The organism is Nocardia sp. AB354 (assembly GCF_049538315.1).
GTDB lineage: Bacteria > Actinomycetota > Actinomycetes > Mycobacteriales > Mycobacteriaceae > Nocardia > Nocardia nova.
In genome coordinates, this window is record NZ_JBMVFU010000028.1 from 1 (window position 1) to 54313 (window position 54313).

Here is a 54313-nt window from a genome sequence, read left to right on the forward strand (position 1 = left end):
TGGGCCGTCCCGAGAAGGTGAGACTGGACCGGTTGGAGCTGTCGACGGTCATCACTGACTCCTTCTACTCCCGAACTATCTGTTCCGGCGGTTAACGCTAACCGGCGGGCCGGGAACCGAGGGTGCTTCGCGAATCGTCTGTGCGGAAATCGAAGCAGGTCGGCGGGCCGTTGTGATCGCTCACAGTCGCCGGGACGCGGATCGGTTCCTCAATGCCACAATCGGCGGCAGGGCAGCGGTCGCAATCCGGGCCGGACCATGCCGTCCACGGTGACCGCCAGCCCGGAATGCACGGCGGCGGCGGCGAACTCCCAGGCCTCGGCGCGGGTGGCGGCGTATTCGAGCACCATGTCGCCGTCGGGGCCGGTGCCGCCGAAGTAGACCGTGATCCGGCGAGTGGGGATGTCGGGGGCCGTTTCGGAGATGTCCATAGCCGTGCTCCTTTGCATCGGTGCAGGAACGAAGCTACGTACTCGCGGGTAACCCGAACAGGTTTCAGCGCGGAATTCATCGCGTGACACATACCGCCGCGCGGCAAACTTGTGATTTCTCAGGAGCTGCGGTGCCGATTTCGGGTTGCCTCGCGCGCGCGATAATCTCTTGCCCATGGGCCTCACCGCGGTCCGGCGGGCGCTGAGCGTCGCCGCCGGCAGTCTGTTGCTGTTCGCTGCCGCCACGACTTCCGCACCGGCGCAACCGATCTACCCGGCACCGGACCCGGATCCGTTCTACGCCGCGCCGGCCGATATCGCCGAGCACAAGCCGGGCGATGTGCTGGCGACGAAACCGCTACCGCCGCTGGATATCTTCCCCGACACCGACATCACGCTGATCAAGTTCCGCTCGACCAATTCCGAGGGCAAGCCGATCGCGGCGACCACCACCGTCCTGACGCCGCGCAAGCGGGCGGCCGACGGGCCACTGCTGTCGTATCAGACGATCATCAACGGACTCGGCGCCGATTGCAGTGTCTCCCATGTGCTCTACACCAAGAACCCGGATCTGATGGTCCGCGAGGCGCCCGCCTACAACGTGGTGTTGCAGCGCGGCTGGAGTATCGCGATGCCCGACCATCTCGGGCCGCAGTTCGCCTACGGCGCAGCGCGTCTGGGCGGCCAGATCACCCTGGACGGCATTCGCGCGGTGCAGCACGCCGCCGATCTGAAACTCGAGCACAGCCCGGTGACGATGGCCGGCTACTCCGGCGGCGGCATGGCCACCGCATGGGCGGCCGCGCTGGCGCCGGTCTACGCACCGGAACTGCGCATCGCAGGGGCCGCGGCCGGTGGCGTGCCGATGAACATGGTGAAGATGCTGGAGGGCCTGGGGTACGGCTCGCATCCGGCCTTCGGCCTGGCGATGGCGGCCGGACTCGGCCTGGAACGTGAATACCCCGACCGGTTCCCGCTGTCGGACCAGCTCAACGACAAGGGCATGGCGGTGCGGCAGGTGATGGCGAACAGTTGCACCAACGGCCTGCTGGCCGCGGGCGCGGGGCACGGGGTGAGCGAGTTCGCGAAAACCACGTCGATGACCGAGGATCCGGTCGCGCGCAAGGTGGTCGAGGACAACAGCCTCGAGCTCTACACCGACAGCGTGCCGAATATGCCGGTCTTCGAATGGCATTCGCCCATCGACGGCCTGATCCCGGTGGATTCGATCGTCAATACCGATCGGCGCTGGTGCCAGGCCGGGGTCACGGTCCAGTCGGAGGCCATTCCGGTGCCCGACCACCTCACCGCGGCCGTGTTGGGTCTGCCGCAGGTGCTGAGCTGGCTCGACGGCCGCATGCACGCTCAGCCGGTGCCGAGCAACTGCTGAGCGCGCCGGCCTCGCACCGCGGGGGCGTGCCGGATTCGATATCGATGCGGACTCGCGGCGCGCACGATCCGAACACGCCGCCCGGACAGCCGGATTCGCCCCGGTAGTCTCGAAACACCTGGTTCAGCGCGGAACTCGGGTTGGCAGCGCACGGGAACCAGCGGTGAGCTTTAGTGGGGTGCGCCATGCGAATCCGGCATGTACTGGTCACGGTATTGCTGATCGGTTGCGGTCCTGTTGCGGGTACCGCAGCGGCCCAGCCGCCGATTCCCCTGCCCGCCTTGCCGTTACCGGCGATCGGCTTACCCGGGTTGCCAGGGCCACCGCTCGCACCCCAGGATCCGGATCCGGCGCGGTCGAATCCGCCGGCGCCGGGGCTCGCGCAGCTGCAGCAGTGGATCAACGTCCTGGTGCCGCCGCCACCCATCCCGGTGGCCGACCAGGCGGCCGCCGGGGAGACCGGAGTCACCGCCGACCTGGCCCGGCTGCAGCAGGCCGTCATGCCCTCGCCGGTGGGCGATCCGCTGCTCGACGACTGGCCCGCGGATCTCGCGGAGCTGCGGCCCGGTGATGTGATCGCGACCCGGGACGTGACGGCGACCGCCGCTCCGCTGCTGGTGGTGCCCGTGCGGCAGGCGTTGCAGGTGAAATACCGCACCACCGACGCACACGACGCACCTTCGTATGCGACTGCGACACTGGCGATTCCGGCCGCGCCGTGGACGGGTCCCGGATCGCGGCCGGTGCTGGTGAACAATCTTCCCATCGACGCGCTGGGCCGGACCTGCACGCCCGGCTACACACTCGCGCACGGTTTCTCCGGGGATACCGGCACCACCGATTTCGTCCCGCCCACCACGCAATTGGCGCTGTTGCGCGGGTACGCGGTGCTGATTCCCGATCACGAGGGTCCGCGGATGGCCTATGCCGAACCCTTCGTGGCCGGCCACGCCGTGCTCGACGCGATCCGGGCGATGCGCGCGGAGCTGCCCGCGGAATTCGGCGCCAGCCGCTACGCCATGCACGGATACTCCGGTGGTGCCATCGCCACCCGTGGCGCGGTGGCGCTGATCGATTCCTACGCACCGGAATTGGCGCCGCTGATCGTCGGTGCCGCATTGGGCGGCGTGCCGGCCGACTATCAGATCCTCTCGCAGAGCATGAACGCCAACTTCGCCTCGGGTGTGTTCCTGGCAGCCACCTTCGGAGTGGGACGGGAGCGGCCGGAAATCCTGGCCAGGATGAACAATCTGGCCCGGTGGGCGGCCCTCTCGCCGCTCAAGGACACCTGCGCCGGTGTGTTCGCCGTTCCCGGGGTGCTGTCACTGCCGATCGATATCGCCGCCGACACCCCCGATCCGCTGCACAGCGTGCTGGCCGGTGACATCTACCGGGTGACGCGGATGCAGGGCATGAAATCCGCTGTGCCGCTGTATGTCTACAACGGCGAACAGGAATTCTGGATTCCGGCCGCCGGGGCCCGCGAATTCTATCGCGACCAATGCTCACTGGGCGTGGCGGCGGTGTATCGCAGCGTGCCGGGCGAGCACATCATCGCAGCGGGATTGGGGTATCCGGAGGCCATGGGCTGGGTCGATCAGCGATTGCAGGGCGTTTCCGCCCCGAGTGAATGCTGAAACGGCGGCGTCTTTCTCTCGCGCCGGGTCGCGGATGATTTTGTGCCGCGACCCCAGCCGCCCCCGGTGCGATTCATGAATTGTCATCGGATCGCCGGTGTTTCGGGTTCGAGGCGATTCCGTGGCCGTACCGTGATGTGAACGCGGCACCGGTTTTTGCGCGGACGGTGCCGCGTTCGGCAACCGGCGCACCCGCACCTTCCGTAAGGAGAGGAGGTCGGCAGTGCGGACGCCGGACCGGCCACCGGTGAGCGGCTCCCAACTCGAAGCCGCCGCTCACGGCGCACAGCTCGACCCGCGGCACCAGGACTTCCAACCCCTTCCTCGACGCGGTCACTGTGCGTAGCAGTGGAACCGCCCGCCGGGTGCACCCTCACCCCAAGGCATCCGGCGGGCACACTTCGCGCGGGGACAGATTCTGGAGCGACCCGATGACACCATCCGCACCCAGCCTGGCGGCGACTCTGACCCGAAGTGTGCGCACCGACGCGCCGGCGCCGCATTCCGACACCAGTGCCGAATTCGGCGCCGGGGTGCGGGAATGTCTCGCCCTGGCCGCCGATATGGTCGCCGAACCCGATCCGGAACCGGCGGATGCCGCGCGGCTGGCCGAACTGGTCGGCCGGGCCGGCGCCTGGGCACGTGAGGGCATCGACCTCGACACCGTGCTGCGCGCCTACCACGAGGCGGTGCGGCGCGCGTTCAGCGATATCGCCGGTGGCCGCGGTGACGGCGAGACGTTGTTCTCCGACGCCGAGCAGGCCCTGCGCCTGCTGGAGACGGTGACGGTGGCGACCTCGGCCGCCTATCTCGACGAACACCGTTCGGCCGCCCGGCATCATCAGACCGCGGCCCAGACCCTGGTCACCGCGCTGCTCAGCGGACACGGCCGCGCGGCGCTGGCCCGCCGCACCGGGATCGCGGTCGCGCCCGCCTATCAGGTGGTGGCGCTGTCGATCGCCCCGCATCCCGGCGAATCCGATCCACGTCGCAATGCCGAAACGGTGGCCCGCCGCAAACTGCGCCGACTGCAGAGCGCGCTGGCGCCGGTGCTGGGTTCGCGGGCGCTGTCACTGCTCTCCGTCGACGGCGGCACCGTGCTGGTGCCGGTCGACGACCCCGATGCCACCGGCCGCATCGACGCCCTGGTATTGACCGCCGACACCCTGGACGTACTGTCCGCGGCGGCCTCGGTGCCGCTGACCGCGACCGTCGTCGCCGGTCCCACCGCACGCATCCCGGAGCTGGCCGCCCAGGCTCATGAACTGCTGGAACTGGTACGCGCACTGGGCCGCCCGCCGGGTCTGTACGAGATCGCCGACGTCGCGGTGGAGTACCAGCTGACCCGGCCCGGGCCGGCGCGTGCGCATCTGGCCGCGGTGCTCGGTCCGTTGCGGCCGCATCCGGATCTGCTGGAAACCCTTCGCGCCTATGTGGATTCGGGCCTGGACCGCAAATCGACCGCGGTGCGGCTGGCGATCCACCCGAACAGCGTCACGCACCGGGTGAGGCGCATCGAGCGACTGACCGGAATCGAGCTGGCCCGCCCGGACGGTCTGGCGCGCGCGAGCCTGGCGTTGCTGGCCTTCGACCTCGCAACCGATTCGCGCACCGAGGAGTATGCGTGAGCCTCGCCGTGACCGATCGCGATCTGCTCCGCGAGTTGGAACCCGTCGCCGAACGCTGTCTCGCGGATCATCTGCGCAAGGCGCGCGCCTGGCATCCGCACGACTACGTGCCCTGGGGTGAGGGCCGCAATTTCGCGGCACTGGGCGGAAACGATTGGGAGCCGCGACAATCGGCCTTGCCGGAGGTGGCGCGGGTGGCGTTGGTCACCAATCTGCTCGCCGAGGACGATCTGCCCTCCTGCCATCGCGCGATCACCGAGATGGTCGGCGGCGACGGGCCCTGGGGAACGTGGGTGGGATGCTGGACCGCGGAGGAGAACCGCCACGCGATTGTGATCCGCGACTACCTGGTGGTGACCCGCGCGGTGGATCCCGTTGCGCTGGAACGCGCCCGGATGACTCGGCTGACCAGCGGCGTCGCCGCGCCGGAGGTCCCGCGGTTGCTGCGCGGGTTGGCCTGTGTGACACTGCAGGAGCTGGCCACCCGGATCAGTCACCGCAACACCGGCATCGCCTGTGGTGAACCGATCGCCGACCGGATGCTGTCGCGCATCGCCACCGACGAGAACCTGCATATGATCTTCTATCGCAATATCTCCCGGGCCGCCCTCGAGCTGGCTCCGGACGCGATGATGCGTGCGATCACCGAGGCGGTCACCGGTTTCCGCCTGCCCGGGTCGGCAGGGCCCGGCTTCCGGCGGCACGCGCTGCTGCTGGCCACCCACGGCATCTACGATCCGCCGCAGCATCTGGAGACGGTGCTGCGTCCGGTGCTGCGCAACTGGCATGTGTTCGAGCGCACCGATCTGACCGGTACGGGGGAGCGGGCCCGCGACGAACTGGCCGCCTATCTGACCGCTCTGGAGAAGACAGCCGTCCGCTTCCGGGAACGGCGGGAACGAGCGCGCGCCCGGGAGACGGCGTTCGCGGACGGTCCGGCGGTGGTGCAGCGGTGATCACTCGTGCGGCGCTGAGCGCTGCCTTGGCCGTGGCCGCCGGCGCGATGGCGGCGGCCACGGTGTGCGCCGATCCGGCCGCGCCCCCGCCTCCGGCCCCGCCGGCGATCGATCCCGCCGTGACGCGAACGGAATTGGTGCGCACCGAAAATCGCGGGCCGGGCTGGGATCGGCTGTATGTCGCCTCCGCCGCGATGCATCGAGTGGTGCCCATCGATGTGCTGCACGGCGCCGGGAGCGAACCCCGGCCCACCCTCTATCTTCTGGACGGCGTGGAGGGTGCGGCGACCTCGGGCTGGCTCACCGACGGCGACGCCGCGCGCTTCTTCGCCGGCAAACCGGTGGACGTGGTGCTGCCCGGTGACGGCGTGGGCAGTATGTACGCCGATTGGGACCATTACGACCAGAACCTGGGCCTCAACCGCTGGGAGACCTTCCTCGTCGACGAATTGCCGCCGATCGCGGAGAAATATCTGCATGCCGTCGGGCGCCGGGCCATCGCGGGAGTGTCGATGGGAGCGCAGGCGGCGATGATGCTGGCACAGCGCCACCCCGGCTTCTATCGCGCGGTGGCGGGCATCAGCGGCTGTTATTCCACCGCGGACGAGGTCGGCCAGGCCGTCACTCGCATTACCGTGGCCTCGCGGGGCGGCAACCCCGAAAACCTCTGGGGCCCACCGAATTCGCCGGAGTGGGCGGCCCACGACAGTTATCTGGGCGCCGATACCCTGCGCGGCACCCCGATCTATCTGTCGGCCGCCACGGGCCTGCCGAGCCCCCCGGATCTGACCGCGATCGCCACCGCGCACGACGTCGCCGGTGCGCTGCGGTCCGCGGGTGGTGGCGTGGCGCTGGAGGCGGGGGCGCGCACGTGTACCGAGCGCTTCGCCGCGCGGCTCGCTCAGCTGGACATCCCGGCCACCGTGCGCTACATCCCCGCGGGGACGCATTCGTGGCCCGATTTCACCGCCGCCTTGCCCTCGGCGTGGGATGCGCTGGCCGTCGGGCTCGGGATAGCGCGGACCTGGGGTCCGCGCTGAGACGACCGGCGACTCCGGTTTCACTGTCGGGGCCCGAACACCTCCAGCACCACCGGCGGCAGATCCTGCGGGCTGACCGTGCCGACCACCGGCACGCCCGCATCGACGAAATCGGCTACGGCGCGGGGCATGTGGTCGGCCGAGGTGACGACCACCGCATCGCCGGCGCCCAGCGCGTGCATCATTTCCGCGGAGTTGGTGGCGTTTTCGACGGTATCGCCGGCACGTGATTCGATGTGGATCCGGTCGGGGGCCGTGCCGTGGGCGACGAGCCAGCGGGCCATGGCGTCGGCTTCGGTGGTGCCGCCCTGCGGATTCCCGCCGGTGACGATGATCGGCGAGGCCGGCGACACCATCGCCTGCACGAGCGCCGCCTCCAGCCGGGCGACGAGTTCGGGGCGCATGGTCCCGTCGGGCATCAGCCCGTAACCGAGCACCACGATCGCGGTGGTCGGCCCGTGCGGGGCGGGCAGCGGCGGCAGCGGATCGCCGACTGCGCGCAGCTGTTCGATGACGCCGGCCGCATCGGTGAGCGGATCGGCCGCGGCGGCGGGAAGCGCGATCGCGGTGAGAGCGCCGACGGCCAGCGCGGCGGCGGCGAGCAAGCGAAAACCGGTGGGTCGCACAGTGATACGAATGCCGGGCATCAGGACTCCAGACGACGTGGGGCCGTGCCACGTGCTCACGTGGACCGGACCGGACGGACAACTCCCAGTGAGAATCCGATATCTGTTCGTGATTGCGTCGTAATTGGTTGTATCGCTGGATATTTCACGGAACATTCGGGATTACTGCTGTGACTGCGCCGATTCGGGAAAATCTCCGGCGTCGCCGGACAATTCGCCCGGCTGTGCAACTTCACTGCGGTCCGTTCGGCGTCTCGTGAGATTCCGAAGAGACTGCCTTTGTCCGTATCGGCGGCTCGTCAGCGACTTTAGCGTCTGAGTTCGGTTTCGGCCGCGCGGCTCGCGGTCGCGCATCGCAACAAAGAACGCCGATGTTCTGACGAAAGGTTCACCCATGAGACCAAACACCCGCCGCAGGTCGCTGAGCGCCGCGGTCGTCGTGGGGGTTTCGCTGTTGATGATGGGCTTCGCGGGGGTCGGCGCCGACGCCGAGCCGGCGGGGGCGTCGAACGATCAGCAGCAGGAGCAGCAACTGGTCGACTTCATCGACCAGGGACTGAAGAATCCCGCCGCCCACCCGATCGCCGACACCGGCAGCGCCGGCACCGGTTCGGCCTGCACCTCGGGCAGTGGCGCGGGCTCGGGCAACGGCTCCGGTGACTGCTACGGCGGCTCCGGGTCCAGTTCGGGATCATCGGGTGGAACCTCGAGCGACACCATCGGCTACGGCCCGGCGCAGAGCTCGTTCCTGGCCGCCTTCGGCTACGGCCTGCTGCATCCGGATGTGGCCCCGCCGGGAACCAACGACTGGAACTGCAAGCCGACCGCGGCGCATCCGGAGCCGGTGGTACTGGTGCACGGGACGTGGGAGAACGCCTACGACAACTTCTCCTTCGTCAGTCAGCCCATCAAGGACGCCGGCTACTGCGTATTCACCTTCAATTACGGCAAATCCAATCTCATTCAGGGCGGCGGTCTCGGATCGGTGCTGCCGGGCGCCAACGGCACCGGCTTGATTCAGGATTCGTCGAAGCAGTTGGCGCAGTTCGTGGATCGGGTGCTGGCGGCGACCGGGTCGCAGAAGGTGAATCTGGTCGGCCATTCTCAAGGTGGCGCGATGTCGCGCTGGTATCTGAAGTTCGACGGTGGTGCGGCGAAGGTGCATCACATGATGACCTTCGGCGCCACCAACCACGGCACGACCCTCGACGGTATCGGTGCGCTGGGCCGGGCCGTCAACAACTTCGGCATCGACGTGCTCGGACTGGTCGAGATCTTCGTGGGCCACTCCGGTATTCAGCAGACGGTCGGTTCGGATTTCGTCAATCAGCTCAACGCCGGCGGCGACACCGTGCCGGGGGTGGACTACACGGTGGTCGGCACCCGCTACGACGAGGTCACCACGCCGTACGATCTGACGTTCCTGAAGCCCGGCCCGGGTGCGACCGTCGAGAACGTCACCTTGCAGGACGGGTGTGAGCAGGATCTGTCGGATCACCTGACGATGATGTACTCGCCGCGGGTGTTGTCGATCATCCTCAACACCCTCGATCCGGCCCAGACTCCGGCGCTGACCTGCAGCTTCAATCCGTGGCTGCTGGGCGGCGGCGGCAAACTCTGAGTTGTGGCGACCTGCCCGCCGGAACGCGAGAACCCTGAATTCCCATCGTGTTCCGGCGGGCCGCACGCCGCCGTGGGGTCCGGCGCGGATCGAGGACACGCCGGCCTCGTATCCGCGCTCAGGAGTGCACACACCCACGGTGGTGCGCCCGCCGGGCGATGCCCTCACACCGCATCGCCCGGCGGGCCTTTTCGTCTCGGCCCGCCGCTGCGGCGATCCGTTACTTCACGAAGGAGTTCTCATGTTCGGAAAGATGTCGCGCGGCAGCATCATTCCCGTGGTTCTGGTGCTCGCGGGCGCGGTGCTGGGGGCCGCGCCCGCCGGTGCGCGACCCGAACCGGTCGCCGCGGACGGGTCGGCGGTCACCGGCAGCTGGCGGCTCGATCCGCGCACCGAGCAGTTGCGGGTGCATTCGGCGGCGATGAACACCGACATCATGGTGAAGGTGCAATTGCCCGCCGACGACCAGGCGCCCGCGCCGGTGCTGTATCTTCTCAACGGCGGTGGGGGAGGCCAGGATTCGGCCACGTGGGAGCGCAACACCGATGTCGCGGGCTTCCTGTCCGCGAAGCAGACCTACGTCGTGCAGCCGGTCGGGGGTCGCTGGAGCTATTACACCGATTGGCGCGCGCCGGATCCGAAACTCGGTGTGTACAAATGGAAGACGTTTCTCACCGCGGAACTGCCGCCGCTGATCGACGGGCGCTATCGCACCACCGGCGCCAACGCGCTGGCCGGGTTGTCGACCTCGGGAACCTCGGTGTTGCAGTTGCCGATCGCCGCCCCGGGACTGTATCGGTCGGTGGCCGCGTATTCCGGATGTGCGCAGATCAGTGATCCGATCGGCCGGGAATTCGTCAAGATGGCGGTGCAGACCTGGGGCGGCGGCGATGTGGAGAACATGTACGGCCCCGACGACGATCCGATGTGGGCGGCCAACGACCCGTACGTGCACGCCGACGGGCTGCGGGGACTGAATCTGTTCATCTCCACCGGAACCGGTGTGCCCGGTATGTACGACGTGTACGGCGGCGACCACATGCAGCCCGGTCCGCGCGGATATCTGGATCAGCTCGTGATCGGCGGGGTGATCGAGGCCGCGGTGAACTGGTGTACGCACAATATGTCGACTCGTCTGGGGGAGTTGGGTATTCCGGCGACCTTCGACTTCGAACCCACGGGCACACACTCGTGGGGCTACTGGCAGGACGCGCTGAAACGCTCCTGGCCGGTACTCGCCGCGGGTCTCGGCATCGCGCCGTGAACCGGCCCGTGACGCCGTGACGGTGGCGTTGCCGCGAGCGGGGTGGTTCGGGTGCGGCGGGTCACATCGGCCGGTACGGTGGCCCGGCAGTCGTAGACTGTGCACGAACGATACGACGATGGGACGGTCGCAACGAATGATTCGGGCAGGTGAGCAGGTGACCGGCGGGGTCCTGCGGTGACGGCGGCGGCCACGCAGACCGCCTCCGGACCGGGCGCGGGGGCGACTCCGCCGCAGCCGGTACCGGCGCTGGAGAAATTCGGATTCGCGGAGTTCCGGCGTACCGCCGCGATCGGCACGACGATCGGCAGCCGGGTGACGCGCCGGGTCCTGCGTGAGGGTCTGCGCCCGGCCAAGCGCCGACGGGCGATGGCCGACGGCACGGTCGACGGTTTCGAGGCGCTGGGCCCGATGTTCGTCAAACTCGGCCAGCTCATCGCCTCGTCGCCGGCCTCGTTTCCGGACGAGCTCGCCGACGCGTGCCTGCGCTGCCTCGACGACGTGCCGCCGTTTCCGGCCACCGACGCCCGCGCGGTGATCGAGGCCGATCTCGGCGCTCCGATCGACCGGCTGTTCCGGGAATTCGACGACGAACCGCTCTCGGCCGCCTCGGTGGCTCAGGTGCACGCCTGCGTGCTCGCCGACGGCCGCCCGGCGGTGCTGAAGGTGCAGCGCCCCGACATCGCCCGCCGCATGATCGTCGATCTGCGCGCCGCGTACCGGCTGGCCGGTGCGCTGACCAAACGCTCGGAGAACGCACGCATCGCCAATGCCGAAGGCGTGGTGCGCGATCTGTACGACACGACCGTCGCCGAGCTGGACTTCCGCAACGAGGCCCGCAATCAGGCGCAGGCGAGGGCCGATCTGGCCGCCTTCGGCGACAACACCGGTGTGGTCGTGCCCGAGGTGTACTGGGAGTACTGCGGCCCGCGCGTGCTGTGCATGGAGCGGATGAGGGGCATGCCGCTCGACCGCTTCGACGACATCCGAGCCGCCCATCCCGACCCCGAGCTGCTGATCCGCCGTCTGGTCAAGGCATGGGTGGAAAGTGTTGTGGTGCACGGCCTTTTCCACGGCGACGTGCACGCCGGAAACCTCTGGCTGCTCGACGACGGCCGCGCCGCCATGCTCGACTTCGGCATCGTCGGCACCATGACGCCGCAGTGGCGCGCCTTCGTGCGCGCGCTGTTCCACGCCAGCGCCATCGACGGTGACTTCCGACCGGTCGCGCGGGCTCTGCGGGAACTGGATCTGCTCGACGGCGACGACGGTGACGACGCCACCATCGGCCGGCAGCTGGCGACCGCGCTGGCGCCGGTGTTGTCGGGCAAGCTGGCGAAACTGGATATGGGCAAGGTCGCGGCCCGGCTGGTGGAATTCGGCAAACGCCGGGGCGCCTCGGGCCCGCAGCAGTTGCTGCTGATGGGCAAACAGCTCGGCTACTTCGAACGCTATGCGGTCGCGCTGGCCCCGGGCTGGCGGCTCGGTCAGGATCTGTACCTGTTCCGCAACATCTTCCCCGAGGAGGTGGCCGCCAAGGTCGCCGCCGACGGCATCGAACTGCCCACCGACTGAGCTCACCGGTCGTTCACGCCGGGCGTTCGCCGAGGAGCAGGGCGACGATGGCCAGCGCGGTGTCGATCCGTGGTCGATCGCCGCCGAGCAGGGGTGCGTAGAGGTGCGCGTCGCAGATGCGGACGATGGCCTCGGCCAGGACGTCGGGGGCCAAGGGCAACGTCAGATTTCCCTGACGCTGTTCGCTGTCGAGCAGTTCGGCGACCATGCGCGCCGACGTCGATTCGATCCTGCCGGGGAGCAGCGCGAGCCGGATGAACAGCGCCGGTTCGCGACTGGTGAGGGTCCGCAGTGGTTCGGACTCGGCGACCGCGTTCATCACCCGTTCGAGGGTGTCGAGAACGAGGGCCGCACCGGATCCCGTGGCGGTGGTGAAGACCTTGCGGTAGGTGCGTTCGGTGGCTTCGGCCAGCACGGTCGCGATGAGGTCGTCCCGGTTGCCGACGTGCCGGTACAGCGTCGCGCGTCCGATGCCCAGGTCGCGGGCGAGCACCGACATGTCGAGTTGTTCGCCCGCCAGGTACAGCGTCGTCGCCGCGTCGACGGCGCGACGCCCCTCGGAAGTAGCGATCATGTCGTCCATCTCCTCATACCGCGGCAGGCCGTGCCGGCTCGGCGGCCGTATCGAGCTGGTTGACGAATCCTCGACTCTGAGACACACTTGCGCAGTGTCTCACACAGGATGGCGTGGATCACATTGTTTCGGTGGTCTTCGTGGCTGTCCTGCTCGTCGCCGATACCCCGAGGAATTCGATGTCTACCGTTGAAACCGTCCGTGGACCCCTCGACACCGCCGCCCTGGGCAAGGTGCTGATGCACGAGCACGTTTTCGTGCTCGGCGAGGAGATGCGGCAGAACTATCCCGAATATCCGAATCAGTGGGATGAGGACGCGCGGGTCGCGGATGCGGTCGCCAAGTTGCGTGCATGCGCCGCGCGCGGGATCGACACGATCGTCGATCCGACGGTGATCGGGCTCGGTCGCTACATTCCGCGGATCCAGCGGATCAATGAGCAGGTCGACATCAATATCGTCGTGGCGACCGGTCTCTACACCTACAACGAGGTGCCGTTCCAGTTCCACTACACCGGCCCGGGCCTGCTGTTCGACGTCGACGAGCCGTTGGTCGAGCTGTTCGTCAAGGACATCCGCGAAGGGATCGCCGGAACCGGCGTGAAGGCCGCATTCCTGAAGTGCGCGATCGAGGAACAGGGCCTGACGCCCGGAGTCGAGCGGGTGATGCGCGCGGTCGGCCAGGCCCACGTGGAGACCGGGGCGCCGATCACGGTGCACACGAACGTCCACAACCAGTCCGGCCTGATCGCGCAGAAGGTGCTCGCGGAGGAGGGGGTGGATCTCGGCAAGGTCGTCATCGGGCACTCGGGCGACAGCACCGATCTGGATTATCTGTGCGCACTCGCCGACGCCGGCTCCTATCTCGGCATGGACCGATTCGGACTCGACGTCTTGCTGCCGTTCGAGCAGCGAGTCGACACCGTGGTGCGACTGGTCGAGCGGGGGTACGCCGAGAAGATGGTCCTCGCCCACGACGCGGCGTGTTTCATCGACTGGTTCTCCGAGGAGGGCAAGGCCGCCGCCGTGCCGAATTGGAACTTCACCCATATCAGCGACGACGTGCTGCCGGCGCTGCGGGCGCGTGGCGTCACCGACGAGCAGATCGACACCATGCTCGTCCACAACCCGCGCCGCTATTTCGGTGCCTGAGCTTTGCACGGGCCGTGATGTGTTGCGCGCCCGGCGAAGTGCGAACGCGGCCGATCGAGGAGATGCACTGATGACAACCGAACCCGCGGTGATCGAGATTTCGCGCCGCGACAATCCCTTCCCGCGCACCGGCATCGCCGAACGTGACGGTGTCGCGCACTACACCGGCCTCCCGGCGACACTGCTGGATATGCTGCGCGCCCAGGTGGAGACGCGGCCCGAGAGTGAAGCGGTCGTCGAACTCGGAGCGGATCGCCTGACCTATCGGCAGTTGTGGGACCGTGCCGCTCGGGTCGCCGGCGGTCTGCGTGCGGCCGGATTGGAACGCGGAGACCGTGTCGCGGTGCGGTATCCGGCCGGGGTCGACTGGGTGCTCGCCTTCTGGGGCACGGTGATGGCGGGCGGTATTGCCGTCGCGGTCAACATCCGCTCGGCCGGGCCGGAGGTCGAGTTCGTGCTGGCGGATTCGGGCGCGCGGATCGACCTCGCTCCCGGCGTACCGCTTCCCGACGGCGAACCGGTTGTGACGCAGGATCTTTCGGCTTCCGATAGCGCCGCGATCTTCTACACCTCCGGCACCACGGGCCATCCCAAGGGTGTGCCCACCACGCACGAGGCGTTCGTGACCAATGCCGAGAACATGGTGCGCTGCATCGGACTGCCCCGCGATATCGGCGAGGGTATGCGGACGCTGATCTCTGTGCCGCTGTTCCACGTGACCGGCTGCAACTCCCAGCTGCTGACCGCCGTCCATCTCGGTGGCACCGCGGTGATCATGCCGGCGCTCGGTGTTCCCGAGCTGATCGCCGCGCTGTCGACGGAGCGGATTTCGTTCCTGGTGACGGTGCCGGCGGTCTATGCGCTGATGTTGCGGCACCCCGACTTCGCCGGCGCGGACACCGCCACCGTGCGCTGGGTGGGCTACGGCGGCGCGCCGATCGCACCGTCGCTGGTGCTGTCGTTGAAAGACGCGTTCCCCAACGCTCAGGTCTTCAACGGATACGGCATGACCGAGACCGCGTCCCTGATGACGGTGCTGCCCGACGGCGACGCCGTCGACCATGCCGATTCGGTCGGCTACGCGGTGCCGTCCGTTCAACTCGGCATCGCCCCGCTCGGCGAGGAGCCCGGAGTCGGCGAACTGGTCGTGCGCGGGGCGAATGTCACCGGCTGCTATTGGAATCGCCCCGAGGCCGACGCCGTCACCATCATCGACGGCTGGCTGCACACCGGTGACGTGGTCCGCGTCGACGACGCCGGGCGGGTGCACATCGTCGACCGGATCAAGGACATCATCAACCGTGGCGGGGAGAACGTCTCCAGCGTCGAGGTCGAAGCGGTCCTGCTCGCGGCGCCGGGTGTCACCGACGCCGCAGTACTGGCCGTGCCGGACGCGGTCATGGGGGAGAAGGTCGGCGCCGTCGTGGTCCCCGATCCGGGCGGGCTCGACATCCCCACTCTGATCGAGCACTGCCGGGAACGGCTGGCCGACTTCAAGGTGCCGCAGTATGTGACCGTGGTCGGCGAGCCGTTGCCGCGCAACGCCGGCGGCAAACTGCTCAAGGCCGCGTTGCGTGAACGGACGACGTGGGGCGACCCGCTGCGGTGAGAACGGCGACGCCCGGCGACGCCGGTGGCCGGCCGTTTCGGGCCGGTGTGGCGGGGGTACTGCCGCCTCATGGGTTTCGAATCGGCGAATGTCGTGGACTTTCCGCAGGCCGAGGTCTTCGAATGGTTCACCCGGCCCGGTGCGCTGACCAGGCTGGCGCCGCCGTGGCAACCGGTGCGGGTGGTCCGCGAGGCGGGATCGCTGAAGGACGGGCGCGCCGAACTGGCGCTGCCCGGCAACCTGCGCTGGGTGGCCCGCCACGACCCGGTCGCCTACGACCCGCCGCACCGTTTCGCCGACGAACTCGTCGCCGAGGGCCCCGCCTCGGCCTTCGCGCACGTGGTGTCGTGGCGCCACACCCACGGCTTCGAGGCCGTCGACGCGGGGCGCACCCGGATCGTCGACGAGGTGGATACGCCCGTGCCCGCCGCGCTGCTGCGGCCCATGTTCGAATACCGTCACCGGCAGCTGGCCGGTGATCTGGCGGCCCACGCCCGGGCCGCCGAGAACGGCCTGCGATCGTCGACCATCGCGATCACCGGCGCCTCGGGACTGGTCGGGACGGCCCTGACCGCATTTCTGCGAACCGGCGGCCATCGCGTGATCCGGCTGGTGCGCGGGACCGCGCGCGAACGCGACGAGCGGCAGTGGGATCCGGCCGCGCCCGCCGCCGATCTGCTGGACGGAGTGGACGCGCTGATCCATCTGGCCGGGGCGCCGATCGCGGGCCGGTTCACCGACGAGCACAAACGCCGCGTGCGCGACAGCCGCGTGGGACCCACGCGCGCGCTCGCGGAGCTGGCCGCGCGAACCGGATTGCCGACCTTCGTGGGGGCCTCCGCGATCGGCTACTACGGCTACGACCTCGGCGATCGCGTGCTCACCGAGGACAGTCCGGCCGGTGACGGATTTCTGGCCGAGGTGGTCTCGGCCTGGGAGGAGGCCGATCGGCCCGCCCGTGAGGCCGGGGTCCGGGTGGTGCGGGTGCGGACCGGGCTGGTGCAGTCGCCGGCCGGCGGGCTGCTGCGCTTGTTGCGGCCGTTGTTCAGTGCCGGATTGGGCGGGCCCATCGCCGGTGGGCGGCAATGGATGTCGTGGATCGGCATCGACGACATGATCGACATCTACCACCGCGCGCTGTGGGATACCGCGCTGTCGGGTCCGGTGAACGCGGTGGCACCGCATCCGGTCCGCAACGCCGAATACACCCGCACGCTGGCCCGCGTCGTCCACCGGCCCGCGATTCTGCCGGTGCCGCAGGTCGGTCCGGCGCTGCTGCTGGGCGGGCAGGGCGCGCGGGAGCTGGCCGCGGCGAGTCAGCGGGTGGAGCCGGCCCGGCTGCTGGCCACGGGCCATCACTTCCGCACCGACCGTCTCGAACCGGCGCTGCGGCATGTGCTGGGCCGGCTCGAGGCGCCGGGGGAGTAGACCGCCTCATCCCACCCACAGCAGTCCGATGACGGCCGCGCAGCCGAACACCAGCCACGCCGCGTAGTCGCCCAGATGCCCGCTGTGCAATCGGTGCAGTCCCCGCCGCACCGCCATCACCGCGGATGATCGAGAAGTATTGTCGCCCAGCCTGTTTCGCCGGTGGATGCCGAGCAGGGCGAGCGTCACCGCGGCCCCGGCGGACACCAGGCCGAGGATCGTTCCGTGCAGCGTCCAGCTCAGGTCCGGCGCGGACTGCGCCGAGACGACTCCCGACAACGCCCGGTCTCGATAGCCGATCCGATCGCAGAATTGCGCGGCCGCCGCGGCCACCTCACGGCCGAATCGTCCCGGAAGTCCGCTCAGCACACCGGCACTCAACAGCGCGAACACCGCCGCGAGCATCGTCGCCGGAATGCGGCCGGGCGGGGTGTCGGCATCGGGAGTCTCGTGCGCACCGGTGGTCTCGTCCGCCTCCGACGCCGGCCGGGGTGGACGGCCGACGCCGAAGAATACGCGCAACCCCACCCGCAGCACCGCGGCGCCGGTCAGCGCCGACACCGCGACCACGAGCACGGTCAGCGGTACCGAATGCGCGGACTCCTCCAGCAGCGATTTACCGAAACCGGTGCCCGACAGCGGAATTCCGCTCAGCATGAGTCCGCCCAGCAGGAACGCCGCACCCACCACCCGGTGTCGCCGGGCGCGACCGTACAGCCGCACCTCGTCGAGAGATCGATACCGCGACAACAGAATTCCCGCCATGAGGAACAGCGCGCCCTTCACCGCGGCGTGCCCGGCCAGATACACCGCCGCGGCCGCCACGCCCTCCGGAGTCAATGCGGCCAGGCCGAGCAGGAACAGTCCGATGTGCGCGATGGTCGAATAGGCGAGCAGTCGCTTGATATGGCGCTGTAGGACACACATCACGGTGCCCAGCAACGCGGTGCACACGGCCAGCACCAGCATCATCCGATGGACGCCCGCGGCCGGCAGCACGGTGTCGAACACTGCCCAATAGACCCGCGCCACACCGTAGATCCCCAGCGGCGCCATCGCGCCCGAGAACAGGACGCACACCGGAGTGGGGGCGACCGCGTGCGCGTCGGCCAGCCAGAAATGAAACGGCACCGCCGCCGCTTTCACCAGCCAGCCCGTCGCGATCAGCCCGAATGCGATGAGCACCAGCGCATCCGGCGTGCGCTGCGACAGCGCCAGGCTCAACTGCGGCAGACCCAGCTGACCGGTTCGCGCGTAGAGCAGTCCGATGCCGAACAGGCACAGATAGGCGCCCAGCGAATTGACGACCGCGAAGTTCAAGCCGCCCTGTACGGCCTCGGGCTCCTCGATCTCGAGACCGGTCAGGGCGTACGCGGCCACGCTCATCAGCTCGAAGAAGACGAACATGTCGAACAGGTCGCCGGTGAGGGCGTAGCCCGCCATGCCCGCGGTGAACAGCAACAGCAGCGCCGGATAGTGTGCGCGCACGGTGTCGAAATAGCGCCAGCCGAACAGCAGCGCCGTGGTCGCGAGCACGGCGATCAGCAGCACCATGGCCGCGCCCAGCCGGTCGGCGATCAGCACGATGCCCACGGCGAACCGCGGCCCGGGATGCCAGCCGCCGACCCAGGTCACCACCGCGCCCGACCCCGTCGCGGCCAGCAGCCACCCGGCCAGGATCGCGGTGGCCAATGCGGTGAGCAGCGCCAGGGCGTCGACAAGGCGACGGGGTGCGATCCGCCCGAGGAGCAGCAGTACGCAGGCGCCGGCGATCGGCACCGTGACGATCAACGGCGGCAGCGCGCTCGCGGAACCGCCCATCAGCCGCGCAGGGCGTGCAGCTCATCGGGCACCACGGTGCCGTGCCGCTTGGCCACCTGGATCACCAGCGCCAGCAGCAGCGCGCTCACCGTCGCCGACACCACGATGTCGGTCAGGGCCATGGCCTGCACCACCGGGTCCACCACCGGCGAACCGGGCGGATTGGCCTGCCCGAAAATGGGCGCGGTCGCCCCCTTCCGATATCCGACGGCCAGCAGCAGCACGTACGTACTCGACTGGGTCACCGATACGCACACCACGGTGTGGACCAGATGGCGGCTGCGGACGACGCCGAACAGTCCCATCAGCAGGATCCACACCGCGACCAGATACGGGAATACGCTCATCTCGCCCCTTCGTCGGCGCCCAGATACTCGTCGAGGAACTGGGCGAGCAGTACGACGATGCCGCTGCCCACCGCGACGCCGACCGCGCAGCTGAACAGCGCGACGGTGCCCGCGGAGAACAGATGTCCGCTCGTGCCCTTCGGCAGGAAGTTGGACAGGAATCCGGTGCCGGCCGCCAGCCCGGCGGCGCCGAGTGCGAGGACCGCGCCCATGCCGACCGCTTCCCCCGTCTCGTACCAGACCAGCGGCCGGACCCGCCGCAGTGCGCGATAGTCGCCGGCCACATATAAGAGGTGCAGGCCGGTGGCCAGCACCACCCCGCCCTGAAAGCCGCCGCCGGGGGTCAGGTGGCCGTGCACGACGACGTCGGCGCCGATCAGCAAGGTCACCGGCAGCAGGACATAGCCGGCCAGGCGGGTGGCGGCCAGCAGCGGTGGACGCGACGACGGGTCGATCGCCGGACGCGGTGGCCGGGGCTGGGAGGTGCGGCGCAGCAGTGTGGCAGCCCCGACCACGGCCGCCACCAGGATGGCTTCCTCGCCGAGGGTGTCGAACCCGCGCTGATCGAAGTTGATGGAGGACACCACATTCGGGCTGTTGCGGTGCAGCGCCTCGGTCACCGCGGCATCGCGGTAGGGGTGGAAGTCGTTGCCGAAACTCGGAATTCGCAGTATCGCGACGATCAGCGCGACACCCAGTCCGAGGGCTCCGGCGGCGACCACCACGAGGCGCGCCCGGGTGCTCACGAGCGTCTCCGCCGGCGCACCGACCGCACGGCCAGCAACACCATCAGTGGCACCACCGCGGTGCCGACCGCGATCTGCGACAGTGCGACGTCGGGTGCGCCGAGCAGCAGGAACAGTGGCGACAACAGCGCCCCGTAGACGCCCAGCGTCACCGCCTGGCGCTGCGGATTCTCGGTGCAGACCACGACGGTGGCCGCCACCGCCACCAGGACCAGTGCGAGGATGATCAGTACGTCCATCACGATTTCCGTTCGCCCAGAACGACATTCAGCTTGCCGATCGCCGCCGACGACACCGGCGCGGTGACCCACAGCAGTGCCGCGGTGAGGGCGACGATCGCGGTGGTGAGACCGGGGCCGTAGTCCAGCAGGACCGCCAGTGTCAGCAGCGGCCCGGTCACCGACGCGAGCATGCCGGGATAGTGCAGCCGCGCGTACACCCCGCGCGGTCGCAGCGCCGACCAGGAGGCCGCCACCGCCACCAGGACCGCCGCGCCGAGTACGACGCCGGCCGCGATCGTGGCGGCATCAGTCATCGCCGGCCCCGGTCAACCGGGTGAACACCAGGGTTCCGGCGAAGGCGAGCAATGCCAGCACCGTCGCCACGATCAGATAATCGGGGCGGCGAACGGCGAGGCTGATCGTGATCAGCGCCAGCACCGCGACTGTTCCGACCATTTGCATTCCGACCAGCCGGTGGGCCGCGATACCGCGTGCGGACAACCAGATTCCCGGCGGCAGGGCGCCCGCCAGCAGGGCGATCGAGGCGACGGTCCACATCAGCGTCGCCGGTCCGGGTCGCGGACCGCGCGTTGCAGCGCGGACTCGGGCAGTGGCAGGGTGTGCAGCCTGATCCGGGAATGTTCGGGATCGGAGTAGACCACCAGGGAACCGGGTGTCGCCGAGAGCAGAATCGTCGCGGCCGCTTCCCGTCCGTCTCGCTGTGCGGTCGAACCGCTTGCGGGCAAGGGCAATTCGATGAACCGCCCGGCCGGACGCCGACCGCGCGCCACCAGCGCGAGCGCTCCGGCGCCGTCTCGAACCACGGTGAGGGCGGTGCGCGCCACCCACCGCGGCAACCGGGCCGGGGGTCGCCAACTCCCGCCGACCGCACGTCGCGCCGCGCACGCGGCCACCGCGCACGGCAGGGCCAGCACCGCGGCGGCGATCAACTCCTCCCACGCCGCGACCGTCACTGTGGCTTGCCAGATGAGTACACAGATCAGCCACCAGGCCGCCGCTTCCGCCACGACACCGCCGCGCCGCATCCACACCTCCTCCTCGGGGCCGCACCGGAACGGCACATACCCGCTCGGCCTGCGGGTACCCGGCGATGCCGCCGTCAATCGCGGACCGCCGCCTGCCCGGTCCCCCTCCGACGTTTGGTTCCCCGGATGGCAGGGTATCGGCGACGACGAGCGGAAAATGCGGAGACGCGCCTGCGGGGCGGAAGGAGAGGACGTGTCCTTGAGCGAGTGGATTTCGCCGTCGGCGGACCCGGCGCCTGCGGGTTCGGTCGTCGGCGTGCGAGTACTCGCCCAAGCGCGCCAGTTGCTCATGCTGCGCGCTCTGGCCGAAACGGTCGCTTTGATGGCCGAATTCGCACTCGACGAGGTGACCGATATACGGGTGGCGCTGGACGAGATCGCCACCGCGCTGATCGAACGCGCCGTGCCCGGATCGTCGATCGAATGCGATTTCGGCTACGACGGTGACCGGATGTCGGTGGCGGTGACCGCGGTAGCGGTCACGCCGGAGGCGCTGCACCGGGACGGACTGGGCTGGCATGTGCTCACCTCCATCACCGACTCGCTGGAGGCCACCACGGCACCCTTCGATTCGGCGGTGGCCGGTTATCCGGTGACGGTGGAATTCCGGCGGTTGCGCCGGCACGGTAACACCGCCTGAGTATCACCGCACGGGGCACGGCGAGGGTCCGGCAATCGTATTGCCGGACCCTCGAGTTGTGCGCCGGCCGTCGAATTTCAGCTCGCCGGAGTCAATTCGCGCAGGGGGGCATCGAGTTCGCTGCGATAGAAGTCGATGAATCCTTCCGGATCGGGTCCGGCGTTCTGCATCACCAGATGATCGAATCCGGCATCCACATATTGCTGCGCGACTTCCAGATAGCGTTTCGGATCGGAACCGCACGCGAATTGTTCGAGAATGTCGTCGCGCCGCACGGTGGTGGTCGCCGCGGCGAAATTCACCGGATTCGGCAACTCGCTCATCACCTTCCATCCCGTGAGTGCCCAGCGAGTGGTGTCCAATGCGGCCTGCGCCGCGGTCTGTTCGTCGGGGGCCCAGGCCATTCCGACCTCGGCGTAGCCGCCGCCGCGCCCGCCGGCGCCGCGATAGGTGTCGACGATCTGCGCTTCGGGGTCGGTCGCGAACAGCCCGTCGCCGAGTTCGGCGGCGAGGCGGGCGGCATCGGGGCCACCGGCGGCGACGATGATGTCGGGCAGCCGCTCGGGCAGATCGAACACCCGCGCGTCCGAAATCGACAGGTACTCACCGCGATACGTGTGATAGCCGCCGCGCCAGAGCAGCCGGATGATCTCGAGGGCCTCGCGCAACATGCGCTGGCGGATATCGATCGGCGGGAACTCCCGGCCTACCACGTGTTCGTTGAGCCGCTCACCGGAGCCGACCCCGAGATCGAAGCGTCCGTCCGACACCAGCGCCAAGGTGGCCGCGGCCTGCGCCACGATCGCCGGGTGATACCGGATGGTGGGGCAGGTGACGCCGGTGACCAGGCGGATGCGTTCGGTGCGTTCGGCAATGGCGCCGAAGACCGTCCAGGTGAAGGGGGAGTGGCCCTGATTGTCGAGCCACGGATGATAGTGATCGCTCATTTCCACGAAGTCGAATCCGGCCGCCTCGGCACGAATCGCCTGTCGGATCAGTTCGCGCGGCCCATAGGATTCCGACGCCAGTTTGTAACCGATCTGCATTGCGGGGGCTCCTCACATGCGTGGGACAGTCGAGTTTCGGCTACCCAGCGTCGCGGTCGGCAACCGTACGCAGACGGGCTATACAGACCGCTTCGTCTTTGTTAGAAATGTGACAGCGGGATTTGCCTCGAAAAAGCGGGGCACTGCACATGTCGATTTCGCCTGGGAGATCGCACATGAAGACGAACGCCACATTCCGAATCGGTCATCACCGTTCCCTTCCCGTCCCGGGTCGCCCCGAGGCCCGGCTCAGTGCGATCATGCGCACCCACGGAGCCGCGGTCGTCCTGTCGATGCGCGGCGAGGCCGATGCGTGCACTCTCGATGATTGGCGCCGCCTCGTACACGAGGGTGCGGTGCTCGCGGCAGCCCACGGCGGGCCGCTCGTCGTGGATACCGGCGGACTCGGCTTCCTGGGTTGGCGCGCACTGGTCGTGTTGGCCGAGGAAGCCGCCGACCAGAGTCGACGTGGTGTCGCGATCTGCCTGGTCAGCCGCATGCCGACGATCGCGCGGATGGCGGCGGTCGACCCGTTGACCGCCGAATTGCCCATCCATTCCACCGTGGTCGGCGCCTTGCACAGCCTCCCCGCCCCGCCCGCCGCCGCGAAGTGAGCCGACACAATCGTTGTCGGACTCGCAAGATCGTCGTAGCGTCGCTGGGGTGAGTGTTCCTCAGCATCTGCCCGCCACCGCGGGCGAACTGCGCGCCGCCGGTTATCAGCCGCGCGGGGTGAAATCCGAAATCCGCGAGAATCTTCTCGCCGCACTGCGATCCGGGACCGATCCGTGGCCCGGCATCGTCGGCTTCGACCGCACCGTCGTCCCGCAACTGGAACGGGCGCTGCTCGCCGGCCACGACGTGGTCCTGCTCGGCGAGCGCGGCCAGGGCAAGACCCGGCTGCTGCGCACACTGGTGGGGTTGCTCGACGAATGGACGCCGGTGATCGACGGCGCCGAACTCGGCGAACATCCGCTGGCGCCGATCAGCCCGGCGGGCCGGCGGCTCGCGGCCGAACTGGGCGACGACCTGCCGGTGGCGTGGCGTCACCGCAGCGAACGCTACGCCGAGAAGCTGGCCACGCCCGACACCTCGGTCGGCGACCTGATCGGCGATGTCGACCCGGTGAAGGTGGCCGAGGGCCGCAGTCTGGGCGATCCGGAAACCATCCACTTCGGGCTGGTCCCGCGCGCCCACCGCGGCATCGTCGCCATCAACGAATTGCCCGACCTCGCCGAACGGATCCAGGTCGCGCTGCTGAACGTGATGGAGGAACGCGACATCCAGGTGCGCGGTTACACGCTGCGGCTGCCGCTGGACGTGCTGCTGGTCGCCACCGCCAACCCGGAGGACTACACCAACCGCGGCCGCATCATCACTCCGCTCAAGGACCGGTTCGGCGCCGAGATCCGCACCCACTATCCGCTCGACGTGGAGGCCGAGACCGCGCTGGTGCGCCAGGAGGCCGAGCTGGTCGCCGAGGTCGGCGATCCGCTGCTCGAGGTTCTGGCCCGCTTCGTGCGCCAGCTGCGGGAATCGCCGGCGGTCGATCAGCGTTCCGGTGTCTCGGCGCGCTTCGCGGTGGCGGCTGCCGAGACCGTGGCCGCCGCCGCACTGCGCCGGACCGCGCTGACCGGTGAACATCCCGCCGTCGCCCGCCCGGTGGACCTGGAGTCGGTGCCCGCGGTGCTGCGCGGCAAGGTGGAATTCGAATCCGGCGAGGAGGGCCGCGAAACCGAGCACCTCACCCATCTGCTGCGGCGCGCCTTCGCCGAGACGGCACGCCGGCGGCTGGCCGGGGTGGATCTGCGACCGCTGGCCGAGGCGGTGAGCGCCGGCCATCCGGTCACCACCGGCGAACGGGTGCCGGGCCAGGAGGTGCTCTCGGCGCTGCCCGAGCTGCCGGTGCTGGCGCGGGTGGCCGAGCGGCTCGGCACCCAGTCCACCGATTCGCCGGCGCGTATCGCCGCGGCCGTCGAATTCGCTTTGGAGTCACTGTATTTGAGTCGTCAGCTGGCCAAGGATTCCGACGACGGCACAGCGACCTACGGCTCATGACGACCCCCGACCGCTACTCCTACGGCCCCTATCACGACGGTCCCGACCCGCTGGCGCCGCCGGTCGATCTCCGGGAGGCGCTGGATTCCATCGGCCGCGACGTGATGGACGGCAGCTCCCCGCGCACCGCCCTGGAGGAGCTGCTGCGCCGCGGCACCGGCCGCACGCCCGGGCTGGACGAGCTGACCCGGCGGTTGTGGCAACGCCGTGCCGAGCTCACCCGGCAGCACCGCCTCGACGGCACCTTGCAGCAGGTGCGGGAACTGCTCGACCAGGCATTGGAGGCCGAACGCACCGCGCTGTTCCCCGACCCGGCCGATGATGCTCGCTTCGCCGAGGCACAACTCGACGCGCTGCCGTCGAGTACCGCCGCCGCGGTGACCGAACTCGCCGACTACCAGTGGCGCTCGGAGACGGGGCGCGCCAACTACGAGCGGATACGGGAACTGCTCGGCCGCGAACTGCTCGACTCCCGCTTCCAGGGAATGAAGCAGGCGCTCGAGAATGCCACGCCCGAGGATGTCGAGCGGGTGCGGCAGATGATGTCGGATCTGAACCAGCTGCTCGCCGCTCACGCCCGCGGGGAGAACGCCGAGCGCCAGTTCGCGGAGTTCATGGCCGAACACGGCGAGTTCTTTCCCGAAAACCCCCGCAACACCGAGGAATTGATCGACGCGCTGGCGGCGCGGGCGGCCGCCGCGCAGCGGATGATGAATTCGCTCTCGCCGCAGCAGCAGGCAGAGTTGAGCGAACTGATCGGCCAGGCCTTCGGCGATCCGCGTATCGCCGAACAGGTTTCGGCGCTGGATGCCGCGCTGCGCGCGCTGCGTCCGGGTGAGGATTGGGATTCGGGTCAGCGGTTCCGGGGCCAGGACCCGCTCGGTCTCGGCGAGGGCGCACAGGCGATGCAGGATCTGGCCGAAATGGACGCGCTGGCCGAACAACTCGGCCAGTCCTATCCCGGCGCCCGGCTCGAGGATATCGACCTCGACGCCCTCACCCGTCAGCTCGGTGCCGACGCCGCCGTCGACGCCGCGCGGCTGGCCGAGCTGGAACGCGAACTGCGCCGCCAGGGTCTGTTCGAACGCGCCCCCGACGGGTCGCTTCGCTTGACGCCCAAGGCGTTACGCCGTCTCGGCGAGGTGGCGCTGCGCGATGTGATCGGGCGGTTGCGCGCTGAGCGCGGCCAGCGGGCGACGGTGACGGCCGGGGCGGCCGGCGAACCCACGGGCGCGACGCGGCCGTGGCGCTTCGGCGACACCGAACCGTGGGATGTGTCGAAGACCGTGCGCAACGCGGTTCTTCGGTCGGCGTCGACGGGTAGCCGCCGGGTATCGCTGTCGGTCTCGGATGTCGAGATCACCGAAACCGATCAGCGGTCCCGCGCGGCGGTGGCCCTCTGTGTCGACACGTCGTGGTCGATGGTGCAGGACGGACGCTGGCTGCCGATGAAGCGGACCGCCCTGGCGCTGCATCAGCTGATCAGCACCCGATTCCGTTCCGACGCACTGGAAGTCGTGACCTTCGGCCGCCACGCCACCACGGTCGACATCGCGGAACTGACCGGCCTGGAGGCGGTCTGGGAACAGGGCACCAACCTGCACCACGCCCTGTTGCTCGCCGCCCGCCATCTGCGCCGCCACCCCGACGCGGTGCCGGTGGTCCTGGTGGTCACCGACGGCGAGCCCACCGCCCACCTGGAACCCGACGGCAGCTCGTATTTCAACTGGCCGCCCGACTCGCGGACCCTCGCGGTCACCATGGCCCAGGTCGACGTCCTCGCGAAGCTCGGTGCGTCGGTCTCGGTGTTCATCCTCGGCGAAAACCCCAGGCTCGCGGCGTTCGTCGACCTGATGGCCCGCCGCAGCGGCGGCCGCGTCATCGCCCCGGATCTCGACGGCCTGGGCGCGGCAGTGGTGTCGGACTACCTGAGCGGGCGGCGCCGATAGCGTCGACAGGACGAATGTTGTGGTTCGCGGTGGCGCCGCTCGCGTCGCCGCCGTGAGCCAGCGGCGTGGGGGTTTCCCATCACGGGCAGGAGTCCGGTCGGCGATTCGGGGCAGGATATCGGCATGAGATCTTCGGTGGACGACGCGTCTGTGATCTCGGAGCTGATCACCGAGTTCTGGGTGGCGACCGAGCGCGGGATTCCTCGCGAGATGGCGGCGTTGATGTGCGCCGAAGAAGCCGAACAATTCCTGGACGACGTGTCCGATCCGGACTACGACGGGCCGCCGGTCGATCCGATCGGTGCGCCCGCTTTCGAGGTATCCGGTATCCGCGTCTACGGCGATGTGGCCCTCGCGCGCATCACCCACGCACCGGACAACGTCGCCGTCCTGTTCTTCCGGCACGAAGCCGGGAGGTGGACGGTGTGCGCGGATGCCGACGAGGACCTGTCGGTGGACCAGTTCGAAGACGACGCGTGGCCGGCCTTGCCGGCGGATGCGACCGTCCTGATGCGCACCGTCGACGAACTGCGGCGCAAGCCGATCGGCGATCTGACCGTCGAGGATATGCGCTGCCTTCTGCAGCAACGCGTAGGCGTCGGCGTACTGCTGCCGCGCGTGCTGGTCCGGCTGAACTGGGATCCGCTGCTCGCGGGCGATCTGTTTCCGGGTGACCTGCTGGTCGCAACCCTGCGAGTCGACCGGGAACACTGGGAGCAGGATCCCGTCGCGCTCGTCCGGATACGACACGTCGTCGACAAGGTGCGAGATCTGGGGGATCTGACCCAGCACGGTGCACCGCACGAGGAAATATGGCGCGCTGTAACAGATTTCCTCACCGAGCTGCCCGGCGAAGGCTGAACGGATCGCCGGTGAACGGTCCGGCCCTCGAGTCCGGTGGCGTCGCGCACGAGCTCACCCGCAACGGGTGAGGCGCCGCACGGGGTCCGCGGCGTGAACTGGTCGGTGTACCGCGGTGGTGGCTGCCCCGGTGGAAGCACGGTCGCGGGAAGCCGTTCGGAGGAAGCCGGACGCTGTCATCGAGGAGACGTCATGCCCGTGTGGGATGTGTTCTGGCTGATCATCATGAGTTTCGCGTTCGCCGCGTATCTGATACTGCTGTTCTGGATCTTCACCGATCTGTTCCGGGATCGCGGCACGTCGGGCTGGGTGAAGGCGGTGTGGGTGGTGTTCCTGTTCGTGCTGCCGCTGCTCACCTCGCTCGTCTACCTGATCGTGCGTGGCGGCGGCATGGCGCAGCGTTCGGCCCGGCCGGCGAAGGAGGCCGAGGAGGCGCAGAACGCCTACATCAAGGAGGTGGCCGGAACCAATTCGGCCACCCAGATCGCCGACGCCAAACGGCTTCTCGACGAGGGCACGATCACCGCGCAGGAGTTCGAGCAGCTGAAGAGCCGCGCCCTGGCCTGAGCCGCGGTGACGACAGGGTGCCTGCGCCCACCGCACGGCACAGGGGATCGAGAGGCGATGCGGTGCGCTACGAATTCATCGTCGCCGGGGAGCTGTCCGGCGACATCTGCGCCGAATTTCCCGAACTGGCCCGCAGTAGCGTGGCCGCGCCCGGCACCACCGCGCTGTTCGGCCCGCTCGAGGACTACACCGCGATGCGCAGCGTACTGGCCCGCATCGATGCCCTGGGGCTGACGTTGATCGAGATGCGCCGACTGCCGGATTGAGGCAACACGTGCGACGGCCTTCGGCCGACGTCGGCGCTCAGGAATGCCCGTGTCCCACGTGCGGGCTGATCCGCCGCCATTCGCGTTCCCATTCGCCGGCCCGGCGCCGATCCAGTGCGTAACCGGCGCCTCGGGCGAGCGCGTAGGCCAGCGCCCAGCAGGCGAGCAGGGCGGCCGTGCCGGTGGCGATGCCCTTGGCGACCGCGGCGTCGTCGGCGACCGGCGGTGTGGTCGGAGCACCGTGGGTGGTGAGCCACAACGGGATCCGATCGCCGCGATGCGTGGTGCCGTCGACGTCGACCATCGCCTGGCCCGGTTGCCCGTCGCGGCTCCACTGCGCCTCGGCGCGGAGCTGATCGGCGAACATACCGCTGGGTGCCGGCATCCGGATCGGATCGCTCGTAACCTCCGCTGTCACAGCGGTTTTCGTGGCATTCTCCGCGTGGATCGAGGCGAGCTCGGCCCGATACTGGGCGGTGCCGGCGGCGACGGCCAGCAGGATCGCGGCGAACGCGCCCACCACCAGCGCGAGCCGCAGCGCCTGTTCGAAGCGGTCGGCGCGGCGCATCAGCGGCGAGCGGGTCCACGGCGCGATCCGTCCGGCCCGCAGCACCGCGTAGGTAGTACGCACCATTTCACTCTCCCACCACGACCGGCAGAGGCACGGTCGGAGAATAACCGTTCCCGCCCCGGACAAACGGCGTTCGGAGTGGATCTTCGCCACGATCGGCCACATGTTTGACCCGCATCTGCGTGGTTATCGCCATCAATGCGACCCGCATCGTGCGGGTGGTCCGGCAAATTCGGAAGGAGCACGGTATGAGTGCCATCGATAAGGCCAAGAACAAGCTCGAGGACGCCGCCGGCCAGGCGAAGGAGAAGCTCGGTGCCGCCACCGGCGATCCGGACAAGAAGAACGAGGGCAAGGCCGATCAGACCAAGTCGAACCTGAAGGACGCGGGCGAGAAGGTCAAGGACGCCTTCGATCACTGATCTCGTCCGGCACAACTCCTCCTTCCGGGGCCCGGACCGGTGCAGCAGATGCGCCCGGTCCGGGCCTCGCCGCGTTCCGCGGCGCTCGCGGCACATGCGCTGGAGCTGGGCTTATGCCGTTTCGGCTGTACAGACCGCTGTGTCTCTGTTATGAAGGTAGGGCGGGTCGGTCTTCATGTGGTAGGACGCCCGCAGCGGGCTCGCGCCCGTTGCCCTCGGCTCCGGTTGGAGACCTCAATGAGCTCGAGCGCCCAAGTACGACCCGTAACCCCCGCCGGTGAACCCGGCACCTCTCACGTTGCCGAAGCGCGCCTGTCCGCAGTTGTGCGCACTCGCGGCCCGGCGTTGGTGCTGTCGTTCCGCGGTGAGGCCGACAGCTACACGATGTCCGGATGGTGCGAACGCATCCGGTCCGCCGCCGAGAGCGGTATGCGCATCGTGGTGATCGACACCAATTGCCTGAGCTTCTTGTCTTGGCGCGCCCTGCTGACGCTGGCCCGCGAGGCGGAGGATTACCGGTCCGCGGGCGTGCATCTGTGCCTGGTCACCCAGTCCCGGACGATCATGCGGATCGCCGAACTGGATTCGGTGACCCGGCAACTGCCGATCCATTCGACGGTCGTGAGCGCGGTCAGCCGTGCGCTGCACGACGTGACCGGGCCCGCGATCGCCGCCACCCCCGGGTGAGCCGCTACTCGTCGGGCAGCGGGAAGTAGGAATCGTCGTCGGTGCCGGATTCGCGCCGCACGATCTCCTCTACGGCATCGGTGTCACTCGCGCCGCCGGGTGATCCGGTGCGGATCGAATCCAGGCCTTCGGTCGCACCGGATTCCGGAAGCGCCGGCTCGGCCGGCGGCCTGGTCCCCACATCGGGTTCCTCTTCGGCCAGACGTTGGGAGAGTGGCCGTTCCGTGCGCTGCTCGCCGGCCGTCATGCCGTAGCTGTCGACGCCCGACCAGTCGTCGGGCGGTTCCACGATCTCGTCGCCGTCGTCGTTGCCCACATCGTCGGAGTCCAGTCCCTCGGTCGAGGTGAGCAGGTCTTCGTCGGATTCGTTTCCAGCCATGTGCTCCGCGTGCCCCCAATCGCCTGCCGCAAACCGTCGGCGGCGCGCCCGTTCGTTTGGCCATCCGGGCGGCGGGTAGGCCGACGGTGGCCGTATCCAGCACACATGCAGATCGAGGTGACACGATGAAAGCAGTGACGTGGCAGGGCCGCCGCAAGATTTCGGTGGACGAGGTACCCGACCCGCGGATCGAGGAACCGACCGATGCCATCATCGCCGTGACCTCCTCGGGTGTGTGCGGGTCGGATCTGCACCTCTACGAGGTGCTCGGCCCGTACATGAGTGCCGGTGATGTCCTCGGCCACGAGCCGATCGGGGTGGTGGTCGACGTCGGCTCGGAAGTGCGGTCGCTGTCGGTGGGTGACCGGGTGGTGGTGCCGTTCCAGATCGCCTGCGGGCACTGTGTCATGTGCGATACCGGTTTGCCGACGCAGTGCGAGACCACCCAGGTGCGCGAATACGGCAGCGGCGCAGCCCTGTTCGGATACTCCAAGCTCTACGGGCAGGTGCCGGGCGCGCAGGCACAGTACCTGCGGGTTCCGCACGCCGATTTCACCCACATCCCGATTCCGGCCGGTCCCGACGACAGCCGCTTCCTGTATCTGTCGGATGTACTGCCGACGGCGTGGCAGGCAGTGGAATACGCCGGCGTGCCCGACGGCGGCTCGGTGGCGGTGCTGGGGCTGGGGCCGATCGGGGATATGGCGTGCCGGATCGCCGCCCATCGCGGATACCGCGTGATCGGCGTGGACCGGGTGCCGGAACGATTGCGCCGGGTGGCCGATCGCGGTGTGGAGGTGGTCGATATGGAACAGATCGGCGCCTCGATCGGGGATGTGATCCGCGACCGCACCGACGGGCGGGGCCCCGACAGCGTGATCGACGCGGTGGGTATGGAGGCGCACGGATCACCGGTCGCGGAATTGGCGCAGCGCTCGGCCGGCTATCTTCCGGCGATGGTGTCGCAGAAGCTGATGGATACCGTCGGTGTGGACCGGCTCGCGGCATTGAACAGCGCCATCGACATCGTGCGGCGCGGCGGCACGATCTCGTTGTCCGGGGTCTACGGCGGGATGGCCGACCCGTTGCCGATGCGCATCCTGTTCGACAAGCAGATTCAGCTGCGGATGGGTCAGGCCAACGTCAAGCGGTGGGTGGGTGACATCCTTCCGCTCCTGCAGGACGGTGATCCGCTGGGGGTGGAAACCTTTGCCACCCATCGGCTTCCGCTGTCGGAGGCGCCGCGGGTGTATCACGACTTCCAGCGCAAGGCCGACGGCATGGTGAAGGTGGTGCTCGACCCGGCCGCCGCGTGATCGCGGCTGCGGTCCTCGGCCTTGGTGTCCGAATTGCGTCGTGCCGCAAGATATTTCCGCGTCCGACCAGTGCTTTCGCAATCGGTCGAGATCTCGGCGCATAGCCTCGGGAGGCCCGGGTAGAGCCTCTGATGTGGCCGGGCAGTACGCCGGTCGCGATCGAAGAAGTCCCTACTGCGAAGGAGGTCCGCAATGGCCGACCGGAACAATCCCGGACAGTTCGGCAACCGCAGCGACACCGAGGAACAGGCTCGTCGCGGCGGACAGGCCAGCACGGGTAGCTTCGGCCAGCGCAACGCCGCCGATCCGCACGAAGCCGGGCGCAAGGGCGCTCAGGCGCAGCCGACCGCGGCCAAGCAGGCCGGCGGTCAGCACAGCCACGGCGGTCGCTGACCCGAATCGCCACGACGGACTCGACAGCGTAGGCCGGATCGATGATCCGGCCTACGCGGCTGTCGGGACCCGCACACCGCGATGTCTTCAGCCGCCGGCCCGGGTTCGGGCACGGTCTTCGCGGTACGGCGTCGGGCGGGTGTGAAAACTCTCGGGCTCGGATTCGCGCCTCGCGGAGGTGCCGGAGGCGGAGCCCGAGAAGCCCTCGGGAATTTCGGTCGCCGCGGCTGCTCCGATCGCGGAATTCCGACGTTCTCGAGATTGTTCCATTTTTGTGGTTAACATCTGGCACTCATCTCTCGATGCTAGATATGTCGTTGAATGTGACGGCACCGGTCCGCCGGTTCCGGCGGTTCGGATCGGGTATCACGCGTTCGGCCGCGAGCATCGGCGCTCGGTGGCGCAAGGATTGAACAGGGCGGTTCGGCAATGAAGCCGATTCTCACCGCAGGTAACGACTATCCCGCGAAACGAAACGGTGTGCGATGGACATCGATCAGCGTTACCGTCAGAGTAGTTCGACCACCATCACCGCAGCGGAGCTGGCTACCTTGCTGCACAAGTCCGCGGCCGGGGACGCCGAATCCTTCGCCGCCTTCTATCGCAGCACCAATTCCCGTCTGATGGCACGGTTGACCGCTATTCTGCGCAGCCCCGGATTGGCTCAGGAGGTGAGCCAGGAGGTCTATCTGCAGGCGTGGGCCGCGGCCGGCGAATACGACGCCGGGCGGGCCAGCCCGATGGCCTGGCTGATGATGTTCGCGCACCGGCGTGCGGTCGACCGGGTGCGCTCGGAGCAATCGCTGGCGGACCGGGAGCGCGCGTTCGGCCGCAATCAGTATCAGCCGGAATGTGATGTGGTGTTCGACGAGGTGACGCAGCGGCTCGACGAGCGGTCGGTCGCGGGGGAGGTGCACCGGCTGGGTCATCGCCAGCGGGAGGCGATCCTGCTCGCCTTCTACGGTGGTCGCACCTATCCGGAGGTGGCGCAGGATCTGGGTATCCCGCTGCCTACCGCGAAGGCCCGTATCCGGGCCGGTTTGAAAACACTCGGTTCCAGACTTTCGGAGAAGTCGCGCGACGAGACGAAGTGAGCGCAGCCGCTTCCCGGTAGTTGGTATTTCTACCCCCTAGGGGTATATTGCGAGGTGTCGCTTCGGCGGCGGCGCCCGCCTTCTCGACGGCTATGATCTACTAGTTACGTACATAAGTAGTAGACGTAAACGAGGCTACGGTGGCGGTCCCCATTGCTGGGACGGCCACCGGTTCGGTGTTCGGCAGCGCCGCGCGAAGGTGTTGTGCGGCAAAGACACTCGCGGTGAGGAGGCTGGGTTGGTGGATCGGTGTCCGACCCGGCCCGTGCCCCGGCCGCGGCGAGGTGTCGCGGCCCTGATCTTCGTCTTCCTCCTCACTCTCGTCGCGCTGCACACCGATTGCACGGTCGCCGAGGCGGAGACATCCGGTGCCGCTGCCTCCTCCGCCGCCGCGAAATCGGCACTCGTCCACCTCGGTTCCCATCTGCCCGCCTGGGACGATTGCTGTGCGCACGACCGGCACATGGTGCTGGACTCGGTGCTCCCGGCCGATCCGGCGAAACTCTGGCCACCGGGTCAGCTGTGGGCTGCGGCGGAGCCCGCCACCGCCGCCACGTCGCATTTTCTCGCGCCCGCCGTGCGCGGACCGCCGGGCCCGCCGCCGCGCACCGGTCGCGACATTCTGACGCATTTCGGTATCGCCCGCCGCTGATCGGTCAGCGACAGGCCGCCGGCCCTCATGCCGGCGGCCGGTGTCCGCTGCCCGCATCCGTACCGCCCGCACCGGGCGGAGACACCGAAAGCGACAGTCATGGACGACATCGTGCTCGACCACCCACAGCCGATTCCGGCAGCACCGATCCCGGCGCAGCGTCCGCGCGGACTGGTGGGCAATACACCGGTGCTGTGGATCGGCGAACCGCTGAGCGGTCGCGGCCGCGGCTTCTGGGCCAAGCTCGAAGGCGCCAATCCGGGCGGTATGAAAGACCGCCCGGCGTTGCACATGGTGCGCCGCGCCGAACATCGCGGCGACCTGCGCCCCGGTGCGCGCATCGTCGAATCATCGAGCGGCACCTTGGGATTGGGTCTTGCGCTGGCGGGGATGGTGTATGCGCATCCGGTGACCGTGGTCACCGACCCCGGCATGGAACCGATGGTGGTGCGACTGCTGCGGGCCTACGGCGCGCAGGTGGAGACGGTCACCGAGCCGCATCCGGCCGGCGGCTGGCAACAGGCGCGACGCGACCGGGTCGCGGCGCTACTGGCCGCCGAACCGGAGGCCTGGAGTCCTGACCAGTACAGCAATCCCGACAATGTGGACGGCTACGAATCGCTGGCCCTGGAAATGGTGCAGCAATTGGGCCGCGTCGATGTGCTGGTGTGCGCGGTCGGGACCGGCGGGCATTCCGCGGGCGTGGCGCGGGTGCTGCGCCGGAACAATCCGCGGCTGCGGCTGATCGGCGTCGACACCGTGTCCTCGACGATTTTCGGCCAGCCGGCCGGGCCGCGCCTCATGCGTGGGCTGGGCTCGAGCATCCATCCGCGCAACGTCGACTACGCCGCCTTCGACGAAATCCATTGGGTGGCACCGGCCGAGGCGGTGTGGGCCTGCCGGACACTGGCCGCCACCCATCACGCCAGCGGCGGCTGGAGTGTCGGCGCGGTGGCGCTGGTGGCGGGCTGGGCCGCGCGCGTGCACGACACCGGCACCCGGATCGCCGCGGTCTTTCCCGACGGGCCGCATCGCTACGCCGACACCGTCTACAACGACGCCTACTGCGACGAACACGGTCTGCTCGATGCCGATCCACCCGTCGAACCCGACACGATCGGCCATCCCGCCGAGCGAGTGGTGACCTCGTGGACTCGCTGCACCACCGTCGTCGACCCCCGCACCTTCGACCCGGAGCCCGCCGCATGAGTCTGTTCGCCCGATTCCGCAGCTTCGACCCGGCGGCTCGGCTGCTGATGATCAACCAGTTCGGCATCAACCTGGGCTTCTACATGCTCATGCCGTACCTGGCCGGATATCTCGCCGGGCCGATCGGTCTGGCGGCGTGGGCGGTCGGGCTGGTGCTGGGCGTGCGCAACTTCTCCCAGCAGGGCATGTTCCTCGTCGGCGGCACGCTCGCCGACCGGCTCGGGTACAAGCCGCTCATCGTGGCGGGCTGTCTGCTGCGCACGGCGGGATTCGCCCTGCTGATCTTCGCCACCTCCCTGCCGATGCTGCTGATCGCCTCGGCCGCAACGGGTTTCGCTGGTGCGCTGTTCAATCCGGCGGTGCGCGCGTACCTGGCCGCGGAGACCGGTGAACGCCGGGTCGAGGCATTCGCGGTCTTCAACATCTTCTATCAGGCCGGTATCCTCGTCGGTCCGCTGGCCGGGCTCGCCCTGCTGGTCACCGACTTCCGGGTGACCGCCGCGGCCGCCGCCGTCGTCTTCGCCGTGCTGACGCTCGCGCAACTGTTCGCGCTGCCGCCGCGGCGGGCGGGCGATCCCGCGGCGCGCACGACGGTGCTCGAGGATTGGCGGACCGTACTCGCCAACCGGCGATTCCTGGCCTTCGCCGTCGCGATGATCGGCTCGTACGTGCTGTCCTTCCAGGTCTATCTGGCGCTGCCGTTGCAGGCCGAATATCTGAGCCCCGCCCACGCGCAGGCGTTGACTTCGGCGTTGTTCGTGGTGTCGGGGGTGGTCGCGGTGGCCGGGCAGCTGCGCATCACCGCATGGTTTCGCCGCCGGTGGGGGACCGGCCGCGGTCTCGTGGCCGGCATGGGCGTGCTGGCCGCGTCCTTCCTGCCGCTGCTGCTGATACCGGGGCCGCGGCCGTTCGGCACGGTGGCTGCCGTTGCGGCGCTGCTGATGTCGGCGGCGATTCTGGCGGTCGGAACCGCGGCGGTCTTCCCGTTCGAAATGGATACGGTGGTCTCGCTGTCCGGCGGCGCACTCGTGGCCACGCACTACGGGTTGTACAACACGGTGGTCGGAGTCGGGATCCTGACCGGCAACCTCGTCACCGGCGTGGTGGTCGACGCCGCGCGGTCGGCCGGACTCGACGCGCTGGTGTGGGGTGGCTTCGCCGCGATCGGGGCGCTCGCGGCCGTCGCGCTGGCCGTGCTCGAGCGGACCGCACGCGCGCAATCCCTTGACGAGGAAGCTGTTTCGACGGAGTCGGTGCGCGAATCCGCCTGATCGGCGGTGGCCGGTACTCGTCCGCAGCCGCGGACGAGTACCGGACAGGTCATGCGCGTCGCAGTTCCAGCACCGGAATGGTGCGGATGCCTTCGGTTTTGCGGGCGTAGCCGGCGAATCCGGGATAGCGGCGGGCCTGTTCGGCGAAGATCCGGTCGCGGCGCTCACCGGTCACCTCGGTCACCGATACCGGATAGCGGTCGGTGCCGCGTTCGATCTCCGCCGACCCGGCGGTGGTCAGGTTGTAGTACCAGTCCGGATTGGTCGGAGCCCCGGCCTTGGACGCGAAAATGTAGATGGCGTCGGGGTTCTCCTCGTCGGCCAGGTACATCATCGGTGTCACCAGTTCGCGGCCGGATTTGCGGCCGCGGTGATGCACCAGCACCATCGGCGCGCCCTCGAAATCGCCGCCGACGCGGCCCTCGTTGGCTCGAAATTCCTCGATGATCGCGGTGTTCCAATCGCTCATGAGCTGCATTCTGCTGTCGAACCGGCGGCCGCGGCGGGAGGCGCGCACGTGGGAATACCGGTGATGCGCGGTATGCGATCATCGGTCCGGTGTTCGTGATCCATTTCGTGGCGGCCGCCACCCCGCGGTCCCATGGCTGAGCTGTACGGGCGCGCGGCCGATACCGCGGCGATCGCCGCCCTGCTGGACCGGGCCCGCGCGGGAGAGAGCGGCTGGCTGGTCCTGCGCGGCGAACCCGGAATCGGTAAAACCGCCCTGCTCGACCACGCCGCCGACCTCAGCGGCGACCTGCGGGTGCTGCGCGGCGCGGGGGTGGAAATCGAGGCCGAACTTCCGTTCGCCGGACTGCAGTTGCTGCTGCGGCCGGCGCTGGCACATCTGCCCGCCCTGCCGGTGCGCCAGCGGGCGGCGCTGGAGGCGGCCCTGCGCCTGGGCGACGATCCCGGCGGCGATGCGATGCTGGTCGGATTGGCGGTGTTGTCGCTGCTCACCGAATACGCCGGCGAGACCGGGCTGGTCTGCCTGATCGACGACGCACAGTGGCTCGACCGTGCCTCACTGGACACGATCCTGTTCGCCGCCCGGCGGCTGTACGCCGAGGGAGTCGTGATCATCCTCGCCGCCCGCGACGGTGCCGCGTTCGCCCGGGCCGCCGATCTGCCCGAACGCCGCATCGCCGGGCTCGACTCCGAGGCCGCCGCCGCGCTGCTCGGCCGTCGCGCACTGCCCGCCGGGGTACGCCGGCAGGTCCTGGCCGAGGCACAGGGCAATCCGCTGGCATTGCTCGAATTGGCCGATGCCACCCGCGGCGAGGGGCCCGGCGCGGCCCATCCCGCCGCGCTGGCGTTGACCGATCGCTTGCAGCTGGCCTTCCACGGCCAGGTGAGCCGGATGCCGAAGTCGACGCAGGACGTGCTGCTGATCGTCGCGGCCGAGGAGTCCGGCGAATTGTCGGCGGTATTGCGCGCCGCGGCCGCCGTCGGCGCCGGAATCGACGATCTGGCCCCGGCCGAGGAGGCAGGACTGCTGGTGCGCGGCGAGACGGCGGAGACGATCGCCTTCCGCCATCCGCTGATCCGGGCCGCCGTGTACCAGCGGGCTCCGCTGGGACAGCGAGTGGCCGCGCACCGCGCACTGGCGGCCGCGCTCGACGGTCCCGCCGACGCCGACCGCCGCGCCTGGCACGCCGCCGCCGCGGCCACCGGCCCGGATGCGGAAGTGGCCGCGGCCCTGGAGGATACGGCCGCGCGTGCGCTCGCCCGCAGTGGGCACGAAGCGGCCGCCGCGGCCTACGAACGCGCCGCCCGGCTCACCGCGGAGCCCGGACTGCGCGCGCACCGCGAGGCGCTGGCCGCCCAATCCGCCTTGAACGCGGGCGATCTGGAGCGCGCCGCGGGGCTCGCCCGCCGTGCGGTCGGAAGAGCCGGTGCGACAATCGAATTGCGGGCTCGCCTCGCGCATGTCGAAGGTCTCGCGCACTTCTGGCAGGGCCGTTTCGCGGAGGCGGACGCCCTGCTGCGCGACGGCGCCGCGCAGGTCGCCGACCGCGATCCCACGCTGGCGGCGACCATGCTCGTCCAGGCCCTGCACACCGGCTGGTACCTGGGCGAACAGCATGTCCGCGACTGCGTGGCGCAGTTGACCGCCGTGTCGCTGGCCGACACGGATCCCCTGCGTCCGGTCGTGACCTATATGGCGAGCGTTCTGGATCCTCGCGACACCGCCGGTGCGCCACCGGAATTGACGCAAACGCTGGAAGAATCCGCGCGGCGCGGACCGATACCGGATCAGGTGCGGCTGATGCTGTGCGGCGTGGCGCTGGCCAGCGGCCAGGATGCCGCCGTCTACGGTCCGGCCGACGCGCTGACCCGGGACTATCGCAGCGCCGGTGCCGCGGGCCGCCTGCCGACCACGTTGTTCTTCGCCGCCGAAGTGGAGATCTTCACCGGTCGTCTGCGCGATGCGCGAACCACCGCGGCCGAGGCGCTGCGGCTGGCCGAAGATCTGGGCCAGCGCCAATGGGTCAGCCAGCTCAGCAGCGTCCTCGCGCATATTCACGCCGCCGAGGGCGACGAGCAGCGGTGCCGGCAGTACGCCGAGGCGGGGCTCGCCGACAGCACACCGGGTTCCGTCTCGCCCGGTGCGGCGTGGGCGCATTGGTCGCTGGGTTTGCTCGAACTCGGTTCGGGCCGAGCCGAATCCGCGCTGTCGCGCTTCGAGCGGCTGACCCGCGACCCGCTGCGCCATCACCTGTGCGCGATGCGCTCGATACCCGATCTGGTCGAGGCGGCGGTGCGGGTCGGCGCCGCCGGCCGGGCCGAACCCCACGCCGATCGGCTCGCCGACTGGGCCGAGGCGGTCCGGCAGCCGTGGGCCGCGGCGCTCGTCTTGCGTTGCCGTGCACTGCTGTCCGATGACGACAGCGCCGAAGCGCATTTCACACGGGCGCTGGGGCTGCACGACCGCGAGGCGCGGCCGGTCGAATACGCCCGCACCGCGCAACTCTACGGCGAATGGTTGCGCCGGGCCCGCCGCAAGAGCGAGGCGCGAACGGTGCTGGCCGAGGCGCTGGACATGTTCGAGCGAATCGGCATGCGCCCCTGGGCCGAACGCGCTCGCACCGAGCTCGTCGCGACCGGCGCCGCCCCGGGAGGGCCCGGCACACCATCGGATTCGCGACCGCCCGCGGTAACGGGACTCACCCCGCAGGAATTGCAGATCGCTCGCCTCGCCGCCCAGGGCCTGTCCAATCGCGATATCGCCGCCCAGTTGTTCCTCAGTCATCGCACCGTCGGCTACCACCTCTACAAGGCGTACCCGAAACTCGGGGTCACCTCGCGCGGCGAGCTGAAAACCATTGCGGAGCAACTGCATTGACGGATGCGGACATGCCGCTGCCCCCGGTGGCGAACACCGGGGGCAGCGAGTGTCTACTTGCGGAGGCGAGGCGACGGGAGCAGTTGCACCAGCACCGCGGTGAGCAGGCACAGCAGCGCCATCGGCACCAGGCTCGCGACGAACGCCGGGACGAATCCGCCGGGCGCTGCGAGCCGGTCGTAGAAGACGATGCCGACCACCGCGATCCCGACCGCGCCACCGACCTGCTGTGCGGTGGCCAGCACGCCCCCCGCGGCGGCCGCGTGCTCCGGCGTCACGCCCGCCAGCACGATGCCGGGCATCGGCACCAGTGCCAGGCCCATCCCCGCCCCCGCGACGATCATCGCCGGCAGCAGGTCGAGCACCGAACCGCTGCCGCCGAGTTCGTGCGCGGTGAGCGCGAGGAGCAGATATCCGCCGGCCTGCAGCATCGCCCCGACGGCGACGACCTGCCGCCCGATCCGTGCCGCCACTCGCTCCGACAGCATCGAGGTGCACAGGTACGCCGCGCCCAGCGCGAGGAACAGCAGGCCCGACCCCAGGGCCGACAGGCCGCGCCCCTGTTGCAGATACAGCGCCAGGAACAGGAAGAACGATCCCATGGTCATCTGGTAGCTCAGCGCGATGATCGAACCGACCGCGAACGAGCGTTCGGCGAACAGGGCGGGATTCACCAGCGGCTCCCCGCCGCGGGCCGCCGATCGCCGTGCCGCGGCGACGAAGACGGCGACCAGCACGGCCGCGGCGGCCAGTGAGATCCACGTCCACAGCGGCCAGCCCTGTTCCCGGCCCTGGATCAGCGGCAACACCACAGCCACCAGAGCGGTCGCGATCAGGCCGACGCCGAGCCGGTCCAGCCGGGTGCCGCCGTCTCCGCGTGATTCGGGAACCAGCCGGGCCAGCACCGCGAGGGTGAGCGCACCCACCGGCACATTGATCCAGAAGATGGTGCGCCAGCCCAGTCCGAACAGATCGGCCTGGATCAACAGCCCGCCGATCAGCTGGCCGAAGACCGCGGCCAGGCCCATCGCCAGCCCGTAGGCGGCGAAGGCGCGCACTCGGCGCGCGCCGGTGAACACCACGCTGATGATGCCCAGAACCTGCGGCATCAGCAGCGCCATCCCGGCGCCCTGCGCGATCCGGGCGACGACCAGTTCGCCGGCGCCCGCGGCCAGCGCGCAGGCCAGCGATGCGACGGTGAACACCGCCATGCCCAGGCCGTAGAGCCGGCGGCGGCCGTACAGGTCACCGAGTCGCCCGCCGGTGATCAGTCCGGCCGCGACCGCGAGGCCGTAGCCGGCGACCACCCACTGCATGGTGGCGCTGCTCGCGTGCAGGTCGGCCTGGGTATCGGGGATCGCGACGTTGACGATGAAGAAATCCAGAGTGGCCATGAAGATCCCGGCCAGCAGGACGAGCAGGGTGGCGCGTGCGGGTGGTGCGCTCGCCGGGCGGGTGCCGGAGGCGAGCAGGGTGGGTGTGGACATGGGTGTTCCTCGGGGATTGTGCTGCGGGACAAAGGGTTTCGCTCAGCCCTTGACGAATTCCAGGAGATCGTTGTTGAACTCGGCGGCGTGCGAGGTGTAGAGGCCGTGACCGGCGGTCGGGTACTCCTTGTAGACGGCCTTCGGCATCAGTTCGGCGGTGCGCCGGCCGGTGACCTCGGCGGGTGCGGAGAAGTCCAGGGCGCCGTGCACGATCAGCGCGGGAACCGTGATGCCGCGCAACGCTTCCCGGTTGTCGCAGTGGAAGACCGCCTGCTGCATGTGCAGCGTCGCCCACGGCGCGGTGGACAGGCACTGACGGTAGGTGACGTCGACCTGTTCCGGCGAGACGTCCGGGTTGAGGTGGGTGTTGAAGTAGATCTGCGACTGGCGGGCCAGCCACCGGCCGCGATCGGTGCGCACACTGTCCAGCAGCGCGTCGAGCATCGCCTCCGGGATGCCGTCGGGGTTGTCGTCGGTGGCCTTCATGAAGGGCAGGATCGCCGCGAGGAAAACCACTCGGGCGACGCGGCTTTCACCGTGGCGGGCCAGATACCGGGCGATCTCCGCGCCGCCGGTGGAGTGCCCGACCAGGGTGACGTCGTGCAGGTCGAGATGATCGAGCAGGGCGCCGAGATCGTCGGCGGTGGTGTCGATGTCGTAGCCGGTGGACGGGCGATCCGAGCGGCCGTGGCCGCGCCGGTCCAGGGCGATGCAGCGGTAGCCGCGATCGGTGAAGTACGGAATCTGGTACTCCCACATCTCGGTGTTGAGCATGGCGCCGGCGACGAAGACGATCGGCTCGCCCGTGCCGTAGTCCTCGTAGGCGAGGGTGGTTCCGTCGGTGGTGGTGAAGTACATGACCGGTCCTTTTCTGGGAGGGGAGAGAAGTGTCGGGGAGGGATCAGGCGCCGGTGGGCACCTTGTCGAGGAAGCCGAGGATCTGGCGGATGCGGCCGTCGTCACCGAGCACGGCGACGTCGAATCCGATCACCAGCGGCTCCTCACCGGGCCGGCCCAGGTGCCAGGTGAAGCGGGCGATGCCGTGGTGGCTGTCGATCGGGCCGCCGAGACCGAATTCCAGTCCGGCGAACTGCTGCTGGACCGCGGCGACGGCCGCGTCGAGGCCGGCGTGACCGCGCACCGACACCAGCGGATCGGTGTACTCGGCGTCGTCGGTGAGCAGGTCGGCGATCTGCGCGGCGCGGGCGGTGGGATCGGTCTCGTTCCAGACGGCGAGGTAGCGTTCGACCAGGTCGTTGATGTCGCTCACGGGATTCTCCTTCGTGGTGGTGACGTTCCGACCACAAAGTTATGGAGTTCCGGGCGACCGGGAATCTGTCGCGCTTAAGTACTTTCGACGGTAGTGCTCTACCGGTCGGCGGCGGGATCGCCGAGGCGCCGCGACGGGTGCACGGTGGCGGCGGGTTGTCCGGTGGTGATGCTGTCGGCCAGTGTGGCGCCCAGGACCGGGGCCAGTTTGAACAGATTGTGCCCGGCGAGGAAGGTGGCGGCGCCGTCCTGCCAGGCGGCCAGACCGTCCTCACCCCACGGCAGCCGGGTCACCCAGCAGTGCACATAGCCGTCCGGTTCGGGTGCGAGTCCGGGGAGTGCGCGGCAGACGTAGCCGGCGGCGCGGTCGGCCAGCCCGGCCAGAGCCGCGGGATCGACCGATCCGCCGTCGCTGCTCGGCACGGAATCGCTCAGTCCGAGCCCGTACTGCGTGTTGCCGGGGAAGGCGGCGGCGTAGATGCCGGTTTCGCCGAATGCGCCGCTGCTGTCCTGAAGTGTGGCGAGTGTGGTGGGCGGCGCCGATCGCGGGCGGAAGGTCACCCGGACGTGCGCTGACACCTGGACCGGCAGGGCGAGGCCGAGTGACCGGGCCAGCGGCGCGGTACCGCGGCCCGCACAGACGACGACGCTGCCGAATTCCGAACAGGTTGTGCCGGTGCGTACTTCGACGGTCCCGGCGGCGGTGTGCCGCAGCGTGAGGACGTGGTCGGTGACCAGCGCATCGCGCAACCGATCGGTGAGTGCGTCGATCGCGGCGACGGTGCGGATGGAGCCGCCGGTCGCGTCCAGCATGGCCGGGCCGTCGTAGTCGGCCAGCGGTGGCAGCCGGGTCGCCAGCTCCTCCGCGTCGATACTGCGGGCATCGACTCCGGGCGTCCGCCGCAGGATCTCCAGCTTGTCCGCGACGCCGGCCCCGAGCGCGACCGCCCCGTCCCGCGAAATCAGTTCGGTGCCGAAGTCGCTTTCCCACTCGCGCCAGATGCGACGGGCGGCCACCGCCATCTCGACCAGCCGGGGATCGGTGTGGGCGTGGCGGAAGATCCGGGACTGACCGGCCGATTGACCGCCGCCGGGCCGGCCCGACTCGTACACAGTGACCGAGAGCCCGGCTCGGCGTAGTGCGTGAGCCGTGGCCAGGCCGACGATTCCGGCTCCGACCACGGCGACATCGGTTGCGGCACCCATCTCCGCGGACTACCCGCCCCCGCGGTGCGCAATCCCGGCACGGCGCCGGCCGATGGACGGGGATTCAGTATCCGGCGAGCAGCGCGCGCAGCCGGCCCAGTTCCTCGGGGCCGGCGCTGCTGTGCCAGCGCGTCGGATCGGCGGGGCGGCGGCCCCACAGGAACAGCGCGCGCACGGCCGGATCGCTTTCCACCGTCGCCTGCCCGTGCGGCGGCACCAACTCGATGGAGTTGCCGTCCGGCTCGGCGACGACCAGGACGTCGTCGGTACCCGGTGCGCGCAATCGGCCCTCGATGCGGCCCTCGGGGCCGAAATCGATATCCCTGCTGCCGCGCGCGAGCAACGGGAGGCCGACGTCGCGCACACTGTGGCGAGTTATCCACGGCTGCATGAGCATGTCGATCGCCGTCGCGTCGTCGCCGGTCATATCCCAGCGGTGCAACACCATCTCCTGACGCATGTGCTCGAGGAAGAAGTCGGGGGCGACGGTTCGCCCGGTCCAGCCGATCGCCTCCAGCGGAGACAGCGTGTCGATCACCTCGGCGGTTTCGACGAGTTGTTCGCACCGGTCCACGAACGCGGCCCACAACTCGGCGTCCGGCATCGCGCGGTAGGGCGCCTCCCGCTCCTCGAAACCGCGGGTCGGCACCGGGCTGCCCGCCGCATGGGCGGCAAGCACCCGGGCAAGCTCCTCCGCGTTGCCGGTGTTGTGGATCAGGACATCGCGCACGGTCCAGCCTTCGCACCAGGTACCCGCGTCGGGCCGGCGCGACTGTACGGCGCGGGCGAAGGCCTCCCATTCCGGCAACGCCTCGGCGGCACTGTGTGAAACCATCGGCATCTCCTCCGACCGGGCCTTTCGGAGCCCGGTGTCGCGGCGGATCCGTTCTGATCCGGGCATACCCCGCGGCTGCCGGATGTCACCGGACGATTCGGCCGCCCGGCCCGTATTCCTCGATGATCCGGACTATTTCGGCGGCGACCAACCCGGGCCGCTGGGTCGGCACCATATGGCCACATCGCTCGGCGACGACATGCCTGCCGTGCGGGCGTGCGGCCCGCCGTCGGTGCGCGGCGTCGATCGCCGCACGCGAGCGGGCCGAGATACCGGTGGAGGGCGAGTCGGCGGACACGATCGTGACGGCGAGCTCGCGTCGGTCGGGGTCGGTGTGACGCAACTGCTCGAGATCGGTGGTGTGACAGGCTAATTCGGCGGCGCGGGTGCGCATCGCCGCGACCGTGAAGCCCTCGGCGCGGAAGTCGGCGCGGGCATCGGCGGGCAGCGCGGCGAGGACGTCGCGATAGGCCAGTCGCAATGCGCCGAGACGTGCGAGTGCGGCGCTGAGCCGCTGCCCGGTCCGGGCCGCCCGGCGCGACGCCGCGGTGAACAGATCGTCGCAGAATTCGTCGGTGGGATCGACCAGCACCGTGCCCACGATTCGGTCCGGTCGGTCCGCGGCGGCGACTCGCACGATCGGGCCGCCCCAGCTGTGGCCGACCAGTACGAGCCGCGGTGCGGTGAAGCGCTCGGTGAGGTGGTCGAGCAGATCCACGAGGTCGTCGGCCAGGCGCCGGAGTCCGCGCGGCGCGGTGTCGGGGGCGCTGCGGCCGAGACCGCTGCGGTCGTAGACGACGGTCGCCGCGTAGTCGTCGAATTCTCGCTGCACCGCCGCCCAGTACGAGCGGGTGCAGGCGAGTCCGCTCTCGAAAACGACCAAGGGCGAACGGTTTTCGTTCCGCCCCGGCCGATGCATGTAGTACAGCCGGCGCCCGTCGCGGGTGGGCGCCGTGCTCGCCGCGCCCTGGCTGTGCGGTGCGGCCGGATCGGCTCGCTGTCGTACAGATCGTCCCGGCCGAGTCCCCTGTGTGCTCCCAATCACATTGGTTAGCCTAACCTCAAGCTGGTACCGCGGTGGTGGCGAGGGTCCCGCTGGGGCGATGAGCGGGTCGCTCGCCACCCGAGTGCGCCCTCGGCCGGATCGGGTTCGGGGACGCGATCCTGGGCACTCGCCAGAAGACCAGGAAGGTGTCGATGGGATGAACCAACTGCAGGATCTCGTCACCGGCGCGGCCGGGTCGCCGTGGGTGTATTTCGCGCTGCTGGGCGTCTGCATCGTCGACGCGTTCTTCCCCCCGGTCCCCAGCGAATCGGTGATCGCCGCGCTGGCCGCCATCGGCAGTTCGACCGGGAAACCCTCGGTGTGGCTGCTGATTCTCGCCGCCGCGGTCGGCGCGATCATCGGCGACAACCTCGCCTACACGATCGGCCGCGCCATCGGCACGGATCGGTTCGCGTGGATGCGCAAGCCGAAGATCCGGCGGGCGTTCGACTGGGCGCGCGGCATGCTCGACAAACGAGCGGCCCTGCTGGTCATCACCGGCCGCTATATCCCGGTCGGTCGCATCGCCGTCAACATGACGGCCGGGGCCACCGAATACCCTCGCCGGAAATTCGTGCCGCTGACGGTGATCGGTGGTGTCAGCTGGGCGGTGTATTCGGTGGCGATCGCCAGTGCGTTCGGGCGCTGGCTGCGCGATCAGCCACTCCTGGCCGCCGTGATCGGCATCGCCTGCGCGATCGTCCTCGGCTTCCTCGTCGACCGGATCGTGCGGCACTTCTTTCCGGGCACGGGTGAGGAAGAATCCGGCGACACCCGTCACGACGACAGCCGGCGAGAGGACGAGGCAGGGGAGAGGGCGGAAGCGCGCCGGGGACAAGGCTCCTGACGCTCGCGGCGGTGACTTGTTCGCGCACAGTCAGGGGAAGGCACGGACATGGACACGTTCACGCACGCAGGATTCGTCTTCGACGTCACCGATACGCCGCCCGACTCGGGCAGCGAAGCGGCGGACACCGTGGTGGTGCTGCACGGATTTCCGGAGGATCGCCACTGCTGGGATGCGATGACACCCGCACTTACCGCGGCGGGCTATCGGGTGCTGGCACCGGACCTGCGGGGTTACTCGCCGAGTGCGCGCCCGGTGGCGCGTTCGGCTTAGGCCACGGCTCGCATGACAGCTGACGTGTGCCGCGGCGGGTGTCGAGCGCTTTCATCTGGTCGGCCACGACTGGGGTGCCGCGCTCGCGTGGTCCGTCGCCGCCGAGCGGCCCGCCCGATTGAAGTCCCGACTCAGTCGGGTGGTTCCTGGGCGTTCTCCTCGGTGCCGACATCGTCGGCGACCTCCCGGGTCGCCATCCCGCCGTTGTCGCCCTCGTCCACCGGTCCGGGCCGCCCGCCCCGCGGTTCCTCGGTGTCGTCGTCGTTCGGATGATTCGGATGGGACATGATGCGTCCTTTCTCGAGGTTCGTAGCGGACTACCTCGACAGCCGAGCGGCAAACGCTAGAGCGAGATCAGCAGCACCCCGGCCGCGACGATCAATGCGGCCCAGACCATCAAGACGAGGACGGCGGAACGGTCGTCCTCGGTGTCGTTCGGGGTGGCCCGGCGGCGACGGTGGGAAGCGGTGATCGAAACGTTCACGAGCTCTCTCCTTCCGCGATCGGTCGATATCCCAGACCTACCCCGAACCCCAAGCGCCACAACATGTCTCACTCGAGTGGCATATGGGTTGTCTCACAACATCCGGAAACCCGGTGGCTTCGAACGTCTTCCGGAACGCGCTCACCAACCGTTGATGTGCAGCACCGAGTCCGGATCGACGCGCGGGCCGGGCCGGAAGTCGGTGCCCTTGGTGTAGGCGACCGGGAGGAGCACACCCTGACGGACGTCGTCGGGAATGCCGAGAATCTGCGCGACCTCGCGCTCGTACTGCAAATGCAGTGTGGTCCAAGTGGTTCCCAGGCCGCGTGCGCGTAGTGCCAGCGCCAGGCTCCACGCCGCCGGGAGCAGCGAACCCCACAGCCCCGCCTGGTTGTCGGGCAGCGCCCCGCTGGTGCCCGTGCTGATCGCGCCGATCACCAGCACCGGGACCTCCGCCATCACCTCGCGCAGATAATCCGAACTGGTGGCGATGCGGGCGGCGCTCTCGTCGGCGGGTTCGCCCCCGGCCTCCCGGTAGGCCAGATGTGAGCGCCGGTAGTGCTCCGCGACCTGCGCCTTGACTTCCGGATCGGTGAGAACGATCCAGTGCCAATGCTGCCGGTTGCCTCCGGACGGTGCCTGCAAGGCCACCTCCAGCGCCTCGCGGATCACGTCCAGCGGTACGGGCCGGGTCAGATCCAGACGGCGGCGCACCGCACGCGTGGTGGTCAGCAATTCGTCCGGGGTGAGCGGAAGCAGTTCGGTCACTACGGGTCTCCTTCTGGGGCGGCGTATACCGTCCAAGGATGCCCGACGCGGGTTTTGTTCCCTGAGCCGAAGCGATGCGGTCCGCACCCGCGAATGGCGAAGCGCGTACTCCCGCCACACGGTGGGAGTACGCGCTCCGGAGAAAGGAATTCGCCGTCGCTAGAAATAATGTGCGCGGCCGGCGACCGGACGTCCGAACGCTCCGAGCAGGGCCAGGATCGCGCCGATCACGACGGCGATGATGCCCAGAGTCCAGAGGATCGGGATGCTGAAAACGAACCCGAGTACGAGGAGGATGACTCCCAGAATAATCATGTGAAACTCTCCCTTTGCCTTTTGTTATCCAGGCGCTGCCGCGTTCGGCCGTACTGCGATAACAAATCGCAGATACCCGGCCTCGAAGGCCGTAAACAGAACGTCTCGGGAGAGAAAGCGGCGTCAGGGCGCGCGGGCCAGCCACCGCCAGCGCGGCAGTTCGGTGCCGACGGTCGCGACCGCCAATACGGTGACGAGCACGGCGACCCAGGCCGGCCAGGCGAACCAGGCGCCCAGCACCGCCGCGGCGATCAGCACCAGCATCATCGCGATGGTGGCCCAGCCGGGGACGGCGACGAGGACCTGCTTCTTGTCGCCGCGGGTCGCGAAGATCGCCGGGACGCCGATCAGTACGACCACCGCGATCACCGCCGCCACCACGGACCACGACGCCAGCGCCCACGGCGCCGCGACCCACGCGATCAGTTCGATGGCGACGCGCGCGATGGCCGGCCCGCGGCCCTGCTCGGTGAGATTCGGTGAGACATCCGCACGTTCGGACATGTCGCTCAGCCTCGCACGTCCACCTCCCGCACGCACGACGAACGCCGTGCGATTGCCTCAGCCGGGCGTTCGCGCGCCGGGAAACATGATCGGGCTGATCAGATAGGGCCGGCGATCCGGGCCGGGACCGTTGCCGCTGACCGAGGCGACGACGCGGCGGAACCCGTCGAGCATGGCGTTGCGCTCCTCGGGTGAAAGCCACAGCGTGCCTTGGCGATAGCCGACCGAGTCCGCGACCGGATCGGCGTCCGGCTCGGCGAGATAGGCGTCGAATTCGGCGATCAGGACGGCCATGGCGGTGGCGAATCCGCGGCGGTGGTCGTCGAGTGTCATGGCCGCGGCCGCTTCGGCGTCGATCACGGGACGGTCCGCGCGCAGCCGATAGGACCGCTCGACCGCACCGCGAACCCGCCGCTCGTCGGCGACCGCCAGGATGCCGCCCTCCACCAGGAGGCCGAGGTGCCGGTAGATGGTCGTCCGGGGCACGTCGTGCAGGCGGTCGCACAACTCGCCCGCGTTGCGCGGCGCGTCCCCGGACAGCGCGTGCACGATGCGCAGTCGCACCGGATGCAGAAGGAGATCGGCAGGGTCCATCGCTCAACTATCCCATTGTTGGTACCATTTCCAAAGTTGGGATTGATCGAGAGGGGATTCGGATGCGGAACGTGCCAGGCGAACGAATGACGGTGCGCGGCATCGAGATCTATGTCGAGCAGGGCGGTGCGGGGGAGACCTGCGTGCTCTTCGAATCCGGCGCCGGCGCCGGACGCACCCTGTGGGATCCGGTGGTGTCCCGGCTCGGCGATGTCGTGCGGACCGTCACCTACGACCGTGCCGGTCGCGGCCGCAGCGCCCGGGTGCGGTCGCCGCAGAGCATCGACGAGATGGCGGCCACGCTGGCCGCGCTGGTCGAGGCGCTGGCGCCGCGTCGGCTGATCCTGGCCGGGCACAGCATGGGCGGGTTGATCGTGCGCCGCGCCGCGGAAAATCTTGTGCCGCAGCCGATCGGTATGGTGCTGGTCGATCCGACTCCGGAAGCGGCTCCCTTCTACGCGGACTGGGCGGCGACCGCGGCGAAGACGGATCGTGTTCTCGCGGTGCAACAGTCGCTCGCCCGGGTGCGCCCGGTGATGCGGGTGCTGACGGCCTCCTACGGACGGATGTTTCCCGCCGACACCTACGAGACCATGCTGCGGGAGGATTTCAGCCCCGCCGGCATCGCCTGCACGCGCAGCGAATTCGATGCCTTCGCCACCGGCATCGGCCCGTTCCGGGACAACCCGCCGCAGCCGCCGCGCGGCGAGGTCGTGCTCATCTCCGCGCGGCGCGCCAACCGGTTGCACGCTCGCCACCACGACACCATTCGCGAGTACCAACGCCGATTCGCCGATCAGGTCAGCGGGCGATTCGAGGACGCCGACTCCGAGCACATCGTGCCGGCCGAGTGCCCGGATCAGGTGGCCGCCGCGGTGCTCCGGATGGCCGGCGCACCCGAGCGCGCGGTGTGACGAACGGTGCTCAGGAACCGAACATCCGCGCCAGCACCGTCACGACGCCGTCCTCGTGGTTGGCGGGCGCGAGGTAGCGGGCGCGGGCACGAACCTCGGGGTGGGCGTTGGCCATCGCGAACGACCACCGCGCGGCATCGAGCATCTCGAGGTCGTTGAGGTAGTCGCCGAACACCGCGGTCCGGGCGGGCGGGATCCCGAGCGCCTCCTGCAGCGACTGCACCGCGCGACCCTTGTCCGCGTCACGGCTCATGATGTCGATCCAGTGGTGCCCGGACACCACGACCTGCTCGCGGGCGGCGATCGATCCGAACACCCGCTCGGCTGTCCGCTCGGCATCGGTGAAGTCGTAGATCGCCAATTTCAGCACCTTGTCGGTCACCGCGGTAAGGTCGTCGACGCGCTCGAGGCGGGCGTAGTATTTCGCCGCCTCGTCGACGAATGCCGGATCCGTACGCTCGATATAGGCGCTGTCCAGACCGCACACCACCAGACCGAGCTCGGCGGCGTCGGGTGCTTCCCGCACCGCCCGCACGACCTGGTGCACGATCTCGACATCGAGGCAGGTCGCGGACACGGTGACGCCGGAATGCACGACGAGACAACCGTTCTCGGCAATGTACGAGACCCCGTCCGGCGCCTGCTCGAACAGGGCGGCGAGTGTCGCGTATTGCCGCCCGCTGGCCGGCACGAAGGTCACTCCCCGCGCCCGCATCACGTCGAGCAGCGGCCAGAACGTGTCGGGCACGGCACCGGAATCCGTGAGCAGAGTGCCGTCCATATCGCAGACGACCAGTCGCACATCCTGGTCACCGGGCGGGATCGAGGACCACGAGGGTGGTGCCGGGACCGTCGAACGGGCCAGGGCGCCACTGTCTTCCGGCATGTCATCCGTCGATCCGCTACGCACCTGCCCACTTTCGTCGTCGACCACGCCGCCTCGAACGCGCCACAGCGTTGTGCGAGGTCGTCGTGTCTGGTCTCTCCGTGGCCAGTATGTATGCCGTCCGGTGCGACGGTGCGATGCCCCCGGCCGCGGGCCCGTGCCGCGCATTGAGCCGCAGCGCCGCGCTCCACCTCGGCCGCATCCGGCCCGTCGGATTCTCAGCGGGCCGGTGTGTGCGCACGATAGGCGCGGGCGACGAGCGCGGCGCGGACCTGGAGCAGCCCGGACGGGGAGGTCGGATCCACTCCGATCAGCCGGCCGATGCGTTTGAGCCGGTAGTCGACCGTATTGGTGTGGACCCGCATCTCGTGTGCGGTGCGTTGCCGATTCAGTTCGTTGCCGCAGTGCCGCACCAGCGTTTCGGTCAGTTCCGGATGGTCGTCGAGCGGGTCGAGGAGGGTGCCGAGGATTTCCAGCGCCGGTCCGGGCCGCGTGAGCTGGTATTCGAGGGCCAGGTCGCGCATGCGGTAGAGCCCGGGCCGGCATCGCAACGCGTGCACGGTGTCCAGCAGTTCGTGGGCTTGGGTGGCCGCCGCGGGGACAGCCGCGCGGGCGGCGTGGACCGCGGTGGCGGTGATCGGTGTCCGAGTCGCCGTGGCCAGCGTGTGCACGACGTGATCGAGACAGCGGTCGGAACCGACGAACGGGTAGGGCAGCAAGACGGTGCCGCCGCTCGGGGACAGCTGGAACAGCACCGCGCCGTTGCCCATTCGTTCCAGGACGGCCCGGGCCCGGCGCATCGCCAGTCGCGCCTGAACGGACACATCGGCCGCCGGACCGTGCCCGGCGGATTCGGCCGGCAGCGAGATCGCCAGCACGTGATAGTGGTCGGCGAGTTCCACTCCGCATTCCCTCGCCGCCGCTGCGGCGGACCGGCCGCCGAGCAGCGCGGAGGTCACCGCGTCGCTGCTCGGCCGGTAGTCCTCGGGCGCATCGGGGACCGTCGCCGAATAGGCGTCCGCGACACCGGTGGTCACGATTTCGAGGGCGTCCAGCACACGGCCGACCGACGTCATGATCGTGTCGAGGTTGTCGCCGGAAGTCCGCAGCGCCTCCAGGTGCAGCCGGAATGTTTCGAACACCGTGTGATGAACGGTCTCCAGGCTCGAGCCGCGCCGGGCCCAGCGGTCCGCGGCCTCGGCCAGTCGTGCGGCCGCGCTCGAACAGCGTCCACCGGAGGACAATTCGCGCAGCACCTCGTGGCAGAGCCCGGTGATCTCGTCGGCCGGTGTGGCGTGCGGCCGGTGTGGGCTCGGTGCTCGGGCGGTTCGTTCCCCATCGTGTTCGGCCCACTGGACGGGCAGCTGCTCGACGGACGACGGGGCCGCGGCGATCTCGACACCCATGGCAACCTCCAGCTGCGGTCCGGCGCACGTCGACCGCGGCCGGTTCTTCGACTCTGTACCTGCCGGCCTGGTGGCAACCATGTCGGCAACGCACGTATGTTACTCCATATTCACGTTCTGTGGCCTTTTTGGTGAGACTGATCGAAGCAGGTAAGAGAGCAATTCGCTGTGCGTATCGGCTCAGCAAGTTATCATGGACTCTTTCAATGATGCCGCCGGAGCGAACGATCTCGTCGGCGGAATCCGCCGAGCCGGTGGTCGCCGTCGGAGCGACTGCGGCGCACGAACGGAGGTTTCGATGGGTTCGTTGAGTCCGACCCACTGGCTGATCATCGCACTGGTGATCGTGGTGTTGTTCGGCGCCAAACGCCTGCCCGACGCCGCCCGCGGTCTCGGCCGCTCGTTGCGCATCTTCAAGAGCGAAATGAGCGAAATGCAGTCCGGCGACTCCGGCCCACCGAACACCGCATCCCCGAGCGCCCCGGGTGCGGGTCACCGGCCGGCGCCCGCGGCACCGCTGCCGCCCGCGCAACCGGCGACTCCGTCGTCGTCCGCCGTGGAGGATCGTCACCCGAGCTGACCGGATCGTTCCCCACGACCGCCCCGCGGCGCGCATCATTCATAGATGCGGTTACAGCAGTCGAACGCTGCGGCCACGACCGAAGGACGCGTGCGGCCGTGCGCGACGTCCTGGCGGCACTGACCGCGATCTGGCGATCCGGTGGCACCGCTGGTGTCGCCACGGTGGTGCGCACCCGGGGCTCGTCGCCGCGCCCGGCGGGTGCGGCGATGGTCGTGGCTCCCGACGGCGCCGTGGCCGGATCGGTCTCCGGTGGCTGTGTGGACGCGTCCGTCTACGAGCTGGCCACCGACGTGGTGCGAATGGGGCGGCCCCGGCTGCAGAGCTACGGGGTCGACAGCGATGAGCTGTTCGGTATCGGGCTCACCTGTGGCGGTGAGATCGATATCTTCGCCGAGCCGATATCGCGGCAGACGTTCCCGCACCTGCCGGTGGTGCTCGCCGACGTCGCCGCCGACCGCCCGGCCGCGATCGCCACCGTTGTCGCGCACCCGGAATCCGCGCGACTGGGCCGGCGACTGATCGTCACCCCGGATTCGATCCACGGATCGCTCGGCTCCGGACGAGCCGACGTCACCGTGGCCGAACGCGCCCGCGAACTACTCGCCGCCGGGTGTGCTCGTGTGATCGGCTGCGGGCCGGACGGTCGCCCGCTCGAGTCCGGCATGGGCGTCTTCGTGAACCCGTTCGCGCCCCGCCCGCGGATGCTGATCTTCGGCGCGATCGACTTCGCCGCCGCGCTGGCCCAGCAGGGCGCTCTGCTCGGCTACCGGGTGACGGTCTGCGACGCACGCCCGAGATTCGCGACCGCCGACCGGTTCCCGGCCGCCGACGAGGTCGTCGTGGACTGGCCGGATCGCTACCTCACCGCCCAGGCGCGGCGGAACACCCTCGACGGCCGGACCGTCGTGTGCGTGCTCACCCACGACCCGAAATTCGATGTCCCGCTCCTGCAGGTGGCGCTGCGGCTTCCCGCATTCGGCTACGTCGGCGCCATGGGTTCGCGGCGCACGCACGACGATCGGCTGCGCCGGTTGCGCGCGGCGGGACTCACCGACGCCG

General features: G+C 69.3%; 60 protein-coding genes (1 of these 60 cut by a window edge). 32 read left to right on the forward strand and 28 right to left on the reverse strand.

The features are described from left to right. Positions 1-209 precede the first annotated feature (209 nt). The gene (locus tag ACPCUW_RS29700; protein WP_030518370.1) at positions 210-431 is read right to left on the reverse strand and encodes a hypothetical protein; all 222 of its coding nucleotides are present in this window, start codon (positions 429-431) and stop codon (positions 210-212) included. Positions 432-606: 175 nt separating this feature from the next. Between ACPCUW_RS29700 and ACPCUW_RS29705 the strand changes: the two genes are divergently transcribed. The 5 genes from ACPCUW_RS29705 (at position 607) to ACPCUW_RS29725 (ending at position 7082) form a co-directional block, all read left to right on the forward strand. Beyond that, positions 607-1821: a lipase family protein gene (locus ACPCUW_RS29705; RefSeq protein WP_030518371.1), complete on the forward strand. Its 1215-nt coding sequence runs from the start codon at positions 607-609 to the stop codon at positions 1819-1821. Between the two features lie 185 nt (positions 1822-2006). Continuing rightward, positions 2007-3458, forward strand: a complete 1452-nt coding sequence (locus ACPCUW_RS29710; RefSeq protein WP_423428514.1) for a lipase family protein — start codon at positions 2007-2009, stop codon at positions 3456-3458. Positions 3459-3889: 431 nt separating this feature from the next. Beyond that, entirely contained in the window at positions 3890-5086 is a 1197-nt protein-coding gene (locus ACPCUW_RS29715) for a PucR family transcriptional regulator (protein ID WP_423428516.1), read from the forward strand. Continuing rightward, positions 5083-6042: an acyl-ACP desaturase gene (locus tag ACPCUW_RS29720; RefSeq protein ID WP_423428518.1), complete on the forward strand. Its 960-nt coding sequence runs from the start codon at positions 5083-5085 to the stop codon at positions 6040-6042. The genes ACPCUW_RS29715 and ACPCUW_RS29720 overlap by 4 nt, the downstream gene beginning before the upstream one ends. Beyond that, on the forward strand, positions 6039-7082 hold the full coding sequence (locus tag ACPCUW_RS29725; RefSeq protein ID WP_423428520.1) for an alpha/beta hydrolase: 1044 nt from the start codon (positions 6039-6041) through the stop codon (positions 7080-7082). The genes ACPCUW_RS29720 and ACPCUW_RS29725 overlap by 4 nt, the downstream gene beginning before the upstream one ends. Positions 7083-7102: 20 nt before the next feature. Here ACPCUW_RS29725 and ACPCUW_RS29730 read toward each other — a convergent pair whose 3' ends face one another. Then, a complete protein-coding gene (locus tag ACPCUW_RS29730; protein WP_423428521.1) occupies positions 7103-7729 on the reverse strand; it encodes a YdcF family protein in 627 nt (208 codons plus the stop codon). A gap of 373 nt (positions 7730-8102) precedes the next feature. Between ACPCUW_RS29730 and ACPCUW_RS29735 the strand changes: the two genes are divergently transcribed. The 3 genes from ACPCUW_RS29735 to ACPCUW_RS29745 all read left to right on the forward strand — a co-directional run bounded on the left by ACPCUW_RS29735 (position 8103) and on the right by ACPCUW_RS29745 (position 12168). Beyond that, positions 8103-9329: an esterase/lipase family protein gene (locus ACPCUW_RS29735; RefSeq protein ID WP_423428522.1), complete on the forward strand. Its 1227-nt coding sequence runs from the start codon at positions 8103-8105 to the stop codon at positions 9327-9329. 241 nt (positions 9330-9570) lie between these two features. Continuing rightward, positions 9571-10593: an alpha/beta hydrolase gene (locus ACPCUW_RS29740; protein WP_423428524.1), complete on the forward strand. Its 1023-nt coding sequence runs from the start codon at positions 9571-9573 to the stop codon at positions 10591-10593. Positions 10594-10770: 177 nt separating this feature from the next. Beyond that, positions 10771-12168: an ABC1 kinase family protein gene (locus ACPCUW_RS29745; RefSeq protein WP_423428526.1), complete on the forward strand. Its 1398-nt coding sequence runs from the start codon at positions 10771-10773 to the stop codon at positions 12166-12168. A gap of 13 nt (positions 12169-12181) precedes the next feature. On the opposite strand, the gene ACPCUW_RS29750 is transcribed toward ACPCUW_RS29745, so the two are convergent. Then, positions 12182-12742, reverse strand: coding sequence for a QsdR family transcriptional regulator (locus ACPCUW_RS29750; RefSeq protein WP_423428528.1), 561 nt, complete (start codon positions 12740-12742; stop codon positions 12182-12184). A gap of 179 nt (positions 12743-12921) precedes the next feature. Here ACPCUW_RS29750 and ACPCUW_RS29755 point away from each other — a divergent pair, with 179 nt between their 5' ends. The 3 genes from ACPCUW_RS29755 to ACPCUW_RS29765 all read left to right on the forward strand — a co-directional run bounded on the left by ACPCUW_RS29755 (position 12922) and on the right by ACPCUW_RS29765 (position 16930). Further along, on the forward strand, positions 12922-13893 hold the full coding sequence (locus tag ACPCUW_RS29755; protein ID WP_064906956.1) for a phosphotriesterase family protein: 972 nt from the start codon (positions 12922-12924) through the stop codon (positions 13891-13893). A gap of 88 nt (positions 13894-13981) precedes the next feature. Next, positions 13982-15502, forward strand: a complete 1521-nt coding sequence (locus ACPCUW_RS29760) for a class I adenylate-forming enzyme family protein (protein WP_423428614.1) — start codon at positions 13982-13984, stop codon at positions 15500-15502. A 69-nt stretch (positions 15503-15571) separates the two neighbouring features. Next, positions 15572-16930 carry a TIGR01777 family oxidoreductase gene (locus tag ACPCUW_RS29765; RefSeq protein WP_423428530.1) on the forward strand — a complete coding sequence of 453 codons (1359 nt, stop codon included), beginning with the start codon at positions 15572-15574 and terminating at the stop codon, positions 16928-16930. A 6-nt stretch (positions 16931-16936) separates the two neighbouring features. On the opposite strand, the gene ACPCUW_RS29770 is transcribed toward ACPCUW_RS29765, so the two are convergent. From ACPCUW_RS29770 to ACPCUW_RS29800, 7 genes are read right to left on the reverse strand one after another with little or no spacing between them, the layout of a single operon-like run. Further along, entirely contained in the window at positions 16937-18751 is a 1815-nt protein-coding gene (locus tag ACPCUW_RS29770) for a complex I subunit 5 family protein (RefSeq protein WP_423428531.1), read from the reverse strand. Beyond that, positions 18751-19098 (reverse strand): sodium:proton antiporter, encoded by a 348-nt coding sequence (locus tag ACPCUW_RS29775; protein WP_063018968.1) that lies wholly within the window; start codon positions 19096-19098, stop codon positions 18751-18753. The genes ACPCUW_RS29770 and ACPCUW_RS29775 overlap by 1 nt, the downstream gene beginning before the upstream one ends. Further along, positions 19095-19844 carry a hydrogen gas-evolving membrane-bound hydrogenase subunit E gene (gene mbhE / locus ACPCUW_RS29780; RefSeq protein ID WP_423428532.1) on the reverse strand — a complete coding sequence of 250 codons (750 nt, stop codon included), beginning with the start codon at positions 19842-19844 and terminating at the stop codon, positions 19095-19097. The genes ACPCUW_RS29775 and mbhE overlap by 4 nt, the downstream gene beginning before the upstream one ends. Continuing rightward, positions 19841-20083: a DUF4040 domain-containing protein gene (locus ACPCUW_RS29785; RefSeq protein WP_064906952.1), complete on the reverse strand. Its 243-nt coding sequence runs from the start codon at positions 20081-20083 to the stop codon at positions 19841-19843. Before ACPCUW_RS29785 ends, mbhE begins: the two co-directional genes overlap by 4 nt. Next, positions 20083-20379 carry a monovalent cation/H(+) antiporter subunit G gene (locus ACPCUW_RS29790; RefSeq protein WP_423428533.1) on the reverse strand — a complete coding sequence of 99 codons (297 nt, stop codon included), beginning with the start codon at positions 20377-20379 and terminating at the stop codon, positions 20083-20085. The genes ACPCUW_RS29785 and ACPCUW_RS29790 overlap by 1 nt, the downstream gene beginning before the upstream one ends. Continuing rightward, positions 20372-20623, reverse strand: a complete 252-nt coding sequence (locus ACPCUW_RS29795; RefSeq protein ID WP_030518389.1) for an MrpF/PhaF family protein — start codon at positions 20621-20623, stop codon at positions 20372-20374. The genes ACPCUW_RS29790 and ACPCUW_RS29795 overlap by 8 nt, the downstream gene beginning before the upstream one ends. Further along, the gene (locus ACPCUW_RS29800; RefSeq protein ID WP_423428534.1) at positions 20623-21111 is read right to left on the reverse strand and encodes a Na+/H+ antiporter subunit E; all 489 of its coding nucleotides are present in this window, start codon (positions 21109-21111) and stop codon (positions 20623-20625) included. Before ACPCUW_RS29800 ends, ACPCUW_RS29795 begins: the two co-directional genes overlap by 1 nt. Positions 21112-21304: 193 nt before the next feature. Between ACPCUW_RS29800 and ACPCUW_RS29805 the strand changes: the two genes are divergently transcribed. Next, positions 21305-21751: an ATP-binding protein gene (locus tag ACPCUW_RS29805; protein ID WP_231509528.1), complete on the forward strand. Its 447-nt coding sequence runs from the start codon at positions 21305-21307 to the stop codon at positions 21749-21751. 77 nt (positions 21752-21828) lie between these two features. On the opposite strand, the gene ACPCUW_RS29810 is transcribed toward ACPCUW_RS29805, so the two are convergent. Continuing rightward, positions 21829-22797, reverse strand: a complete 969-nt coding sequence (locus ACPCUW_RS29810; RefSeq protein ID WP_063019190.1) for a TIGR03557 family F420-dependent LLM class oxidoreductase — start codon at positions 22795-22797, stop codon at positions 21829-21831. A gap of 260 nt (positions 22798-23057) precedes the next feature. Here ACPCUW_RS29810 and ACPCUW_RS29815 point away from each other — a divergent pair, with 260 nt between their 5' ends. The 6 genes from ACPCUW_RS29815 (at position 23058) to ACPCUW_RS29840 (ending at position 28498) form a co-directional block, all read left to right on the forward strand. Continuing rightward, positions 23058-23411, forward strand: coding sequence for an STAS domain-containing protein (locus ACPCUW_RS29815; RefSeq protein ID WP_423428537.1), 354 nt, complete (start codon positions 23058-23060; stop codon positions 23409-23411). A gap of 49 nt (positions 23412-23460) precedes the next feature. Continuing rightward, positions 23461-24855 (forward strand): ATP-binding protein, encoded by a 1395-nt coding sequence (locus ACPCUW_RS29820; RefSeq protein WP_064906945.1) that lies wholly within the window; start codon positions 23461-23463, stop codon positions 24853-24855. Continuing rightward, positions 24852-26804: a hypothetical protein gene (locus ACPCUW_RS29825; protein WP_423428539.1), complete on the forward strand. Its 1953-nt coding sequence runs from the start codon at positions 24852-24854 to the stop codon at positions 26802-26804. Before ACPCUW_RS29820 ends, ACPCUW_RS29825 begins: the two co-directional genes overlap by 4 nt. A 123-nt stretch (positions 26805-26927) precedes the next feature. Further along, a complete protein-coding gene (locus tag ACPCUW_RS29830; RefSeq protein WP_423428540.1) occupies positions 26928-27665 on the forward strand; it encodes a contact-dependent growth inhibition system immunity protein in 738 nt (245 codons plus the stop codon). A gap of 192 nt (positions 27666-27857) precedes the next feature. Next, positions 27858-28232: a PLDc N-terminal domain-containing protein gene (locus tag ACPCUW_RS29835; protein ID WP_423428541.1), complete on the forward strand. Its 375-nt coding sequence runs from the start codon at positions 27858-27860 to the stop codon at positions 28230-28232. 62 nt (positions 28233-28294) lie between these two features. Then, entirely contained in the window at positions 28295-28498 is a 204-nt protein-coding gene (locus ACPCUW_RS29840; protein WP_030518397.1) for a hypothetical protein, read from the forward strand. Between the two features lie 37 nt (positions 28499-28535). Here ACPCUW_RS29840 and ACPCUW_RS29845 read toward each other — a convergent pair whose 3' ends face one another. Further along, positions 28536-29132 (reverse strand): hypothetical protein, encoded by a 597-nt coding sequence (locus ACPCUW_RS29845; RefSeq protein ID WP_423428543.1) that lies wholly within the window; start codon positions 29130-29132, stop codon positions 28536-28538. 185 nt (positions 29133-29317) lie between these two features. Here ACPCUW_RS29845 and ACPCUW_RS29850 point away from each other — a divergent pair, with 185 nt between their 5' ends. Both ACPCUW_RS29850 and ACPCUW_RS29855 read left to right on the forward strand, forming a co-directional pair. After that, positions 29318-29491 carry a CsbD family protein gene (locus ACPCUW_RS29850; RefSeq protein ID WP_030518399.1) on the forward strand — a complete coding sequence of 58 codons (174 nt, stop codon included), beginning with the start codon at positions 29318-29320 and terminating at the stop codon, positions 29489-29491. A 237-nt stretch (positions 29492-29728) separates the two neighbouring features. Continuing rightward, positions 29729-30178 carry an STAS domain-containing protein gene (locus tag ACPCUW_RS29855; protein WP_423428544.1) on the forward strand — a complete coding sequence of 150 codons (450 nt, stop codon included), beginning with the start codon at positions 29729-29731 and terminating at the stop codon, positions 30176-30178. A 4-nt stretch (positions 30179-30182) separates the two neighbouring features. Here the strand turns inward: ACPCUW_RS29855 and ACPCUW_RS29860 are convergent, their stop codons facing one another. Beyond that, positions 30183-30557, reverse strand: coding sequence for a hypothetical protein (locus tag ACPCUW_RS29860; protein WP_063019175.1), 375 nt, complete (start codon positions 30555-30557; stop codon positions 30183-30185). A 125-nt stretch (positions 30558-30682) separates the two neighbouring features. Between ACPCUW_RS29860 and ACPCUW_RS29865 the strand changes: the two genes are divergently transcribed. The 6 genes from ACPCUW_RS29865 (at position 30683) to ACPCUW_RS29890 (ending at position 36492) form a co-directional block, all read left to right on the forward strand. Continuing rightward, the gene (locus ACPCUW_RS29865) at positions 30683-31873 is read left to right on the forward strand and encodes a zinc-dependent alcohol dehydrogenase (protein WP_423428546.1); all 1191 of its coding nucleotides are present in this window, start codon (positions 30683-30685) and stop codon (positions 31871-31873) included. Between the two features lie 192 nt (positions 31874-32065). Continuing rightward, positions 32066-32266, forward strand: coding sequence for a hypothetical protein (locus ACPCUW_RS29870; RefSeq protein WP_063019171.1), 201 nt, complete (start codon positions 32066-32068; stop codon positions 32264-32266). 485 nt (positions 32267-32751) lie between these two features. Further along, positions 32752-33360 (forward strand): sigma-70 family RNA polymerase sigma factor, encoded by a 609-nt coding sequence (locus ACPCUW_RS29875; protein ID WP_063019167.1) that lies wholly within the window; start codon positions 32752-32754, stop codon positions 33358-33360. A gap of 241 nt (positions 33361-33601) precedes the next feature. Then, positions 33602-34012 (forward strand): hypothetical protein, encoded by a 411-nt coding sequence (locus tag ACPCUW_RS29880; RefSeq protein WP_423428547.1) that lies wholly within the window; start codon positions 33602-33604, stop codon positions 34010-34012. A gap of 99 nt (positions 34013-34111) precedes the next feature. Continuing rightward, positions 34112-35221: a PLP-dependent cysteine synthase family protein gene (locus tag ACPCUW_RS29885; protein ID WP_063032123.1), complete on the forward strand. Its 1110-nt coding sequence runs from the start codon at positions 34112-34114 to the stop codon at positions 35219-35221. After that, complete coding sequence (locus ACPCUW_RS29890; RefSeq protein ID WP_423428550.1) at positions 35218-36492, forward strand: MFS transporter; 1275 nt, start codon at positions 35218-35220, stop codon at positions 36490-36492. Before ACPCUW_RS29885 ends, ACPCUW_RS29890 begins: the two co-directional genes overlap by 4 nt. A gap of 49 nt (positions 36493-36541) precedes the next feature. On the opposite strand, the gene ACPCUW_RS29895 is transcribed toward ACPCUW_RS29890, so the two are convergent. Continuing rightward, on the reverse strand, positions 36542-36970 hold the full coding sequence (locus ACPCUW_RS29895) for a nitroreductase family deazaflavin-dependent oxidoreductase (protein ID WP_063019192.1): 429 nt from the start codon (positions 36968-36970) through the stop codon (positions 36542-36544). A 123-nt stretch (positions 36971-37093) separates the two neighbouring features. Here ACPCUW_RS29895 and ACPCUW_RS29900 point away from each other — a divergent pair, with 123 nt between their 5' ends. After that, positions 37094-39838: an ATP-binding protein gene (locus tag ACPCUW_RS29900; RefSeq protein ID WP_423428552.1), complete on the forward strand. Its 2745-nt coding sequence runs from the start codon at positions 37094-37096 to the stop codon at positions 39836-39838. Positions 39839-39891: 53 nt separating this feature from the next. On the opposite strand, the gene ACPCUW_RS29905 is transcribed toward ACPCUW_RS29900, so the two are convergent. The 6 genes from ACPCUW_RS29905 to ACPCUW_RS29930 all read right to left on the reverse strand — a co-directional run bounded on the left by ACPCUW_RS29905 (position 39892) and on the right by ACPCUW_RS29930 (position 45518). Next, the gene (locus tag ACPCUW_RS29905) at positions 39892-41325 is read right to left on the reverse strand and encodes an MFS transporter (protein WP_063015763.1); all 1434 of its coding nucleotides are present in this window, start codon (positions 41323-41325) and stop codon (positions 39892-39894) included. Positions 41326-41367: 42 nt separating this feature from the next. Next, complete coding sequence (locus ACPCUW_RS29910) at positions 41368-42183, reverse strand: alpha/beta fold hydrolase (RefSeq protein ID WP_423428553.1); 816 nt, start codon at positions 42181-42183, stop codon at positions 41368-41370. Between the two features lie 43 nt (positions 42184-42226). Further along, on the reverse strand, positions 42227-42595 hold the full coding sequence (locus tag ACPCUW_RS29915; protein ID WP_030518412.1) for a nuclear transport factor 2 family protein: 369 nt from the start codon (positions 42593-42595) through the stop codon (positions 42227-42229). Positions 42596-42693: 98 nt separating this feature from the next. Then, complete coding sequence (locus ACPCUW_RS29920) at positions 42694-43800, reverse strand: NAD(P)/FAD-dependent oxidoreductase (protein WP_063015761.1); 1107 nt, start codon at positions 43798-43800, stop codon at positions 42694-42696. 64 nt (positions 43801-43864) lie between these two features. Beyond that, positions 43865-44635 (reverse strand): maleylpyruvate isomerase N-terminal domain-containing protein, encoded by a 771-nt coding sequence (locus tag ACPCUW_RS29925; protein WP_064906966.1) that lies wholly within the window; start codon positions 44633-44635, stop codon positions 43865-43867. Positions 44636-44720: 85 nt separating this feature from the next. Continuing rightward, the gene (locus ACPCUW_RS29930; RefSeq protein WP_423428554.1) at positions 44721-45518 is read right to left on the reverse strand and encodes an alpha/beta fold hydrolase; all 798 of its coding nucleotides are present in this window, start codon (positions 45516-45518) and stop codon (positions 44721-44723) included. 319 nt (positions 45519-45837) lie between these two features. On the opposite strand from ACPCUW_RS29930, the gene ACPCUW_RS29935 reads away from it, so the two are divergent. Both ACPCUW_RS29935 and ACPCUW_RS29940 read left to right on the forward strand, forming a co-directional pair. After that, the gene (locus ACPCUW_RS29935; protein WP_051757078.1) at positions 45838-46527 is read left to right on the forward strand and encodes a DedA family protein; all 690 of its coding nucleotides are present in this window, start codon (positions 45838-45840) and stop codon (positions 46525-46527) included. A gap of 48 nt (positions 46528-46575) precedes the next feature. Next, positions 46576-46800 (forward strand): alpha/beta fold hydrolase, encoded by a 225-nt coding sequence (locus ACPCUW_RS29940; protein ID WP_423428556.1) that lies wholly within the window; start codon positions 46576-46578, stop codon positions 46798-46800. Positions 46801-46931: 131 nt separating this feature from the next. Here the strand turns inward: ACPCUW_RS29940 and ACPCUW_RS29945 are convergent, their stop codons facing one another. From ACPCUW_RS29945 to ACPCUW_RS29970, 6 genes are all read right to left on the reverse strand, one after another. Continuing rightward, positions 46932-47087, reverse strand: coding sequence for a hypothetical protein (locus ACPCUW_RS29945; protein ID WP_227463019.1), 156 nt, complete (start codon positions 47085-47087; stop codon positions 46932-46934). A gap of 56 nt (positions 47088-47143) precedes the next feature. Then, the gene (locus tag ACPCUW_RS29950) at positions 47144-47284 is read right to left on the reverse strand and encodes a hypothetical protein (RefSeq protein ID WP_156055825.1); all 141 of its coding nucleotides are present in this window, start codon (positions 47282-47284) and stop codon (positions 47144-47146) included. A 141-nt stretch (positions 47285-47425) separates the two neighbouring features. Continuing rightward, a complete protein-coding gene (locus tag ACPCUW_RS29955) occupies positions 47426-48052 on the reverse strand; it encodes a nitroreductase family protein (protein ID WP_063015760.1) in 627 nt (208 codons plus the stop codon). A 159-nt stretch (positions 48053-48211) separates the two neighbouring features. Next, positions 48212-48367: a hypothetical protein gene (locus ACPCUW_RS29960; RefSeq protein WP_086007330.1), complete on the reverse strand. Its 156-nt coding sequence runs from the start codon at positions 48365-48367 to the stop codon at positions 48212-48214. A 123-nt stretch (positions 48368-48490) separates the two neighbouring features. Further along, on the reverse strand, positions 48491-48871 hold the full coding sequence (locus tag ACPCUW_RS29965; protein WP_423428557.1) for a hypothetical protein: 381 nt from the start codon (positions 48869-48871) through the stop codon (positions 48491-48493). Between the two features lie 57 nt (positions 48872-48928). Continuing rightward, positions 48929-49465, reverse strand: coding sequence for a helix-turn-helix domain-containing protein (locus ACPCUW_RS29970; protein WP_423428559.1), 537 nt, complete (start codon positions 49463-49465; stop codon positions 48929-48931). A gap of 62 nt (positions 49466-49527) precedes the next feature. Here ACPCUW_RS29970 and ACPCUW_RS29975 point away from each other — a divergent pair, with 62 nt between their 5' ends. Next, positions 49528-50379, forward strand: coding sequence for an alpha/beta fold hydrolase (locus tag ACPCUW_RS29975; RefSeq protein ID WP_423428561.1), 852 nt, complete (start codon positions 49528-49530; stop codon positions 50377-50379). A 10-nt stretch (positions 50380-50389) separates the two neighbouring features. Here ACPCUW_RS29975 and ACPCUW_RS29980 read toward each other — a convergent pair whose 3' ends face one another. Together ACPCUW_RS29980 and ACPCUW_RS29985 are read right to left on the reverse strand one after the other, a co-directional pair. Beyond that, positions 50390-51265 (reverse strand): Cof-type HAD-IIB family hydrolase, encoded by an 876-nt coding sequence (locus ACPCUW_RS29980; protein ID WP_423428563.1) that lies wholly within the window; start codon positions 51263-51265, stop codon positions 50390-50392. A gap of 218 nt (positions 51266-51483) precedes the next feature. After that, positions 51484-52671, reverse strand: a complete 1188-nt coding sequence (locus tag ACPCUW_RS29985; protein ID WP_423428564.1) for a PucR family transcriptional regulator — start codon at positions 52669-52671, stop codon at positions 51484-51486. Positions 52672-52969: 298 nt separating this feature from the next. Between ACPCUW_RS29985 and tatA the strand changes: the two genes are divergently transcribed. Together tatA and ACPCUW_RS29995 are read left to right on the forward strand one after the other, a co-directional pair. Continuing rightward, the gene (tatA, locus tag ACPCUW_RS29990; RefSeq protein ID WP_064906964.1) at positions 52970-53251 is read left to right on the forward strand and encodes a Sec-independent protein translocase subunit TatA; all 282 of its coding nucleotides are present in this window, start codon (positions 52970-52972) and stop codon (positions 53249-53251) included. A gap of 98 nt (positions 53252-53349) precedes the next feature. Then, on the forward strand, positions 53350-54313 hold the 5' portion of the coding sequence (locus ACPCUW_RS29995) for an XdhC family protein (RefSeq protein ID WP_423428565.1). 164 nt of this gene lie beyond the right edge of the window; the window shows 964 of its 1128 coding nt (coding positions 1-964); it begins with the start codon at positions 53350-53352; its stop codon lies beyond the right edge, outside the window.

Bases quoted from the DNA above. Each gene is read 5' to 3' on its own strand.
- ACPCUW_RS29700 (WP_030518370.1), bottom strand. From the start codon at position 431: ATGGACATCTCCGAAACGGCCCCCGACATCCCCACTCGCCGGATCACG.
- ACPCUW_RS29705 (WP_030518371.1), top strand. From the start codon at position 607: ATGGGCCTCACCGCGGTCCGGCGGGCGCTGAGCGTCGCCGCCGGCAGT.
- ACPCUW_RS29710 (WP_423428514.1), top strand. From the start codon at position 2,007: ATGCGAATCCGGCATGTACTGGTCACGGTATTGCTGATCGGTTGCGGT.
- ACPCUW_RS29715 (WP_423428516.1), top strand. From the start codon at position 3,890: ATGACACCATCCGCACCCAGCCTGGCGGCGACTCTGACCCGAAGTGTG.
- ACPCUW_RS29730 (WP_423428521.1), bottom strand. From the start codon at position 7,729: ATGCCCGGCATTCGTATCACTGTGCGACCCACCGGTTTTCGCTTGCTC.
- ACPCUW_RS29735 (WP_423428522.1), top strand. From the start codon at position 8,103: ATGAGACCAAACACCCGCCGCAGGTCGCTGAGCGCCGCGGTCGTCGTG.
- ACPCUW_RS29740 (WP_423428524.1), top strand. From the start codon at position 9,571: ATGTTCGGAAAGATGTCGCGCGGCAGCATCATTCCCGTGGTTCTGGTG.
- ACPCUW_RS29750 (WP_423428528.1), bottom strand. From the start codon at position 12,742: ATGATCGCTACTTCCGAGGGGCGTCGCGCCGTCGACGCGGCGACGACG.
- ACPCUW_RS29755 (WP_064906956.1), top strand. From the start codon at position 12,922: ATGTCTACCGTTGAAACCGTCCGTGGACCCCTCGACACCGCCGCCCTG.
- ACPCUW_RS29765 (WP_423428530.1), top strand. From the start codon at position 15,572: ATGGGTTTCGAATCGGCGAATGTCGTGGACTTTCCGCAGGCCGAGGTC.
- ACPCUW_RS29770 (WP_423428531.1), bottom strand. From the start codon at position 18,751: ATGGGCGGTTCCGCGAGCGCGCTGCCGCCGTTGATCGTCACGGTGCCG.
- ACPCUW_RS29775 (WP_063018968.1), bottom strand. From the start codon at position 19,098: ATGAGCGTATTCCCGTATCTGGTCGCGGTGTGGATCCTGCTGATGGGA.
- ACPCUW_RS29785 (WP_064906952.1), bottom strand. From the start codon at position 20,083: ATGGACGTACTGATCATCCTCGCACTGGTCCTGGTGGCGGTGGCGGCC.
- ACPCUW_RS29790 (WP_423428533.1), bottom strand. From the start codon at position 20,379: ATGACTGATGCCGCCACGATCGCGGCCGGCGTCGTACTCGGCGCGGCG.
- ACPCUW_RS29795 (WP_030518389.1), bottom strand. From the start codon at position 20,623: ATGTGGACCGTCGCCTCGATCGCCCTGCTGGCGGGCGCCCTGCCGCCG.
- ACPCUW_RS29800 (WP_423428534.1), bottom strand. From the start codon at position 21,111: ATGCGGCGCGGCGGTGTCGTGGCGGAAGCGGCGGCCTGGTGGCTGATC.
- ACPCUW_RS29810 (WP_063019190.1), bottom strand. From the start codon at position 22,797: ATGCAGATCGGTTACAAACTGGCGTCGGAATCCTATGGGCCGCGCGAA.
- ACPCUW_RS29815 (WP_423428537.1), top strand. From the start codon at position 23,058: ATGCGCACCCACGGAGCCGCGGTCGTCCTGTCGATGCGCGGCGAGGCC.
- ACPCUW_RS29825 (WP_423428539.1), top strand. From the start codon at position 24,852: ATGACGACCCCCGACCGCTACTCCTACGGCCCCTATCACGACGGTCCC.
- ACPCUW_RS29830 (WP_423428540.1), top strand. From the start codon at position 26,928: ATGAGATCTTCGGTGGACGACGCGTCTGTGATCTCGGAGCTGATCACC.
- ACPCUW_RS29835 (WP_423428541.1), top strand. From the start codon at position 27,858: ATGCCCGTGTGGGATGTGTTCTGGCTGATCATCATGAGTTTCGCGTTC.
- ACPCUW_RS29845 (WP_423428543.1), bottom strand. From the start codon at position 29,132: ATGGTGCGTACTACCTACGCGGTGCTGCGGGCCGGACGGATCGCGCCG.
- ACPCUW_RS29850 (WP_030518399.1), top strand. From the start codon at position 29,318: ATGAGTGCCATCGATAAGGCCAAGAACAAGCTCGAGGACGCCGCCGGC.
- ACPCUW_RS29855 (WP_423428544.1), top strand. From the start codon at position 29,729: ATGAGCTCGAGCGCCCAAGTACGACCCGTAACCCCCGCCGGTGAACCC.
- ACPCUW_RS29860 (WP_063019175.1), bottom strand. From the start codon at position 30,557: ATGGCTGGAAACGAATCCGACGAAGACCTGCTCACCTCGACCGAGGGA.
- ACPCUW_RS29865 (WP_423428546.1), top strand. From the start codon at position 30,683: ATGAAAGCAGTGACGTGGCAGGGCCGCCGCAAGATTTCGGTGGACGAG.
- ACPCUW_RS29870 (WP_063019171.1), top strand. From the start codon at position 32,066: ATGGCCGACCGGAACAATCCCGGACAGTTCGGCAACCGCAGCGACACC.
- ACPCUW_RS29875 (WP_063019167.1), top strand. From the start codon at position 32,752: ATGGACATCGATCAGCGTTACCGTCAGAGTAGTTCGACCACCATCACC.
- ACPCUW_RS29885 (WP_063032123.1), top strand. From the start codon at position 34,112: ATGGACGACATCGTGCTCGACCACCCACAGCCGATTCCGGCAGCACCG.
- ACPCUW_RS29890 (WP_423428550.1), top strand. From the start codon at position 35,218: ATGAGTCTGTTCGCCCGATTCCGCAGCTTCGACCCGGCGGCTCGGCTG.
- ACPCUW_RS29895 (WP_063019192.1), bottom strand. From the start codon at position 36,970: ATGCAGCTCATGAGCGATTGGAACACCGCGATCATCGAGGAATTTCGA.
- ACPCUW_RS29900 (WP_423428552.1), top strand. From the start codon at position 37,094: ATGGCTGAGCTGTACGGGCGCGCGGCCGATACCGCGGCGATCGCCGCC.
- ACPCUW_RS29905 (WP_063015763.1), bottom strand. From the start codon at position 41,325: ATGTCCACACCCACCCTGCTCGCCTCCGGCACCCGCCCGGCGAGCGCA.
- ACPCUW_RS29910 (WP_423428553.1), bottom strand. From the start codon at position 42,183: ATGTACTTCACCACCACCGACGGAACCACCCTCGCCTACGAGGACTAC.
- ACPCUW_RS29920 (WP_063015761.1), bottom strand. From the start codon at position 43,800: ATGGGTGCCGCAACCGATGTCGCCGTGGTCGGAGCCGGAATCGTCGGC.
- ACPCUW_RS29925 (WP_064906966.1), bottom strand. From the start codon at position 44,635: ATGGTTTCACACAGTGCCGCCGAGGCGTTGCCGGAATGGGAGGCCTTC.
- ACPCUW_RS29935 (WP_051757078.1), top strand. From the start codon at position 45,838: ATGAACCAACTGCAGGATCTCGTCACCGGCGCGGCCGGGTCGCCGTGG.
- ACPCUW_RS29940 (WP_423428556.1), top strand. From the start codon at position 46,576: ATGGACACGTTCACGCACGCAGGATTCGTCTTCGACGTCACCGATACG.
- ACPCUW_RS29945 (WP_227463019.1), bottom strand. From the start codon at position 47,087: ATGTCCCATCCGAATCATCCGAACGACGACGACACCGAGGAACCGCGG.
- ACPCUW_RS29960 (WP_086007330.1), bottom strand. From the start codon at position 48,367: ATGATTATTCTGGGAGTCATCCTCCTCGTACTCGGGTTCGTTTTCAGC.
- ACPCUW_RS29965 (WP_423428557.1), bottom strand. From the start codon at position 48,871: ATGTCCGAACGTGCGGATGTCTCACCGAATCTCACCGAGCAGGGCCGC.
- ACPCUW_RS29970 (WP_423428559.1), bottom strand. From the start codon at position 49,465: ATGGACCCTGCCGATCTCCTTCTGCATCCGGTGCGACTGCGCATCGTG.
- ACPCUW_RS29975 (WP_423428561.1), top strand. From the start codon at position 49,528: ATGCGGAACGTGCCAGGCGAACGAATGACGGTGCGCGGCATCGAGATC.
- ACPCUW_RS29980 (WP_423428563.1), bottom strand. From the start codon at position 51,265: ATGCCGGAAGACAGTGGCGCCCTGGCCCGTTCGACGGTCCCGGCACCA.
- ACPCUW_RS29985 (WP_423428564.1), bottom strand. From the start codon at position 52,671: ATGGGTGTCGAGATCGCCGCGGCCCCGTCGTCCGTCGAGCAGCTGCCC.
- tatA (WP_064906964.1), top strand. From the start codon at position 52,970: ATGGGTTCGTTGAGTCCGACCCACTGGCTGATCATCGCACTGGTGATC.